Here is a 57,475-nt window from a genome sequence, read left to right on the forward strand (position 1 = left end):
TTGGAGAGCTGGGCCTGCGACACGTACAGGGTCTGGGCCGCCCTGCCGAAGTGGCGCTCTTCGGCGACGGCGACGAAGCAGCGGAGGGAGAAGAGGTCGAGGTTCATGGGGTCACCATGCACCCAGCAGCTTCATCCACAACGACCCCAGGCCGACCCAGATGAGCAGGTTCGGGATGGACATGATCAAGTTCTTCGTCCACCACTCGCGGACCGTGAAGAACCCTTGGGCGAACAGGAGGGTGGGAGCGGCCCCGCCGTAGTGGGTCAGCGTGGAGAAGTACGACGACAGGAAGCCGAGCACCATGGCCGCCAGCAGGGGCGGGACGCCGACGGCGACGGCCGTGCCCAGGAAGGCCGCGTACATGGCGGCGACATGGCTGGTCAGCGAGGCGAAGAAGTAGTGGGAGTAGAAGTACACCAGCACCAGGACGATGAAGGCGACAACCCAGTTGAGCCCGCCCAGCCCTTGGGCGACGAGCCCGGAGAACCACGGGATGAAGCCCAACGAGTTCAGGAAGTTCGCCAGCGTGAGCACGATGGCGAACCAGATGAGCGTGTCCCAGGCGGATTTCTCACCGGTCACGTCGTCGAGGGTGAGCGCGCCGGTGAGCAGCAGCACGACGACACCGACGATCGTGGTGGTGGTCGCGGAGATGCCGAGCATGGCGTCCCCGGCGGTCCACAGCAGGATCAGCAGACCGATCACCGCGACCACGATCCCCTCGTGGCGCGAGATGGGGCCGAGCGCGCGCAGCTTCATGCCGGCATCCGCAGCAACCTCTGGGGTGTGCTTGACCTCGGGCGGGCAGATCACGTACGCGAGCAGCGGCGTCGCGATGAGTGCCACCACGCCGGGGCCCGCGGCGTACAGGAACCAGTCGACCCAGGAGATCTGCAGGCCGAAGTCCGACGCGAAGCCCACCATCAGGGGGTTCGCCGCCATGGCCGTCAGGAACAGCGCGCCGGTGGCCGAGTTGAAGTGGGCTGCGGTGAAGGTGAGGAACTTGCCGATGCGGCCGGCGGTCGGGGTCCGGGGCTCGGAACCGTACGTCGACGACACCGCACGCAGGATCGGCAGGACGATCGCGCCGCCGCGAGCCATCGCCGACGGCGTGGCGGGCGCGAGCGCGAGGTCGGTGAGGCCGAGACCGTAGGCCACACCGAGGGAGTTCTTGCCGAGCTTGGCGACGAAGAAGTAGGCGATGCGGCGCCCGAGGCCCGACTTGATGATCGCCCGCGAGACGAAGAAGGCCATCACGATCATCCACATCACCGCGTTGGAGAACCCGGACAGGCCCTGGGCCACCGTGATCGAGCCGGTGAGCACCGCCACCGAAAGCCCCAGGAGCGCCATGACCGACAGCGGGAACGGCTGCAGGATCAGGCCGAGGATCGTCAGCACGAACACGATGAACAGGTGCCACGCCTTCACTCCCGTGGGCTTCCCGTCGACCTGCCAGGCCGACAGCGACTCGGGGACGGGGACCAGGAACCACAGCACGAGCCCCACGGCGACGAGGGCCGCGACCGTGAGGACCGCCTTCGCCGACGGCGGCGTGAAGATGGGGGGGCCGGAGCGGCCGGCGGGTGCCTGCGGGGGCGGGGCCGTCTGCGTCGGCGTCGACGCGGTGGCGAGGTTGACCATGGCGATCCTTCTCGAAGGGACCGGTGTGGGCGGCCCCGGGTAGGTGGTGCCACCATCTTTCCCGCGAGAACTACGCGACGTAGTGCGTCCCGTTCATTGATCGACCATCGGAAACGATTCTTTCGCCGGCTGGGCCCGTCACGAGCCCGTTCGGTCCGGTTGACAGTTGGAGAGACGGACCAGGCTGCGCACCTCCGTGGCCTGGAAGGTCTCCACCAGCCGCAGGATCGCCGGCGTGAGGTAGTGCTTCGGATCCCAGGTGGCGTACAGGTTCACCCCCAGGCAGCCGAGCTCCTCGCTGTGCAGGGGATGCCAGCGGAAGCCGAACCCGGGCCTCTCCTCGGTGACCACGCACGCGCTACCCCGCTGGGCGGCGATGGCCTGGGCGACACTGGCCTGCTCGGTCTCCACGACCGGGGTCAGCGCGATCCCGCCGGCGGCCGCAGCATCGTCGAGGCGTCGGCGGCTCGGGCTGCGCTTCGTGAGTGCGACGAAGGGCACCGCCACCAGTTCCCGCACCCACACCGCCTCTCCATCGGCCCACCGGTCCAGACCCTCCGGGACCTGTACGGTCACGTGCAACCAGCGCACCGGGATCGACACCAGCGGCGCCGGCGCCGGGCCGAGGGTGATGGCCACGTCGACGGCGTTCTCCTCGAGTCTCCGCGTGAGGTCCGCCTGCTGCACCACCGACACCTGGGTGGACAGGAGCTCGCCAGCGGCGATCATGCGCGCGAGGACGTGCTCCATCGTCGCGGAGATGCACCCGATCCGCAGGTCGCTCGCATCCTGGACATCCGCACGGCCGAAGTCCTGCAGCCTGCGCGCCTGGGCGAGCAGGTCGGCGGCCTCCTCGGCGAACCTGGCACCGGCCGCCGTGAGTTTCGTCCCGACGGCGGTGGGGAGGAACAACGGGACCCCCACCTCCCGCTCGAGCGCCTTGAGCTGGCGCGAGATCGCGGTCTGGGCCACGTGGAGTTCCTCTGCGGCCGCGGTGGCTGAGCCGAGTCGCGCGACGGCGTCGAAGTAGCGGATGACGCGAAGCTCCACGGCGCCTCCTCGGTGCGTCGCTCGGGCGCCGTGACGCACCCGTTTGCGAGACACGTTAGCCCCCACCCCTGCCCGTCCCGCAGACTCCGGTGCCATGTGGGCTTCACACGTTCCCGAGACCGGACGCATCGACGTCATCGAATGGCCGGATCCGGCACCGACACGTCCGGGTGAGTTCGTGGTCAGGATGCTGTGGGCGTCCATCTGCGGTTCCGACCTGCACGCGGTCTACGAGGGGAGGCTGCACCCCGAGGGCCCGCTCCAGCCCGGGTACCCGGGTCACGAGGGCGTGGGGGTGGTCGTCGAGTCCCGGAGCGAGCGGTTCCGCGTGGGCGAGGTCGTCCTCACCCTCCCCCGCGGCGAGCTGGGCGGCTGCTTCGCCGAGTACCAGCTGCTCGACGACCTCCACGCGTTGCACCTGCCCGGGGGCGTCGACCCCAAGCACCTCATGATGGCCCAGCAGTACGGGACGGTGCTGTATGCGTGGAAGAACTTCTGGTCCCCCGAGCAGCCCGCCCGCAGGACCGGCACCGCGGTGGTGCACGGCGCGGGCTCCGCGGGACTGTTCTTCGTGCAGGAGGCCTTCCGTTCCGGGTTCGAGCGCGTCATCTGCTCCGACCTCAACGACGGCCGGCTGGCGGTCGCCCGACAACTGGGCGCGCGGACCGTCCAGGTGCCCGCAGGCGACCTCTCGGCTGTCGTGGACGACCTCACCGGTGGCCTGGGAGCCGATCTCGTCGTCGACGCCGTGGGCACCAACGCCATCCGCAACGCCTGCCTCCACCAGGTCGCTCGGCTGGGCGTGGTGGGCCTGTACGGCCTCAGCACCCCGCATGTGGAACCGATCGACACCCACCAGGCCTTCTCCCGGTGCGCACGGCTGCAGTTCTCGGTCTCCGCGCAGTCCGAGCCCGGACTGTTGTCCTTCCGCGAGGCCCTGCGCCGGATCGCTGCGGACGAGGTGCGCGTCGACTACTGCGTGGGCCCGACGTACGAGCTCTCCGAGGTCGCCGAGGCCATCCGGTGCGCTGCGGAGCAGGGCCGCGGGGACGTGAAGATCACCGTCAGGCTGGGGGGCGAGATTTCGCTCTGACAAGGGGCCATGCCATGGAGTGCTGAAGGGTCGACCTTTTTGGACTTGGACACGGCGCCGTGGCGCCGCCCAGACTCGACCCATTCCCCAGGCAATGGAGTGTGAGACCCGATGACGTCGTTCACGAACGCCAAGGTCTTCACGGGGACGGGTCCGCAGGAGTTCGCGGAAGCGTTCACCGTGCAGGACGGGCGCTTCACCTGGGTCGGCGCCGCCGCCGACCTGCGTGAGAGCGACTCCGTGGACCTCCGCGGCGCCACCGTCCTGCCGGGCCTGCTCGACGTGCACCAGCACCCCTCGATGCTGGCCGAACTCGTCGACAGCGTCGTCCTGCTGCAGCCCCGCGTCGGCTCCGTCGCCGAGATGCTGGAAGTGCTCGGCACCCACCCCAACCTTGGGAAGGGTCCGGACGCCTGGGTCGAGGGGTTCGGCCACAACGAGTCGGGCTACCCCGAGGGCACGCCCACCCGCCACGACCTCGACAAGGTCTCGACCACCCAGCCCGTGTACTGCCTCCGCGCCGACGTGCACACCGCCGTCTGCAACTCGTTCCTGCTCGATCTGGCCGGCATCACCGCCGACACCCCCGACCCCGACGGCGCGCGGTTCGGCCGCTTCCCCGACGGCACCCCCAACGGCGTCCTCGAGGAGTTCGCCGCCATCGAGGCGGTCACGCGGCTCAAGCCGGTGCCGGACGCCGACGAGTGGGTCCGCCGCATCGTCGCCCTGGGCGAACACTACGGACGCCTCGGGCTCACGACGCTCGACGACCTGCTCGCCTCCCACACGCCCGACTCGCTGCAGACGTTCCGCCGGGCCGCAGAGGCCGGCTTCGCCCAGCGCGTCGGCCTGTTCTGGAAGTGGGACCCCACCCACGGGCTCCCCGACCTGACCGACGATGACCGCACCGGCGACGTCCGCGTAGCGGGGGTGAAGGTCATCACCGATGGCGCCTACTCCAACCGGACGGCCTGGACCGTCGACCCCTACCCCGGCACCTGCGACCACGGCTACCCGACCGTCAGCGTGGCGGACATGGCGGACGCCGTCGCGTGGGCGCGCCGCAACGGTGTGCAGGCGGCGATCCACGCCATGGGGGACGCCGCCATCTCCCTGGTCATCGACACCTTCGCCGACGACGAGCCGTGGCTCACCGACCGGCCCTCCATCCGCATCGAGCACTGCACCTTGGTCTCCCCCGCGATGCTCGACCGGGTCGAGGCCGCCCGGATGCGCTTCGGCCTCGTCAGCCACACGATCTTCCTCTTCGCCGAGTACGGCAGCTACGAGACGAACCTGTCCCCGGCCCAGTTCGAGATCGCCTACCCGATCCGCAGCTTCTACGAACGCGCACCCTTCACCGCCCTCGCCTCGGACGCCCCGGCCACCGCGTGGGTGGACGCCGACAACCCCTTCCCCTCCGTGCAGGCCGCCGTCCTCAGGCGCGCTCACAACGGGGCCGACATCGGCCAGAAGGAGGCCGTCACCGTCGGCCAGGCGCTGGAGCTGTACACCGGCCGCGCCGCGGCCTGCACGACGGCGTCCAACGTCGGGACGATCGAGGAGGGGAGGGACGCCGACTTCGTCGTCCTCGACCGCGACATCTTCACCGTCGACCCGCACCTCATCGACGAGGTGCGCGTCACGGAGACCTGGCTCCGGGGGCGCCGCGTGTGGCCCACGGCCCCGGTCACCGATCCATCCAACCACCGCTAGGAGTTCCTGCCGTGAGCAACACGACCCAACAGACCCGTAGGCCGTCCGAGACCGACGTCCGCCGCGTGGTGGCCAGTTCGTTCCTGGGCACCTCGCTGGAGTGGTACGACTTCTTCCTGTTCGGCACGACCGCCGCGATCGTCTTCGCACCATTGTTCTTCCCGTCCACGAACCAGACCGCGGCCACCCTCAGCGCGTTCGTCTCGTTCGGCATCGGGTTCCTCGCCCGCCCGCTGGGTGCGATCTTCTTCGGCCACTTCGGCGACCGGCTCGGTCGCAAGGGGACCTTGGTCGCCACCCTGCTGCTCATGGGCATCGCCACGACGCTCATGGGCCTGCTGCCCGACTTCTCCACGGCCGGCGTCACGGCACCCCTCATGCTCACCCTGCTGCGCATCGCGCAGGGCCTCGCCGCTGGAGGGGAGTGGGGCGGTGCCACGCTCATGGCGCTGGAGTTCGCCCCCGAGGAGAAGAAGGGACTGTACGCGTCGATCGTGCAGATGGGCTCGCCCGTCGGCAACATCCTGTCCACCGGCGCGGTCACGCTCATGATCACCTTCGCCGGCCCGAACTTCCTCACGTGGGGCTGGCGCATCCCGTACCTCCTGTCCGTCGTGCTCATCGGCGTGGCGCTGTGGATGCGGGTCGGCCTCAAGGAGAGCCCCGAGTTCGAGAAGGTGCTGGAACAGCACGAGGTGCAGAAGGTCCCCTTCGCCGAGTTGGTCGCGAAGGCCTGGGCACGGGTGCTCGTCGCCACCATGATGTACCTCTTCGGCGTTGCGGGCTTCTTCATGATGACCACCTTCGGCATCAGCTACGTCCGCAACGTCGTCAAGGCCAACCCGCAGCTCGCCCTCAACGGCATCCTGGCCGGCGCCGTGATCGAGATCATCGCGCTGTGGGCCATCGGCACCATCGCCAAGCGGGTCGGTGCCCCCAACGCCTTCCTGCTCGGGTCGGTCGTCTCGGCGGTCGTGGTGGTCGCGTTCTTCCCCATGCTGCACACCGGCGACCCGGTCATCATCACCCTGGCCTACATGCTCGGCCTCGGCGTCGCCGGCCTGCCCTACGGCCCCGTCGGTGCGGTGATGAACCGGCTGTTCCCGACGCGCTACAACTACTCCGCGCTCGCGGTGTCGGCGAACCTGGCCGGTGTCATCGCGGGCTTCATGCCCTTCTTCGCCACCGCCGTCATGGGCGACGTCGGCTCGCCGGTGCTGCCGTCGATCGTGACGGTCGCCCTGGCGCTCATCTCGCTCGCCGGCGCGATCCTGGCCAAGGTGATGCTCAAGTCGGACGAGGACGGCCGCTCGATCGGCATCTCGGGATGGTGACAGCGGTGGGGGCACTGCCCCCGCTGGCCGCGCGGGTCTCCTCCTACCGGCCCTCGAAGGTCCGCGAGATCTTCGCCCGGGCGAGTGCCCCGGGCGTGATCTCGCTGGCCGGCGGGTCACCGCACGTGCAGTCGCTGCCGATGGCCGAGTTGGCGGAGCAGGCCCGGGACATCGTCGCCGAGCAGGGTGCCGTCGCGTTCCAGTACTCCTTCGGCTGCGGCCTGCCCGCGCTGCAGCGGCAGATCGCGGACCTGGTGGCGCTCGAGGGCATCGAGGTCGACCCCGACCACGTGCTGGTGACCGCCGGCAGCCAGCTGGGGCTGGAGGCGCTGTGCAAGGTCGTCCTCGACCCCGGTGACGTCGTCATCGCCGAGGGGCCCGCCTACGCGGGTGGCCTGTCGGCGCTGTGCAGCTACGGCGCCGAGGTGAGGCACGTCAGGACGGACGCCGAGGGCACCGACCCCGACCATCTGGCCGAGCTCATCGACGCCGCCGCGACCCGGGGCAAGCGGGTCAAGATGTACTACTGCATGCCGACGTTCCAGAACCCCAGGAACACGGTCATGTCGCCGGAACGGCGTGAGCGCGTCGCCCGGATCTGCGAGGAGCGTGGCGTCCTGCTGCTGGAGGACAATGCCTATGGCCTCTTGGGCTTCGACGGGGCGACCCACCGCGCGATCAAGGCGACCCACCCCGACCAGGTGGCCTACCTGGGGTCGTTCTCGAAGATCTTCAGCCCGGGCCTGCGACTCGGGTACGTGATCCCGCCCGAGCCCTACGTGCAGGCGCTGAAGGACACGATCGAGACGTTCATCCTCAACCCGCCCACGTTCGGCCAACTGCAGGTGCTCTCCTACCTGACCCGGTCGGACTGGCGGGAACACCTGGTGGCGGCCCGGGCGATGTACTCGCGACGGCTCGACGCGCTCCTGGGTGCCTTGGAGGCGACCATGCCACCGGAGGTCACCTGGCGGCGGCCCTCGGGCAGCTTCTACCTGTGGGTGACCCTCCCCGATGAACTCGACTCCGAGGAGCTCATGGCGGAGGCTCTGGCCCGTGGCGTGGCGTTCGTGCCCGGTACCGCGTTCTACACCGATGGCCAAGGACACCACGAGGCGCGCCTGTCCTACTGCCTGCCCACCGAGGAGGAACTCGGTCGCGCCGGCAGGATCCTGGGCGAGCTCTTCAGTGAACGGCTGCGGGAGGCCCGGGCCTGACCCGTCCCGCCCGGCCTGCACGTCAGCCCCCGCGGGCGTCGGTGCACAGCGCCTCGAGGTCGTCGACGCCCGCGGTGGCCAGGCACACGAACGTGTCGGACGCCCCGTACCAGACCTGCGCCACCCCGTCTGTGATGACCAGGCCGGTCGGGAACACCACGTTCGTGCGGAAACCCAGGTCCGTCTCCCACGTGGTTTCAGGGGCGACCAGCGGGGACCGGGAGAGCCCCAGCACCCGCGTGGGCTCCTCGGGGTCGAGGAGCACGACCGCGGCACAGTACCGCTTGGTCCAGCGCTCCTCGAGGCCGTGGCGTCCCCGGGTCCCGTCGCGATCGACGGCGTGCACCACGGCCAGCCAGCCCCGCGGCGTCCGGACCGGCGGGGCGCCGGGGCCGACCTTGTCGTTGGCGAAGGGCAGGTCCTCGACCGCGAGCACGAGGGCGGCATCCCCCCAGCAGCGCAGGTCCGGCGAGGCGGACGCCCAGACGTCGAACCGGTCGCGGCCGCGGGAGTACACCGGCATCGGGCGCTCCAGCCGCCGGTACCGCCCGCCCACGCGTTCGGGGAACAGGACGACGTTGCGGTTGTCGGGGGTCGACAGCGCCAGCACGTCGGGCCGCCAGTCCGCGTCGAGCGCGGCGACACCCGCGCGGGTGCCATGGTGGGTGTCGAGGGCGAACGTGAGGTGTGGGGTCCCGTCCACCACCGTGAGGCGCGGGTCGTAGAGGCGGGTGGCGTCCGGGATGCCGAGTGCGGTGTGGTCGAGTCGGACGCCGGCGTCCACCCGCCAGCGGACGCCGTCGGTGCTGCGCGCCAGCCCGAGCGTGCAGGAGCGGAACCGGACGCCGTCCCAGCCGTGCTCGGTGCGGAACACCATCGCGAGGTCGTCGCCGACGCGGGCCACCCCCGCATTGAACACGGCGTCGCTCGGGTAGGGCAGGTCGCCGGGCGCGAGCACCGGTCGCCCCCCGGCGTGGCGGCGGACCACCGACGCCGAGCGCAGGGGTGGTGACATCGCCGGCACATGACCATTGTGCGCCGGCCCCCCGCGGGGACCTACGCGGGAGGGGCGTCCGGGGTCGGGTCGAGGGACCGCACCGCCTCGAGGATCGCGCGGTGCACGACCGGGTCGCCCAGTGGGAGGAAGTGGCCGCGGGTCTGGAGCTGGACGTTCCGGGCACCCTCCAGGTGGCTCCCGCCGGGGATGTGCGGGTCGAACGTGCCGTAGATCGACACGATCGAGCGGTTGACGTGCGCCGCCGCGGTGAGCTCGACGAGCTCGGGCGAGTGCGGCAGGAACACCCGCAGCGCCGGCAGGGGCAGCAGCCGGGCGAGCGCGGATCCGGTGAACGGCGTGTTGACGGCCACCAGCCCGCGGATCACCGTGGTGCGGTTGTGGTGCGCCAGCAGGTACTTGCCGATGAGCCCGCCCTTGCTGTGGGCCACCAGGATGCAGCGGTCGACGCCCTCGGCGCCCAGGTGCGCGTCCACACGCCGGGCCATCTCCTCGATGGTGCCGCTGTTGTACCGGAGCGTCCCGACGGCGTGGACGTCGTAGCCGGCGTCCCACAGCAGGTCGGCGACCGGTCGCAGGAAGGTCCAGCGCTCGTAGATGCCGGGGAGGAGCACGATCGAGGGACGCCCCGCCGCCGCCCGCCGGTAGGCCTCCGGGCGCGCGAGCAGCAGGCGGGCGTCCGCCAGCCACCGGACGGCGTACGCGTAGTCGCGCGCCCAGGCCGTCAGGTCGCGGCGACGCGGGACAGGAAGGGGGCACATGCTCGGGCCAGTTCCTCGGGGTGGGTGTGCTGGACGTTGTGGGCGGCGCCGTCGACCTCGGCGAGGGCGGCGTCCGGGGCCAGAGCCGCGAGGTGGCTGACCCACCGCGCCGGCGCGATCGGGTCACGGCCGCCGCGGATGACGAGCCCGGGCATGTGGCACGCGCCGATGCCCTCCTCGATGCGGTCGGCGAGCATGTGGGCGGTGGTGGCCAGGTAGCGCAGGGGGCCCATCCGTACGTAGTCCTGCAGCACCACCAGATTGTTCGCGGGCGTCTCACGGGCCATGTCGAGGGCGAGCCGGGCGGCGATCCGGAGCGGGTTGCGGGCGTCCGGGTCGACCGTCGGGCCGATGAGCACGTAGCCGGCGGTTCCCCCGGGGTCGGCGGCGAGGGCGTCCACGACGACCTGGCAGCCCATCGACTGGCCCACGAGGACGCGGTCGGTGACCCCGAGGCGGGCCAGCGCCTCCAGAGCGGCCGCGGCCAGCGCGGGGATGTCGAGGGGGCGCGGCGGGGTCGGCGTCAGTCCGTAACCGGGCAGGTCGAGCATGACCACGGGCCGCTGGCGGGCGAGCACGCGGGCGAACGGCAGGAAGTAGTCCCCCGACACCCCGATCCCGTGCACGAGCACGAGCGGCCGCCCCTCGTCCGGCCCGGCGCGGCGGACGTCCACGGCATGGGCGTCATCCAGCGTCAGGCGTTGTCGTTGCCACGTCGGCTCATGTTCTTGGACCATGGGGCCGAGAGTAGCCGCCGCGGCGTGTGCGGCATGAGGCTCACGTTCAGCCCTCCTCGGGAGCCAGCTCGACTGCGAGAGCCTGGTAGGAGGGGTTGAACCTCACCTGGCACGACAGGCGGGATTGCGCGGGGCGGTAGCCCTCCGCCTCCTCGACCAGCTCCTGCTCGTCGTCGCTGCGGTCGCCGAGCTCGGCGACCAGAGACTCGGGGAGGAACACGTGGCAGGTGGCGCAGGAGGCGGTGCCGCCGCACGAGGCCAGCACCGGCAGTTCGCCGTTGTCCCGCAGCGCCTCCATGAGGCTCTGGTCGGAATCCCACTGGACCTCGTGCAGGGTTCCCTCGCGGTCGGTGGCGTTGATCGTGATGCTCATGATGGTTGGTTCCTTCGTGTCGGGTGGATCAGGCGGCCGAGTTGGCCGGGGTGAGGACGGCCTCGGCGAGTGCCACAGCCGGGTCGGCGGCGAGCACCGGGTCGATGGGGGCGCGCTCGGCGACGAGTTTCTTGGCGGCACGGAAATCCTTCAGCCCGCCGATGGTGTCGACGGCGGCGAGGCGTCCGTCGCGCAGGTAGCAGACGCTGAACGCGCCCGTGCCGGGTTCGCCCCGCACGACCACTTCGTCGTCGGGCTGGCGGACGCCTGCCGTCTGCAGGCGGACGCCGTGCTGGATCGTCCAGAACCACGGCACCTCACGGGCGGCCGGCTCGGTGCCGGTGATGCGGGCGGCGACGCGGTCGGCCTGCTCCAGCGCGTTCGAGATGCACTCCAGTCGCTGGCTCGCGCCGTCGAACAGGGCGGGGAAGCGGGTCACGTCACCGGCGGCGTAGACGTGCGGGGCCGAGGTCCGGCCGTCGCCATCGACGATGATGCCGTCGTCGCACGTGATGCCCGCCTCTTGGGCGAGGGCCTGGTTGGGTCGGACGCCCACGCCCTCGACCACGAGGTCGGCGTCGTACACGACACCGTTGGCGGTGTGCACCTGCTCGACGCGGCGCGCACCCGTCACTCCGGTGACGGCGGTGCCGAACGCGAACCGGACGCCGTGCGCCTCGTGCAGCTGCTGGTAGAACAGCGACACAGGCTCGCTCGTGACCCGGCTCATCACGCGTCCGGCGAACTCGAGCACGGTGACCTCGCACCCCGCTGCGGCCGCGGCCGCGGCGACCTCGAGACCGATGTAGCCGGCGCCGATGACCACGACGCGGGTGCCGGGCACCAGGTGGGCCTTGATGGCCAGGGCGTCCGCCACGGTCTTGAGGGAGTGGTGCCCGGGCAGGCGGCCCCCGGGGGCCGGAAGGTCACGGGTGGCCGAGCCGGTCGCGATGACCAGGTCGTCCCACGCGAGGGTGGTGCCGTCGTCGAGGCGGGCGACCTGCTCGGCGGCGTCCACGGCGACGACCGAGCGGCCCGACAGGCGCTCGATGCCCTTGGCCTCGAGGAACGCCGGCTTGCGCAGGAGCGTCGGCTCGTCGGAGCCGCCGACCTTCAGCATGTCCTTGGAGAGGTGCGGGCGCTCGTAGGGATCGCGGCCCTCGGCGTCGGCGAGGACGATGCGGCCGGTGTGGCCCTTGGCCCGCAGGGCCACGGCAGTGGCGACGCCGGCGTGGCCGGCACCCACGATGAGGACGGTCCCGGTGGTCACGGGAGCACCTCCATCGTGACGAACAGGGTCTCGGGTCCGGAGTTGGTGAGGTTGTTGCCGCGCACCCACGTGATGGGGCGCTCGGGGTCGAGGACGATCGAGGCCAGCTTCTTCACGGCCACCTCGACGCCGGCAATGGTCTCCATGCGGGCGAGGGGTGCGCCGGCGCACATGTGGACGCCCGCGCCGAAGCCGGTGTGGCCGTCGGGGTCACGGTCCATGTCGAAGGTGTCGGCGTCCGGCCACTGCGCGAAGTCACGGCCGGCGGCGGCGGTCATGAGGCGGACGACGGACCCGGCCGGCAGCAGCACGCCGGAGAGCTCCACCTCCTGGGTCGTGATGCGCGAGGCCCGCTGCACGGTCCCGCGGTAGCGGACGGTCTCCTCCACGAAGCGGGCGACCTGGTCGGGGTTGGCGCGCAGGCGCTCGACCAGCTCGGGGTGCTCGGCCAGCATCATGAAGGCGTTGGCGATGAGGATCGTGGTCGTGTCGTGGCCGGCCACGAAGACGAAGGCGCACAGCTCGCCGGCCTCGGAGTCGGTGAGGTCCCCGGCCTTCCAGCGCTTGGCGATCTCGCCACCGATGGAGTCGTTGCCCTCGGCGTACAGCACCTCCATGCGGTCGCGCAGGTACTGGAAGAACTTCATGCTGCTCTCCTCGTCCGTACCCGTGCCGGGCGCCTTGCGGGCCAGGCGTCCGAAGTAGGAGAAGGCCTCGTCCGACCAGAACTTCATCAGGTCCTGATCCTCGGCCGGCACGTCGAGCAGCGCGCTGATGGTCGCCATGCTGAGCGGGATGGCGAACTCGTCGACCATGTCGCCGCCGCCCTTGGCGATCAACGCGTCGAGCAGCAGTTCGGCGCGCTGGTAGATGCCCTCCTGGAACCGGGCGATCGCCTTGGGGGTGAAGGACGGCGCGATGACCGTGCGGATCTTGGTGTGGTACGGGGCGTCCAGCAGCGTGACGAACGTCAGCGGGGGCGGCGTGACGACCTGGGAGGAGAACACCTTCGGGGTGCGCAGGGCCTTCCGGACGTCGGCGTAGCGGCTGATCATGTAGACGTCGCCGGTGGGGGTGTGGCACCGCAGGACCGGGTGGTGGTCCACCATGAACCGGTAGTGGGCGTAGGGGTCGCCCTGGCTGCCGTCGTCGACGACCTTGAAGGGCTCCAGCCCGTTCGGCCAGGCGAGCTCGTGGCTGTAGGGGAGGGTCTCGGCGGGAATCGGCTTCACGTCGACGGTGTCGAGGCTCATGGTGGTGCCTTTCGAAAAGGGTGCGTGGGATCGATGCGGGTGTCGTGAGGGTGCTGCGGGTCAGGCACTCCAGGCTTCTCTGCCAGGCCCGTCCCCGGAGCGGAGACCTTGCCCCGCTGCATGTCCAGAGTCACCTGCGGACCCCGGCCCGCGCAGCCGCGCTTCCGCTCTTCGGAAGAACTGCTCTCGAAAATCCCTGATCAGGTGAGCGGACGCCGGGCCTCGGGGTGGTGCGCCAGCTCGCGGCTGATACCGCTGGCGGCCGTACGCAGGGCCGGGATCACCGTCTGGGCCTGCGTGTGCGCGTGGGCGTGGGTGCCCTCCAGCGGCACGATCGCGTTGAGGGCTGCCGCGATGCTGCGGTCACCCCAGAACACCGGGACGGCCACCCCCAGCCATCCGGTGCGGCCGACCGAGGGGGGAGCGACGTAGCCCGCCCGGCGGATCTCCGCCAGCATCCGCCGCAACACCATCGGGTCGGTCTCGGTGTACGGCGTCTCCTTCTCCAGCGGGCCGGAGAGGATCTCCTCCTGGAGCGCGGGGTCGGAGAAGGCGAGCAGCACCAGGCCCGAGGAGGAGGCATGGATGGGCATCCGCTCGGCGATGCGGGCGGCCTCGAGCTTGGACCTGGGCGATGAGAGGCGCTCGATGTAGAGCACCGAGTCGCGGTCGAGGATCGCCAACGTCGTGTGCTGGCCGACCGCCTCGAGCACGTCCCGCATGAAGGGCGTGGCGATCTCTCCCAGCGTGCTGACGTGCGAACCGCGCGAGGCGAGTTCCCACAGCTGGACGCCGAGGCGCAGGTTGCCCTGGGAATCGCGCTCGATCAGGCCGTGGCGTTCGAGCTCGGCGACCAGCCGGTGCGTCGTCGTCAACGGCAGCCCCGTCCGCCGCGCCAGGGCGGTGAGGGACAGCCGCGAACGCCCGTGGTCGAACGCCGCCAGGATGCGCCCGACACGGGAGATGACGGAATCGCGGCTCTTGGGCGTCTCCACGGGTCGCGTGTCAGTCGCTGAAGCCCGGGCGCGGGACGAACGACATCAACGACGTGCCGAACCCACCGTCGACGACGAGTTCCTGGCCGGTGACGTAGGACGCGCGGTCCGAGAGCAGGAACAGGGTGACGTCGGCCATGTCGCCGGCGTTGGCGATCCGGCGGAGCGGGACGGCGTTCTCGCGTGCCTCGAGGACGCCCGGCGCCTGGTAGAACGGCTCGCTCATCGGCGTCCGCACCAGCCCGGGGCTGACCACGTTGGAGCGGATGCCGTCCGGACCCCACTCGAAGGCCAGCTGGCGGCTCAGCATGGTGAGGCCCGCCTTCGAGGGGCTGTAGGCGCCGCTGAACGGCTGCGGGTTGGACCCCGCGATCGACGAGACGTGCACCACGGACGCCCCGGGCCCCATCAGGCGGGCCGCCGCCTGGGTGGTGAGGAAGCACCCCGTCAGGTCGACGCGGAGGGTCAGGTCCCAGTCCTTGACCGAGAGGTCGGACAGACCGCCGGCCCGCAGCAGCCCCGCGGCATTGACCAGGCCGTGCAGCTGCCCGTACCGCTCCCCCAGTGCGGCGAACGCCGCCGTCACGGAGTCCTCGTCGGTCACGTCCAGCCGGTGGGACGAGGCGTCCACCCCGAACTCGTCGCGAGCCCGCGCCGCCACGGCCGCCGCGCCCTCCTCGTTGAGGTCCAGCGCGACGGGCGTCGCCCCGGCGGCGGCCAGGTCGAGGACCACCTGGGCACCGATGCCGCTCCCGCCGCCCGTCACTGCGACCACCTTGTCGGCCAAGCCGAGCCATTCACTGTTCATGACACCCATGACAACCCAAGGCCCACCCAATGGGAAGCAGGAACCCCGTTCAATGGGTATTCTCCGATGAACGGGGATAGAGCTTCCCGTTGGGCAGGGACTCAGCCGACTCTGGTGGCGAAAGCTCTTCCCGACGAAGGAGTCGCACTCATGTCACAGACCATCCACACCGACGTCCTGGTGATCGGCTCGGGCGCCGCCGGCATCGGCACGGCGCTCAAGGCCGCCCAGGAGGGCCACTCGGTCCTGGTCATCGAGAAGGACCGCTACCTCGGCGGCACCTCCGCCATCTGCGGCGGCTGGGGCTGGGTCCCGGGCAACAAGGGCGGCGTGGACGACACGCGCGCCGAGGCCAAGCAGTACATCAAGGCGCTCGCGCTGGACGGCTACAACGAGGAGATGGTGGACGTCTTCCTCGACGCCGTCCCCGAGGCCATGCAGTTCTTCGAGGACGAAGGCGTCCAGATGGTGTACGGCGCCATGTCCCCCGACTACCAGATGGACGCCCCGGGTGCGAAGGAGAAGGGCCGCGCCGTCACCTTCAAGCGCGCCGACGCCCGGATCCTCGGGGAGGACCGCCTCCGCATCCAGCCCTACCTGATGCCCTACACCGTCTACGGCTACATGCCCGAGATCGGCCCCGACATCGCCAAGATGCTCAAGGCCAACCAGAGCGTGGGCAACTTCCTCTACGCCACCAAGAACGTCCTCACCACGTGGGCCCAGACCGCCCTCTACAAGCGCGCCTACACCCGCACCAACGGCAATGCGCTCATGACGTGGATGTTCGCTGCGGCCCGCAAGGCCGGCATCCGCATGTGGACCGACACCGAAGCCACCGAGCTCATCACCGACGCCGACGGCGTGGTCACCGGCGCCCGCATCTCCGGCGAGCACACCGGCGTGGTGGAGGCCCGCCTCGGCGTCGTGCTGGCCTCCGGCGGTTTCTCGAACAACCCGGAGCTGCGCAAGCAGTTCTTCGCCCACGACCCGAACGGCGACGACCACTTCACCCCCACCATCGGCCACGACGGCGACGCCTACACGATGGCCCGCAAACTCGGCGGGTTCATCGACGACTCGGTCCACCAGCCCGCTTCCTGGGGTCCCGTCACCACCTTCACCACCCTGGTGAAGAAGAAGCCGGCGATCTTCCCGCACCTGCGCGCCTTCGGCCTGCCCGGCCTCATCGCGGTCGACCGCGACGGCGTCCGGTTCGCCAACGAATCGCTGTCCTACCACGACTACGGCGTCGAGATGATCAACAACGACGCCCACCGCGACAAGACGTTCGGCTGGATCGTCGCCGACGCCAAGGCCATGCGCAAGTACGGCATCGGCTACGCCAAGCCCTGGCCCTTCCCCAAGCAGATCTTCACCGCCGAGAAGTTCCTCATCGAGGCGCCGACGCTCGAGGAGCTCGCCGCCAAGATCGACGTCCCCGCCGCGAACCTGCGCCGCACCGTCGACGAGTTCAACGTGCACGCCGCCCAGGGCGAGGATCCCAAGTTCAAGCGCGGCTCGCTGAAGTACCACAACTTCAAGGGCGACATGGACCACAAGCCCAACCCCAACCTCGAGCCGCTCGACCAGGGCCCCTACTTCGCCGTGAAGATCCAGATGGGTGACCTCGGCACCTACGCGGGCCTGAAGGTCAACGAACGCAGCGAGGTCGTCAAGCCCGACGGCAGCGCGATCCCCGGTCTCTACGCCGTGGGCACCGCCGCGGTGAGCGTCTTCGGCGGTGGCTACCCCGGCTACGGGGCCAACATCGGTCCGGCGATGGTGTTCGGCTACCTCACCGGACGCGACATCGCCGCCCACGCGGCCGAGCGGTCCGGCGTCCCGGTCGCCTGACCAGCAGACCAGCAACCGCACCGACCAGCAGGGCACAGGAGGAGGGGAGACGATGGCGAACTCGCCCAGCGGTGACTCGATCGTGGAGCGCGTCGCGCGCATCCTCGAGGCGTACGACGGGTCCACGCTCGCCATGAGCGTGGCCGAGCTCGGCCGCCGCGCCGACCTCCCCTCCTCCACCGCCCACCGCCTGGTCGACGAGCTCGTGGCCACGGGCCTGCTCGACCGGCGGGGGCGGGAGGTCCAACTGGGGCTGCGCCTGTGGGAGCTCACCGAGCGCAGCTCACGCCTGTTCGTGCTCCGTGAGGCCGCCCGGCCCCACCTGGAGGCGTTGCGCGACTCGATCCAGCAGCACGTCTACCTCGGGGTGCTGAACCGGCACGAGGTGCTCTACGTCGACCGCCTCACGACCGAGAAGTCGACGGTCAACATCACCCAGATCGCGGCCCGGCTGCCGGCGCACGCCTCGTCGGCGGGCTACGTGCTGATGGCGCACGCACCCCACGACGTGCAGGAGGGGTTCCTCAACTCCCGCCTCACCCGGTACACGTCGAAGACCATCACCAACCCGCACGAACTGCGGCGCCTGTTGTCCCAGGTCCGGCAGCAGGGCTACGCGGTGGCCGCCCGCGCCATCGTCGAGCCCTCCAGCGGCGTGGCGGTGCCGATCACGAACAGCGCGGGCGAGGTCATCGCCGCCCTGGGCCTGGTCGTCCCGGTCGGGGAGGAGTCCGTCCGCACGACGGTCCCCGCCCTCAAGGCGACGTCGGCCGAGATCACCGGGTCGATCCAGGCGATCGCCCCCACCCTCACCGCACGCACCTTCTGACCCGGACACACCCCTGGCCGGCACCCGCCGGCCCCCACCACCCTCCAACGAAGGAGAACCCATGATCCGCCACGTCGTCCTGTTCAAGTGGGCGCCCACCTTCACCCCCGACATCAAGCAGCAGTGGATCGAAGGCCTCGACCAACTCGAGGGCAACATCCCCGGCCTCCTCAAGCTCACCCACGGCGAGGACGTCCTCGGGTCGGCCCGCTCCTGGGACCACGCGATCATCGCCGACTTCGAGTCCCTCGACGCCGTCGCCGTCTACGACACCCACCCGCTCCACGAGGCCATCAAGCCCTACTCCCTGCCCAACGTCGACGTCATCGCCGCCGTCGACTTCGAACTCTGATCCCAAGGACTCACCCATGACTCAGACCCACACGCGCGACCCGTTCCGCGAGGACATCGACCAGATCCTCGCCGACGCCGAGACCCCCGTCGAGGGCCACAAGAAGACCCCGGGCAAGGCCGCCCTGGCCTCCTTCCTCGGCTCCACGCTGGAGTACTACGACTTCTTCATCTTCGGCACCGCCGCCGCGCTGGTGTTCCCGCAGCTGTTCTTCCCCACCGGCGACCCGACGATCGCCGCCGTCGCCTCCTTCATGGCGTTCGGCGCGGCCTACATCGCCCGCCCGCTCGGCGGCCTCGTCATGGGCCACTTCGGCGACCGGATCGGACGCAAGCAGGTGCTGCTGGTCACCCTCGGCATCATGGGCGTCGCCTCCACCCTGATCGGCCTGCTGCCGACGTTCGACCAGATCGGCATCTGGGCGCCGGTCCTGCTGGTCACCCTCCGCCTGGCCCAGGGCTTCACCGCCGGAGCCGAGGCGTCCGGCGCCGCCACCCTCACCGTCGAGCACTCCCCCGAGGGACGCCGGGGCCTGTTCACGAGCTCCGTCATGACGGGCTACGCGTCCGGCAACGTCCTCGCGTCGCTGGTCTTCATCCCCGTCGCCCTGCTGCCCCAGGAAGCCATGCTCACGTGGGGCTGGCGCATCCCGTTCCTGTTGTCCGTGGTCGTGCTGGCCGTGGCGTACTTCGTCCGCACCCACCTCGACGAGACCCCGGTCTTCGCCGAGGCCAAGGAGGACGATGTCGTGGAGTCCCTGCCCGCGGCGTCCGTGCTGCGCCACCAGTGGAAGGACGTCCTGCGCGTCCTGGTCTCCATGATGTTCTCCCTCATGCAGACGCTGTTCTCCGTCTTCGCGCTGCGCTACGGCGTCGAGCAGGGCATCCCCCGCGAAACCATGCTCATGATCGCGGTCGTCGCCGTCGGTGCCTCCATGCTCACCATCCCGATGGCCGGCGCCCTGTCGGACCGCATCGGCCGCAAGAAGTCCATCTACATCGCCCACGTCGGCGTGGTCGTCACTCTGTTCTTCTACTTCTGGACCCTCTCCACCGGCAACGTGGCCCTCGCCTTCCTCGGCGCCTTCCTCAACATGAGCGTGTTCTACTCGTTCTGGAACGGCGTGTGGCCGGTCTATTTCGCCGAGATGTTCGCCGCCCCCGTCCGCTACACGGGCTCGGCCATGGGCAACCAGTTCGGCCTGCTCGTCGCCGGCTTCGCCCCGGCCATTGCCGCCGGCCTGCTCGGGACGGGCACCTGGGGCTGGATCCCCGTCGCGGTGTTCGCCACCATCATCACCGTCGCAGCCTTCGTCGCGGTGGCCACCTCGCGCGAGACCGCCCACGTCCACCTCGACAAGCTGGGCATCGACTACGAGACCGGACGTCCCTATGCCCAGCAGGCCGCCGTGCCCGCGCGGCGTGGCTGACCCGGGACGCTGATCAGCCCCGACTCAGCCGACGCCGCTCCGGGCGCCCCGTCAGTCGGTGGTGGGTGCGGGGGCGGAGGCACTGGACCGGGTCCGGTCCAGTGCCTCCCACAGCCCCCCCAGATAGGTGATGCCCAGCGCGCGGTCGTACAGCCCATACCCGGGGCGCCCCCGCTCGCCCCAGATGTCGCGCCCGTGGTCGGGGCGGGCGTACCCGTCGAAGCCGGTCTCGTGCAGGGCCTGCACGATGGCGAACATGTCGAGGGAGCCCTCGGCCGTGGGGTGGGCCGACTCGTGGAAGACGCCCGGGGCGGTGTGCTTCAGGTTCCTGAGGTGCACGAACGGCGCCCTCCCCTTGGCGGAGAACTCCCGCATGATGGCGGGCACGTCGTTGTCGGGGTTCGCCCCGAGGGACCCAGCGCACACCGTGAAGCCGTGGTACGGGGACGTGGTGAACCCTTCGATGGCGCGCATGTCCTCGACGTTCTTCACGATGCGGGGCAGCCCGAACAGGGAGCGGGGCGGGTCGTCGGGGTGGACGGCCATGCGGACGTCGTACTTCTCGCAGGCGTCGATGATCGCCTCGATGAAGTAGGCGAAGTTCGCGCGCAACCGCGTCTCGTCGACGTCCGCATAGGCGTCCATGAGGCCTTGGATGTCGGCGAGGCGCTCGATCTCCCAGCCGGGCAGGATGTAGCCGTCCGCGGCCCCTTGGACGCGTGCGACGACCTGATCGAACGATCCCTCCACGATGGCCTGGTCGTAGGCCATCGAGGCCGAGCCATCCGGCAAGGGCTGGCGCAGGTCGGTCCGGATCCAGTCGAAGACGGGCATGAAGTTGTAGCAGATGACCTTGATGCCACTGGCGGAGAGGTGCCGGATCGTCTCGATGTAGTTCTCGATGTGCCGATCACGCTCCGGGAGCCCGATCTTGATCGCGTCCGAGACGTTCACGCTCTCGACGACCTCGAGCGACAGCCCGGACCCCTCGACGTCCGCCTTGAGCGCCGCGACACGTTCGGCCGGCCAGACCTCACCCGCAGGGATGTCGAACACGGCACCGACGACGTGGCTGACGCCGGGGATCTGCCGGATGTACTGCGGCGGGATCGGGTCGTCCTGGCTGCCGAACCAGCGGAAGCCCATCTTCACGGTCGCCCGCCTCACCCACCGAGCCACTGGAGTGGCACGGTGATGAGTTCCGGCACCAGCGCGAGCAGGAGGACGAGCGCGCTCTGGGCGAAGAAGTAAGGCAGGACGGGCGGGATGATGGCGTCCATCTTCACGTTGCCTGCCGCGCAGGCCACGTTGAGGACCGGCCCGACCGGTGGTGAGGTGAGGCCCAGGACGTTGGCCAGGACGAAGACGACGCCGAAGTAGACAGGGTCGATGCCGGCAGCGGTCAGGATCGGCAGCACGATCGGCGTCATGATGAGGATGGTCGGGACCACGTCCATCGCCAGGCCGACGATCAGCGTGATCACCATCAGGACGAGCATCAGCAGGGTGGGTTGGTCGACGAGAGGCCCGAGAAGCGACGTGATGACCTGGGGCAGGCCCGCGATCGTCATGTAGTAGGCGGCCACCTGGGCGGCGGCAGCCAGGAACATGACCACAGCCGACATCTTGGCGGCCGAGCGCAGTCCGGCGAACATGACCGGCAGCGTCAGCTCGCGGTAGACGAAGACACCGATGACCACCGCGTAGACGACGGCCACCACGCCCGCCTCGGTCGCGGTGAAGATGCCGCCACGCAGGCCGAGCAGGATGATGACCGGGAGCAGGAGCGCCCAGACGCCGTCCACGATGATCTTGACGGCCTCCTTGAACGTGGGTGCCGGTTCGGTCGACTTCACGCCGTCCTTGCGCTGCATGAAGAACCAGATGACGCACATCAGGACCGTCAGGTAGACCGCCGGGGCGATGCCACCCATGAACAGCGACTTGATGGAGACGCCTGCGGTCACCCCGTAGACGATGAACGGAACCGACGGGGGCATGATCGGGGCCACCAGATTGGCGCTGGCGACCAGGCCGGCTGACTTGGCCCGGTCGTAGCCGGACCTCGCCATCATGGGGATGAGGATCGCGCCGAGGGCCGCCGCGCTCGCCACCGCCGAGCCGACGAGGCTGGCGAACAGCAGGCACGCCACGATCGTGACGTAGCCCAGCCCACCGCGAACGCGGCCCACGAACACGTTTGCGAAGTTGATGATGCGGTGGGTGAGCCCACCGCGGTTCATCAATTCACCCGCGAGGACGAAGAACGGCAGGGCCATCATGGCCACCGAGTCGGTGCCGCGCATCAACTGGGCGCCGACGATCTCAGGGTCGGCGGCCGAGCCCCCGAGGTGGAGGCCGATGGCCCCACCGGCCAGGAGCAGGGCGAACGCGATCGGCACGCCCAGGATGATGGCGACCGTCAGGTAGACGAGGAACAGAATCAGGAGCAGGGTCATCATGGGAGGGCCTCAATCCACTTCAGCGAGGGGGTCGTCGTGGCCCTTGATGGCCATCAGTGCGGTCACCGACTGCTTCTGGACGAAGAGCTTGTACAGGTTGCCGAGCGCCATCAGGATGATCGCGGCGCCGGTCACCACGCCGGCACCGTAGACGAGCGCGCGAGGGTACTGCGTGGCGACCCAGCGGTCGTTGATGTTCTGGACGGCCAGCTCCAGGCTGCCCTGTGCCAGCACCCACATCGTCCAGATGATGACCAGCTGGATGAGCGCGTAGAGGGCCTTCTGTGCCTTGTCCGGAATCTTCGCGAGCACCATCTCCACACCGAGGTGGCGGTTGTCGCGGAAGGCCCCGACGGTGCCGAAGTAGACCAGGTAGATGAAGGCCAGGCGCGCCACCTCCTCCGACCAGACGAAGCCGGTCGAGAAGACGTAGCGCAGGATCACGTTCAGGAAGACGAGGGCGATCATCACGGCCAGGAAGAAGGCCATGAGGATCTCGACCCCCTTGAAGAGCTTGTCAAGCAGACGGGACATGGGTACCCCTCGGATCGGAAGGAAAAAAGGGGTCGGGACGGTGGCGTCCCGACCCCTCGGTGGCATTACTTGACTGCGCGGATCTTCTCGGTCAGCGCCGGGGCCCAGTCGTTCTCGGAGAGGAGCTTGTCGGTGACGGGCTTCGTCATCCCGATCAGCTTCTCGCGGTCGGCATCAGTCAACTCGGTGACGGTCAGGCCCTTGCTGCGCAGGAACTCACGGTCCTTGTCGATCGACGCGATGTAGTCGTCCCACGCCTGCGCCGAGGCCTTGGCTGCGGCGTCCTTGACGATCTGCTGCTGCTCGGGCGACAGGCGGGCGAGAGCCGCGTCGCTGGCGATGAACTCCAGCGTGGCCACGATGTGGTTGGTCTCGTACACGTACTTCTGCACCTCGTAGAGGCCCTCGGAGACGACGGTCACCATGCCGTTGTCCTGGCCGTCGACGACGCCGGTCTCCAGCGAGGAGAACAGCTCTCCGAGCGGGATGACCTGGGAGCTGGCCCCGAGGTTCTGGGCCAGGCCGACGTGGATCGGGTTGTTCGGCATGCGGAACTTCTGGCCGGCGAAGTCCTCCACCTTGGTCAGCGGCTTGTTGCTCGTGAACGTACGGGCGCTGTTGGGGGCCCACCCGAGCACCTCCACGGTCGGGAACTTCTCCTCGAACTTCGCGTTCACCTCGTCGGCGATGTCACCGGTCCACACCTTCTTGGCGTGCTCGACGTCCCGGTAGAGGAACGGCCAGTCGGAGATCAGCATCATGGGGAACTCCTGGTTCATGGAGCTTCCCACCACGACGACCTCGATGGTGCCGTTGCGCACGCCGTCGAAGAGGTCCGCCTCGTTGCCGAGGGTGCCGGAGTGATACACGTCGACCTTGACGGCTCTGTTGGTCTTGGCCTCGACCTCGGTCTTGAAGACCTTGTCGATCGCCGCAGCCGTCGGGTGCGTGGCTCCCCAGTTGTCACCGACCTTGAGCGTGACGGGGTTGTCCTTCGTGGCGCCCCCCGTGCCGCCGCTGGCGGCCATGTTGCAGCCGGCCAGGCCGAGCGAGAGAGCGGCCACCACACCGATGGCGAGAAGTTTCTTCATTGGTTCTCCTTCAGGGTGCTCGCTGGCGAGCTGGTTGAAGCCTTGTTCTGGGCGATCAGATGCACGCGCGTCGTCGGGCGCCTTCGCCCGCCGGGTGCCGAACATCATGATGCATGCAAGTTTAGGTGAACAAGTACTTGTGTGGTACCGAGTGACTAAATCGTGATCTAAGGTGGTGCCGTGGTCCCATATGCGGCGCCGAAGAGGACGAACCGGCAGTTGGTCTACGATGCGCTGCGCTCGCGGATCATCCTGAACGAGTTGCAGCCCGGGGCAACCCTGTCGGAGCACGAGATCGCGGCCAGCCTGGGGGTCTCCCGGACGCCGGTTCGCGAGGCGATCGTGCTCCTCGTCAACGAGGGCCTCGTCCGCGTCTACCCGAAGGTGGGAACCTTCGTGTCCCGGGTTGACCCGGCCCAAGTGGCCGAGGCGCAGTTCCTCCGCGAGGCGGTGGAGCTTGCCTCACTCGCTTCGATGGACATGCCCCCCGACTCCGTGATGGTCGGCGAACTCCAGAGGAACCTTGACGAGCAGCGATCCCTCGCCCAACAGGGTGGGAAGACCACCTTCTTCGCACTCGATGAGGCGTTCCACCAAGGATTGATGAGGATGAGCGGCCACGAGGCGTCCTGGCGCACCGTGGACGCCGCCAAGGGTCACCTCGACCGCGCCCGTATGGTCGGCATCCGCAACTTGCCGATCCTCGACCACTTGGTCACGGAGCATCAGTCCATCCTCGATGCCGTGCGCGCCGGCGACAAGGACGCCGCCTGCGCCAACCTGCGCGCCCACCTGCGCACCGTGTTCGTCGACCTCGAGAAGATGCGCCAGCGTTCCCCGGAGCTGTTCGACGCCGCCCCGGGCCCCGACGCGGTCCCCAGCAGGAGGTCCGTGGTCGTCTGGACCTGAACCATCCCCCTTCCCGCCCCACATGGTCGCGTTCGCGCCCGAGCAGGTCGCCGCAGGACGTCAGTGGCCGAAGGTGTCCGAGTCGGCCATCCCGTAGTCGTCGCTGACCAGCGCGGACAGCCGGGCGATGTCGGCGTCCGTGAGCCGCACGTCGAAGACGTCGAGGTTCTCGGCCAAGCGGCGCGGGTCGGCCGACTTGGGGATGGGCACGATGCCCTGCCGGACGTGCCAGGCGAGGATGGCCTGAGCCGGCGAGACCCCGTGGGCCTCCGCCACCTCCGCGACCGTCGGATGCTCCACCAGCCCGTTGCCCGCGGCGAGCGGAGCCCACGCCTCGGTCAGGATGCCGCGCTCGGCATGGAAGGCGCGCTCTGCGGGTCGGTCGGTGAACGGGTTGCACTGGATCTGGTTCACCGCCGGTGCGACGCCGGTGGCCGCGATGATCCGGTCAAGGTGGGCCGGTTTGAAGTTGGAGGTCCCGATCGCCCGGACCAGGCCCCGTTCGCGCGCCTCGATGAGGCCCTCCCACGCGCGCACGTAGAGGTCTTGGTCGGGGTTGGGCCAGTGGATGAGGACGAGGTCGGCGTGGTCGAGGCCCAGCCGCATCAGGTTGGCCTCGACGCCCGCGACGGCGTCCGTGTGCCAACGGCGGTTGAACTTGGTGGTGACGACGAGGTCCTCCCGGGGCAGGCCGGAGTCGCGCACCGCGCGTCCGACCCCCGCCTCGTTGCCGTAGTTCTCCGCCGTGTCGACCAGGCGGTAGCCCAACTCGAAGGCAGTGTGGCACATGGCCTCGACTTCGGTGTCGTCGAGCGGCCACGTGCCGACGCCGATCGCCGGGATCGGGGTGCCGCCGGTGAGGGTGATGGTCGGTGCGAGGTTCGTCATGCCGGCCATCCTGTCCTACCGGTCAACCGCCCCGGGTGCGTCCCAGCTGCGGCGCGCGAGACTCGCCCCATGCGGGCGCTACCCCAACCCCGCCCGCTCCCGGCTGGCCAGTTCGCGCGCCCGGAACTGGCCGAACCGCGGCAGGAACTTGTCCCAGTCGATGGCGTGGCCATCGATCTCGGGACCGTCGATGCACGCGTGCTTGCGCACCAGCTTCCCGTCCTCGACCACCGGTACCATGCACGCCCCGCACATGCCGGTCGCGTCGACCATGATCGAGTTCAGGCTGGCCACGGTCCTCACTCCGTACGAACGCGTGAGGTCGCACACCGCCCGCATCATGCGCGGCGGGCCGATGGTGACCACCTCGGCGACCCGTCGAGCGTCAGCATCCAGCAGGTCGCGCAGCGGCCCCGTCACCATCCCGGGCACGCCGAACGATCCGTCGTCCGAGGTGAACACGATGTCGACCAGGTCGCCGTACCGCTTCTTCAGTGTCTGCAATCGGGCCGCCTCGCCGTTCCAGAACAGCAAGCCCTCCGAGCGGAAGCCCACGATCAGGGTCACGTGGTTGCCGAGCTCGAGGTGCTCGCGTGCGATCGGATACACCGGCGGCAGCCCGACGCCGCCGGCCGTGAACACGACCGTCCGGCCCTCCCCGACGCGGTGCACCTCCGACGGCTGCCCCAGCGGCCCCGCGATTCCGGCGTAGGTCTCACCCACCGACATCTGGTTCATCCGCATCGTCGAGGTGCCCATCCCCTGGATGACCAACGTGATGGTGCCGGCCTCGGCGTCCCAGTCGGCCAAGGTGAGCGGAATGAGCTCGCCGTTCGGCCAGCCCAGCACCCGCACGAACTGGCCCGCCTTGGTGGCCCGCGCGATCAGCGGGGCATACACCTCGAACTCGACGATGCCCGGCGCGAGCGGAGTCTTGGCCACGATGCGCGGCCGGGTGGCGGCCAGATTGGTGTACCGCTTGGCGCGGTGCACCATCCCGGGCACCTCTCCGACCGGCACGGATGCCGCGAGCTCGGCCATCTGCCGCGCCGCGGCCTGTCCGTCACCTGCGGCCCGGATCGCGGTGGATCCGCCGCGGGCGGCGTCCCCACCCGAGAAGACGCCCGGCAGCGACGTGGCCTGCGAGCCCTCCCCCACCCGGATCGCTCCGCGAACCGTGGTGGCCAGGTCAGGCTGGCTGTCGCGGATGATCGGGTTGGACGCGTTGCCCAGCGCCATGATCACCAGGTCAGCGGCGAGCACCGCGAACTCCCCCGTCCGCGCCGGCGAGCGGCGACCCGAGGCGTCCGGTTCGCCGAGCTGCATGACCGCGCAGCGGGCGGCCCGGACCGCATGGGTGTTGTCGTCGCCGACGAACTCGGTCGGCGACAGCAGCGTTCGCAGCGCGACACCCTCCTCCAGGGCGTGATGGAGCTCCTCGACGCGGGCGGGCATCTCCTCGCGGGAGCGCCGGTAGACGATCGTGACCTCGCCGCCGAGGCGATGCGCTGTGCGGGCGGCGTCCATGGCGGTGTTGCCGCCACCGATCACGAGCACCCGGCGGCCGGCCACCTCGGGCAGCGGCGTCTCGTACTCGTCCGAGAGCGCCTGCATGAGGTTGACCCGCGTCAGGAACTCGTTGGCACTCATCACGTTGAGCAGGTGCTCGCCGGGCACGTTCAGGAACTGCGGCAGCCCTGCGCCGGTGCCCACGAACACCCGCGCGAACCCGGCCTCGCGCAGATCGGCGATGGTGGCCGTCTTGCCGACGACGAAGTTGCGCACGAACCGGCCGCCCAGCATCGTGATCTTGGCCACGACGTCATCGATGAGCTCGTTGGGGAGCCGGAACTCCGGGATGCCGTAGCGCAGCACGCCGCCCAGCTCGTGGAACGCCTCGAACACCGTGACCGGGAAGCCATCCGCGGCCAGAAGGAACGCGTTGATCAGGCCGGCCGGCCCGGAACCGACGATCGCGATCGGCGGCTTGGCGGCGGTGGTCCACGGGTCCGGACGCCCGCCGTACCGCTTCGCGATGTCCTCGGGCGTGACCTTCTTCTCCCGTTGGGGCAGGAACCACTCAAGCTGCCCGATCTCGATGGGCCGCTTCTGGTGGGCGCACACGCCTTGGCACTGCAACTCCTGCGGGCACACCCGTCCCGTCACGTTGGGCAGCGGGTTGCATGCCTCGAGCAGCGCGAGCGCCTCGGCGAACTTCCCCTCGCCGAGCAGGTCCAGCAGCGCCGGGATGTGGATCTGCACCGGGCAGCCGCCCTTCCGCTGGCCTGAGGCCAACAGCTCGCCCAGCTCGCACGGGCTCTCGGCGCACTGCTTGTCGCGCAACGCCTCGAGCCAGACGAAGGTGTCGACCTCGCGCTGGCTGTAGCCCAGCGTGAGGTAGCCGAGGTAGCCGGTGTTGACCAGCTCGAAGTCGCGGTGGCGCTCCTGCGCCGGCCGGATGTACGGCCCGATGTTGTTGCCGGCCGGCCAGTTCTTGCTGAGCCCGGCGAACATCGGGTAGCGATCGGAGAGGTGCGCGTCCAACCCCGCGATGAACGTGCGCTTCAGCCGCAGCGGCGAGTGCCACAGGAACCGCCTGAGCACGGTGCTGGCGTCGTCGTCGCGCAGCAGCACCTGCCACAGCTGCCGGGTGAACTCCGCCGACAGCGTGCCCTGGGCGAAGGCCGCGGCCACCTGCTGCAGGCCGTCGCGTATGAACAGCTCCCGGAACTGCCCGGGGTCGTTGGCCAACTGCCGCTTGAGCACGGCGAGCTGGGCCTCGAACGCTCCCACGTCGGGGTCGGACGCCAGCGCCGCGAGCTCGTCGCGCGAGGCGTCCAGCTGGGCCTGGGCGGTGAGGTAGGCCTCGACGGCGGTCGGGCGGCGGGCGATCGTGGTCATCGGATGATCTCGCTGTCGCAGTTGTCGATGACCTTGCGGATCCGGGCCAGGTTCTCGGGGGTCAGGGGCAACCTGTCGAGGGCCCCCGGGATCATCCGAGCGGCGTGCACGACGGCGCCGTCCACGATGACCTGGGTCGCTTCGAACAGCTCCGGCATCTCCTGGTAGCAGGTCTTGCAGTCGGTGCACAGGCTGCGGTCGTCCTCGAGGAGCTGCACGACCTGTCGCTGCTCCGCCTCGGCTAGCGCCTGCCGCGGCGCGCTGACCGGCCCCGCCGCCGTGACGGACGCCGCGGGTGCGAACGCCGGCGCTGCTGCCACCCCGGGACCGGACGCCGCGAGCTCGCTCAGGGCGCGCGCGATGGAATCCAGCGACGACTCGCGCTGCTCGGTCGCCTCGTCGAAGCGGGCCTGCAGGTCGGCCAGCGCCGCCGCGTGGTCGGCGCGTGCCTCGGCGTCCTTGACGCCGGCGAGGTACTGCAACAGGAGCCAGTTGCGCCGGCGCTCCTCCACGAGCGTGACGATCGCCGGCCCGCACACCACCCGGGTGAGCCGCAGGTCGGCGTCCGTCGCGTGGACGAAGGGGACCCGGCCCTCGCGGTCGGCGGCGTCGAGCTGGACGTAGGCGTGGACGGGCAGGGCGGCGGCGTCCTCGTCGGGGCGCAGCGGGCGGAACTGCCGGGCGAACCGCACCTCGCCCAGGGCGAAGTCGGCCGGGGTCAGCGGCACCTCCAGCTGCTTGAGCGAGCCGTCGGAATCCGCGTAGGTGAGCGTGTTGGTCGCCCACAGTGCGCCGACGTCGGGGTTGCCCTCGAGGCTGAACCGCTCGAAGATGGTCGCCCCACGACGGGGGTCGTGCACGAACAGCGGCGCCATGCGCGACCGGACCGCCAGCGCCCCGCGGTCGGTCGCCTGCGCGTCGGCGATGCCATGCTCGCCCTGGCAGGGCGTGTACGCGTCCAGCAGGGCCGCGCCGTCGGCGTAGGTGAGGAACTCGTGCGCGTACTTGAGGAAGTGCCCTTGCATCGCCGTCGCCGACTGCACCACGAACACATCGGGGTGGAAGCTGGCCAGCAGAGCCAGCTCCTTGCGTGTCTCGGTCTTGCCGCCGTGCGCAGCGCCGGCCCGGGCCAGGTCGGAATCCTGGCCGGTGAAGGACGCCGTGGACGCCTGCCCGCCCGTGTTGCTGTACACGCCGGTGTTGAGCACCATCGCCTTGATCGGGGTGCCCGAGGTGAGCACGCGCGACAGGGCGCCGAATCCGATGTCGTAGGTCGCGCCGTCGCCGCCGATCGTGAGGAACGTCGGCAGCAGCTGCATCTCCTCGGGCGTGAACCCCTGCCAGCCGAGCATCGTCAGGGTCGTGTCGTCTCGGCCGGGGCGGAAGGCGTCGGCGAGCTCGAGCCGGGCGGTGCGCAGGGCGCGCACCGCGTCCAGCGCTTGGGCGGCGACGCCCTCGAACAGGCCCTTGGCCAAGGGCTGCGCGTCCTGGAACAGGCTGTTCACCCACGGGTCGTGGTAGGGGTTGTAGGGCATCGTCGACGCGTAGACCGACGAGCACCCGGTGGAGTTCGCGATCACGGTGGACGCCGGCCCCTCTCCCGTCGGGCCGCCCTCGAGCAGGTAGACGTGGCGTTCGAGGCCCGCGACCGCCTGGTCGATGCGGGCCAGCCGGCCGGGGTCGGACGCCTCGACTGCGAGGGCGTCCCGCTTGGCCACCAGCCGGGCGAGCAGGTCGGCCGCCTCGGCGAGCTGGGCCCCGCGCCGACGGACGCCCAGCGCGTGGCTCGTCGACATGACGAGCCGGATCGCCGTCACCTCGCCGCAGCCGCGGCAGGCACCGTGGCCGCCGGTCGAGGCGTAGTAGTTGTCGCGGTCGAGCATCAGGCGCTTGAGGTCGCCGCCCTCGCCCAGCGCCGCCTCATGGAAGCGAGCAGGCGTGTTGGGCGTCTCGGCCAGGAAGGCGAAGCGCTCCTCGAGCATGGTGCGGACGCCGGTGTCCTGCTCGGTCGCGACCAGCGCGTGCGGCCCGCAGATCTCGACGCACTCGAGGCACCCGGTGCACTTCCAAGGGTCGACGGTGGCGGCGAACAGGCCGCCCGCGCCCGGATCCTTGTCCTCCAGCGCGTTGAAGAAGGCCCGCGTCCGGCTGACGGGGTAGCTGCGCAGGTGCGCGACCAGCGCGGTGAGCGCACCCGCGGCGTCCGGCACGACGACGGAGGGGCCTACCTCGGCCACGATGTCGGCGAACTGGCGGTTGTCCTTCTTCGTGACCAGGTAGGAGGCGCGCACCGCGTCCGCGAGTGCCGGGACGGCCGCGAGGAGGGTGCCCCGGGCCGCTGGGTCCACACCCGCGCCGCGGATGCCGGTGCGCAGCAGGTCCTCGAGCTCGAACGCGGCGTTGGGGATGGCGGCGTCCGGGCAGACGAGCGCGCAATCCATGCAGCCGGTGCACAGCTCGGGCACGAACACCGGCACCTGCCGGCGGAAGAGGCCCTTGTCCTTGGTCGCGGCGGTCGCGGGCGGCACGAACAGGCCCGCGCCGGGCAGCACGGGCGCCTCGGCGATCGTGCCCTGCCGGAAGTGCCGGCCGGTCATCAGGTCGTAGTAGCTGTGGTCGAACAGCCCGGACGCCGACGCGCACCGCGCGCCGCAGTCGGCCATGTCGGCGGAGAGCGCCACGGTGCGCAGCGGGAGCGGTGCCACGAGGTCGCTGAGCGCCGCGAGCTGGGGGCTCTCGTGGTCGACGCGTTGCGCCGCCTCTGCGCCGTCGAGCACCACGGACATGTTGGCTGCCACGATCTCGTCGCCCTTGGCGCCGAACTTCTTCTCGATCTGGTGGCGCACCTTGCTCATGATCTCGTCGCGGGACGCCCCGAGCGCCACCCGGTCCACATGCGCGGCGACGGCGCCGATGAAGGCGATCCCCATCATGCGCGTCTGCAGCGCCGGGTCGGGCGCGTGCCGGCCAGCGACCGCGAAGGCATCGATGACGAGGAACCGGATGTCGTGCGACCGGATGTACCGGCGCGCGGCGGTCGGCAGGTCACGCCACACCTGCTCGGGCGCGAGGCTGGACTGCAGGATGAACGTGCCGCCGTCGACCAGGCCCTTGAGCGGATCGGTGTGGCTGAACACCTTGTGGTCGGGGCTGATGACGACCTCGACCTCTTCGAGTTCGGCGTTGGTGACCAGCACCGGCTCGGGGCTCAGTGTGATGTAGAAGTTCGTCGCGGCGCCCGACTTCTCCGAGCCGTACTTCGGCGCCGACTTGCTGTGCATGTCGAGCACACCGGTGAGGATGTCGGTGAGCAGCTTGCCGGTGGCGATCGTGCCGTAGCCGCCCACCGAGTGGAACCGGATGCGCAGGGCCTGCTCGGGCAACAGCCGCGGGTTGGGCTCGGTCTCCAGGGCCATGTGTCCGGTGAGGGGGTAGGCGGCGCGCAGGCGATCCTGCAGGCCGGCGAGCTCGGGGTCGGGGTCGGGCGCGAAGAACTGGCTGCCGAGGTAGATGAGCGGCGGGACCCCCCGGGAGTCCAGCGCCCGGAACGCCGCGACGAGGTGGCGGGGCTGCAGGTCGTGGCCGCCGAGGCCGAAGATCGCGCTCGACACGTCGGGGCGGCGGCGCAGGGCCGGGATGCCGGGATGGCGCTCGCCCTCGGCATTGTCGAGGCCCTTGTACAGGGCGGCGGTGACGAGCGCGGTCAGGGCCATCTGGTCCGAGCGCTCCAGCACCAGCACGGCGCGTTTGCCGTCGAGCGCCGCGACCAGTTCGGCCTCGGGGAAGGGCTGCAGGCACTTCACCGAGACGAGGCCGGCCTTGATGCCGCGGTCGCGGAGGACGGGCAGGACGGCGCGGACGTCGTCGGTCACGGACCCGAGCGCGACCATGACGACCTCGGCGTCCTCGCAGTCGTAGGTCATCACGGGTGAGTAGCGGCGTCCGGTCAGATCGGCGTACTCGTCCATCGCCTGCCGGACGAGTCGGGGCACATCGGCCGCGAAGTGGGTGCGGTGGTCGACCGCGCCGGCCTGGAAGTCGGGCTGGTTCTGCACCGGGCCGGTGAGGCCCGGGTTGTTCGGGTCGACGAACGCCGGGACGAGCTGGCGGGTGCCGCGTTCGTGCGCCTGGCGCCACTGCCGGCTCCATTCCCCGTGGAGGGGCTCGGGGATCCAGCGGAGCGTCGCACCGAGGCCGGCGCCCGCGGCGTCCGGCTCGATGGTGGCGGCATTCGCCTCGAGGTGTTCGCGCAGCGCCGCCAGGGCGGCGGGGTCCAGGTCGGACGCCCGGCGCCCGGTCCAGGCCTGGAGCTGGGCCACCCGGCCCTTGGCGCCGAACAGGATCTCCTGGGCGACGGTGGGACAGGCGATGCGCCCGGCGGGGTCGCCCAGGTACTCGCGCAGCAGGGCAGCCTCGGGCAGCAGTGCCTCGCTCATCATGTGGCTGGTCGAGAAGCCGTCCATGGCGTTGGCGACGGGGATGAGGCTGAGCGCAGCCGCGCGGTAGGAGATGGCGGCCAGGTCGGCGGCCTCCTGCGGGTTGGCGCCGAAGAGCACGGTGTAGCCCGAGGGCAACAGGGCGTAGACGTCGTCGTGGCCGGCCATCACGTTGAGGGAGTGCTTGCTGACCACGCGCGCGGCGACCTGCAGCACGAAGCCGCCGACCTTCTTGCCGACGGTGACGAAGTGCGACTCCATCGCGTAGAGGATCCCCTGGCTCGACGAGGCGTTGGAGATGAACTGCCCCCCCGTCAGCGCGGCTCCGAGCGCACCCGACTGCGCCGAGTGCTCGCCCTCGGGCTCGAAGAAGAACGGGTGCTTGCCGAAGACGTTCACCCCGCCCGCGGCACGGGCGGCCTCGAAGAGCTCCGCGATCTCCGTCGAGGGGGTGATGGGATAGCCGATCACCCCTCCGCAGACGTGTTGCATGACGTGGGCCACAGCAGCGTTGCCGTTGACCACGACAGGGATGCCTGGGTACTTCGTTGCACTCATGACCACATTCCTGACGCGCGTTGGGCCAGGCCCGGAGTCCTGGCTGCGTCGCCGGGGCCCGGGTCTCTACTACGAAACATAGTATGTCCATGGCGGGGTCCGGGGTGCTCCAACGGATGTCACGGCTGTGGTGGTCGGGGACCCCATCCGGGCCGGGCTGAACCCTCGCCTGAGCCCGTCCTGCGAGCCACCGGCCACGGGTCGGGATGAATTCCGCGTGGCCGGACGTTGGGGGAGAGAGCGCACGAGCAGCCACCGCGTCCACCGAGGAGCACCATGCCCACCCTGTACGACTTCACCGCGACCACCATCACCGGTCGCCCGCAGGACCTGTCCGCCTACCGCGGAAACGTGGTGCTGGTCGTGAACACCGCATCCAAGTGCGGCCTGACCCCGCAGTTCACCGGCCTCGAGGAGCTGTACGCGCGGCACGCCGACACGGGACTGGTCATCCTGGGATTCCCGAGCGACCAGTTCATGAACCAGGAGTTCGGTGAGGACGCCGAGATCGCCGAGTTCTGCCGGCTCAACTACGGAGTGACGTTCCCGATGTTCTCCAAGGTGGACGTGAACGGCCAGAACGCGCATCCGGTGTTCAACTGGCTGCGGACCGAGACCGGTGGGCTCCCGGGCGACGCCATCGAGTGGAACTTCACCAAGTTCCTCGTCGACCGCGACGGCCGCGTCGTGCGCCGGTACGCCCCCACGGTCGAGCCCGCAGCCATCGAGGTCGACCTCGTGAAGGCGCTCGCGGCCTGATCCTGCTGGGGCGGCCACGGTCATCGCGACCCGAAACACGGGCTCAGCTCGGGTCGCTCGTCACCCGGTACTGCCCTCAAGGAGTTCGACACCGGCCAGGTAGCCGGCCACCATGGCGGTGGCAACGGCCAGGATGGCGTCGTCGGTGGGCAGGAACTCCGGGTGGTGCAACTGCGGTGGCGTCGGGTGTCCTGCCACCTGGACCCCCACGAACGACATGACCGCCGGGACGACCTCACCGAAGAACGAGAAGTCGTCGGCGCCCAGCGACCGCATGGGCTCGGTCGTCTCCATGCCGCTCCGCTCCAGCCAGGCGTCCATGCGCTCGACGAGGTCGGGGTCGTTGTAGAGCACCGGTTCCCCCGCCGTGATCGTCACCTCGGCCGTCACCCCGAAGGCCTCCGCCTGACTGGTCGCGAAACGGGTCACCTGCTGCTGGATCCGACGACGGTCCTCGCTGTCCGTGGTGCGCATCGTGGCCAGGATGCGGGCCTCGGCCGGGAGCACGTTGGCGCTGGCCTCCCCTGCCTGCAGGTGCCCCACCGACATCGTGGCCGGCCGCATCGGGGACACCGAGCGGCGCACGATCTCGGGCAGGGCGAGCGCGACGTGGGCGATCGCCGCGATCGGGTCCGCTGCGCGATGGGGATAGGCGCCGTGGCCCCCCAACCCCCGCACCAGGATCTCGATCTCGTCGGCCGCCGCGTTCACGACTCCGGCGCCCGTGGCGACTGCCCCAGCGGGCACCGCGGGGTGCACGTGCGCGCCGATGGCGACCCCCACCGAATACCGTTCGAGCACGCCCGCCTCGACGCAGTCCCACGCTCCGGAGGGATACGTCTCCTCGCGCGGCTGCAGGAGGGGGACGAGCCCCAGGGGCAGGTCGAGCTGACGAGCGGCGGCGACCACGGCGACGAGTGCCGCCTGGTGCACGTCGTGACCACAGGCATGCATCGCCCCATTGGTCGAGGCGTACGGGACTGCCGTGGCCTCGGTCACCGGGAGTGCGTCCAGCTCGGCACGGATCAGCACGCCGGGCCCCTCGCGGGGGCCGATCCTGCCGATTCGTCCCGTGACCGCCACGCGCTCCATGTCGATCTCGAGCATCTCCTCGAGTGCAGCCGCCGTCGGCTCCTCCTGTGCCGACAGGTGCGGGTGGGCGTGCAGGTGGTGCCGTCGGGCGATCGCGTCGGGGATCTGCGCGTGGACGAGCCTCAGCCAGTCATCGTGCAGTTGGCGGAGCGCGTGGGTGCGCTCCGGTGGGGCGCTCACCGGGCCACCCCCGATCCGGGAACCGGACGGCGATACACGCGCTGGGCGTTGCCGGACGCGATCATCGCGGCCACGCGTTCCTGCTCCTGCTGGGGCCAGGCCGCCCCACCCCACCGCTCGAGAGCGCTCGCCAGCCCGCGGCGGAACAGGAGGGCCCCCAGGTGGAACAGCTCGGCGGCGCCGAAGGCGTCGGAGGAGAAGAGCGCCTTGTGAAAGGGGGTCAGTTCCAGTGATTCCGCGATGACCTGTACCGACTGCGCACCCGTGTACGTGATGGCCAGTCCGACGTCGCAGTACACGTGCTCGAACACGTGCGCGAGGTAGCCGGCCTCGCGGTGGAACGGATAGCAGTGCAGCAGCAGGAACGTGGCGCCGCTGCCGCGCGCGAGCCGGAACAGATCGGTCAGGAGGAGGGGGTTGCACCGGTCCAGGTCGACGTCGGGGTCGCCGTAGCCGACGTGCAGTTGGATCGGCACGGACCGGTCGATCGCTTCCCACCACCCGAAGCGGATGATGACCGGATCGGTCAGGCGCAACGAATCCACCGACGCCGCCTGCCGGATGCACTCGGCGGCCGCCCGGTTCACCTCGTCGTCGCTGGGCCGTCCGGGATCGATCGCAAAACCCCCCCGGTAGGCGGCGATGCTCTTCACTCCGACCGCCGAGACGAGCGCCTCGTCGAGCCGCTCGCGGAAGCGGGCTGTGAAGTCTGCGCCCCCACCCTCGGCAAGAGCGAGCTCGGCCAACCGCTCCAGTCGGACCACCTCCGCGTGGCGCGCGCCGCCGAGTTCTCCCATCTGGGCTGGGGTGAGGATCTCGTCGCCGCGATGGCCGGTCTCGACGATGTACTCGGCGATCCCGGTCGCCCGCAGGAGCCGACGGTTGACCTCGCGGGCGCCCAGCTCCGACCGCCGGGCCAAGTAGTCCTCGGGCGAGGCGAAGGCCGGGAGGTCGAGCAGGGGCGAGCAGTCGCGACGGATCGAGAACCCGAGCTGGGTGTCGAAGAAGGTCGTCCCGGGAGGGGCGGGGGCGTCCGACTCGGTGATGAGGCTCTCGAACCGGGGGCGATCCAGGTTGCTGTCGACCACGCCGTGGCAATGGTGGTCGACGAGCGGGAGCGTGGCCAGCCAATCGGGCAGCTGGTCAGTACGCACGGGCGTACCACCTGCACTGCTCGGTTTCGCTCAACCGGCTGAGCTCGGCCAGCTCCACGCGCTTGATGCGCAGGTAGGTGGCGACCAGGTCGGGGGCGAACCAGCTGCGGACGGTCTCGTCCTTCTCGAACAAGGCGAGTGCCTCGTCGAGGTTGCGCGGCAGCTCGGACACGAAGCGGCTCGCGTCCCCGGGGTCGACCTCGCCCACCTGCACCTCGGCGGGCTCGATGTCGCCCCGCAGTCCCTCCATCCCGGCGCGGAACAGCGAGCCCAGCAACAGCCACGGGTTGGCGCCGATGTCGCCGCCGCGAAACTCCAGGTGGAGTTGCGGGGCGGGGTCCTTGCCGTCGATCTCGACCGTCGGGCACAGGCGCAGCAGTGCCTCACGGTTGTGGAGACCGAGGAACACCCCCGCCGAGGACCACTGGTGGGGTCGCAGGCGCAGGTACGAGACGGTGAGCGGAGCGAAGATGGCTGCCAGCGCTGCCGAGTGCTTCAGGATGCCGGCCGCGAAGCGTCCGCCGAGCTCGGACAGGCGGCTCGGACGCGACCGGTCGAACATGGCATTCCGGCCGTCCTGGTCCAGGAGCCCGAAATGGACGTGGACGCCGTTGGACGTCTGGCCGGGTGCCGCCATGGGGCTGAAGGTGGTCCGGTGGCCCGCCGCGGAGAACACGTCTCGCACCAGGTCGCGAGTCAGGATGGCACGGTCGGCGGCCCCCACCGGGTCGGTACGGTTGACCGTGATCTCGAACTGGTGGTCGCCGTACTCGGCCAGCCACGTCTCGGGGTGCAGGCCGCTCTGCTCCATGGCCGTGACGAGCTGGGAGCCGACGGGCTCGATGTCGCGGAAGTTGCGCCAGGAGAAGGGGTGGTGTTCCCCGGTGATGTCGAGGTCCATGAACTCGTGCTCGAAGGCCACATCGGCGCGGAGCCCGAACTCCTCCTCGAGCTGGGCCACCGTGTCCCGCAGGAAGGTGCGGGGGCAGCAGTCCCACGGCTGACCGTCGGGCAGCGTCATGTCGGCCAGCACGATCGTCGTGTCGGGCCGACCGGGGACGCCGGTGATCAGGTGGGAGCTCGCCGGATCCGGCCGCAGACGCAGGTCGCCCGTCGAACCGAAGGGGATCTGGTCGGCGATGTGGCCACTGGCGCCGATGCCCAGGTTCGCGGGAACCCAGCCCGTGGTGCCGTCGGGGCCGAGTTGCGAGCTGGGCACGGCCCGCCCCTTGGTGATCGCGCAGAGGTCGCTCGTGGCGACGAAGGTCAGCGGTGTCGTCTCGGTCATCCGAGGTCCTCCACGGTGAGGCGAGCGCCAATGCGCTCGGCGAGCTTGGGGGCCGCGAGGATCACGACGAGGCCCACGAGGCACCAGGCTCCGGCGAGCCAGGGGAAGTAGGAGTACGGGGCCGGCTGGCCGGCCACCTGAACGACGTAGACGTAGGCCAGGAACACGAGGCCGAGGACCGGGAAGACGATCTCCCACGTCTTGATGGGCGACGACTTCCGCAGTGCGTGGCGGATGACCCCGATGGAGGTCATGCCGTAGGCCACCACCATGCACAGGGTGGCGATCGTGGCGTACCAGTAGTAGACCTCGATCGCCCCGCCGCCGATGACAGCCAGCAGGACCGTCAGCAGGACCGTGACGGCGATGACCGTGACCGTGGCCGTCGTGGGCGCTCCGGTCCTGGGGCTGGTGTGAGCCAGTTCCTTCGGCCCGAAGCCGTCGCGCGCCAAGGCATACACGAGGCGAGCGGCAGCGGCGGAGCAGCTGAGCAGCGAGCCGAACGCGACGCAGAAGGCGATGACCGAGATGAGGATCGCGAACCACGAGCCGATGTAGGTCGAACTGAGCTCGGTGAGGGTCGAGCTCGCCCCGGCAAAGGCCTGCTGGCCCGCTTCGTCCGTTCCGTACCCGATCGTCTGGGCGAACATCACGATCGTGTAGATGATGCCGGCCAGCACCACCGCGTAGGTGAGCGCGCGCGGGATGGTTCGCTTGGGGTCACGGGTCTCCTCGCCGAGGGCCGTGCCGGATTCGAAGCCGGCCCAGGAGAGGAACCCGAAGACGGCGGCGGTCATGATGCCGGTCCAACTGGCATCGCCGGCCCACAGCGTGGAGAGATCGACCCCGGTCTCGACCGGAGCGGTGCCGGACGCGACGCGTCCGATGATGACGAAGCTGAGGACGAGCATGACGAGGATGCCCACCATGCCGATGGCCAGCAGCGTCCGGGTGGTGGTGACGTTCTCCCGCAGGTTCAGGACCAGAGCGAGCCCCGCCGACACGATGGCGACCGCCAGCCAGGCCCACGGGGGCAGAACCCACCCGAACTCAGTGGCCATGGCCTGGAAGAAGACCGCGCAGGCACCGGTGATGCAGGCGGAGAAGAAGAGGTAGGTGCCCAACAGCGCGAAGCCGCCGAAGAAGCCCGCACGGGGGCCGAGCGTGGCACCGGCCAGGGCGTAGACGCTACCCGCGTGGGTGAAGTACCGCGTGAGCCGGATGAAGGCGTACGCGACGAGCATCGTGCCGATGAACGACACGACGAAGGTGAAGGGGACGGCCTTGCCCACGAGGCCGGCGACGCCGATGCCGTTGAGCGACATGGCCATCACGGGACCCATGAAGCCCACGGAGAGTGCGGCGACTTCCCACACCCGCAGGTTGCGGTGGAGGCCGGTGGTGTGGGAAGTCGGGCGATCCGACTCCAAGACGTCCGTGTCGTTGGTGTCTGTCATGGAGGAGAGTGAAACAGATATTTCAGAATCGAGTCAACACCCAGTCGCGTGAAACATATGTTTCTATGGGGAGGGTGCTTGGGGATCCAACTCGGCCCTGATCCGCTCCGCCTGCTCGACCCGGACGCGGCCGGCTTCGGCCAGTCGTTCGGTGACCCGAGCGATCAGCGCCTCGACCAGGGCGAAGCCAGCAGTCAGCGAGTCGAACGGTGAGGGTGACTCGACGCGCGAGGGCAGGACGACATGCGCGAAATCGGCGATCGGGGAGAGCCAGGGGTCGGTGAACAGGATGACCCGCGCGCCGTTTCCGGCCACCGCCTTCGCGAGGCGCACCGTGGCGGGGTCGTACCGGCGGTAATCGAACGCGACGAGCAGGTCGTCGTCGGTCGCGTCCGAAGCCAGAGCTCCCCGGGCGAACCCGTCGTTGGGGACGATGCCCACCGCGGGGCGCAGGAGTTGCAGGTGGGGAGCCAGGTAGTCGGCCAGCACGTGGCTGAACCGGCCCCCCATCACGTGGACCCGGAGGCTTGGGGTCGCCAGCAACTGGGAGGCGCTGTCGAACTCGCTGGGCGGCAGCTCGGCGAAGGTCGCCTCGACGCCCGAGGTCAGCGTCCGGGACAGGTCGGGCAGCGGGCTCTCCTCGCCCGGCGCGACCACACGCCGGCCGTACTGCTCCAGCGGAGATCCCATCCGCGCGTGCACCTCACGCATGAGCGCCTTCTGGAAGGTGGGGTAGCCGCTGAACCCGAGCCTCGCGACGAAGCGCACCACGGTCGGCGCGCTGACGCCGGCGCGCTGGGCGAGTGCGGCCGCTGTCTCAAGGCCCGCCACGGGATAGGTGCCCAGCAGCGCCCGGGCCACCTTGCGCTCCCCGGCGCTCAGCGTCCCCATGACCTCGCGCGTCAGCGTCGCCACGGACGACTCGACCACGTGCACACCGCCTTCTCTGAGGTATGGATCACTCTCGCCCCGCGCCTGGCCATGGAGGGGCAGGGCTGGCAAGGGCTCGTCCATGAGCCGAGTCTAGGATTCGTCGTCCGTCGACCGCGGCAGGCGCAACACGAACGACGTGCCCGGCCCGGAGCCGAGCTCGAGGCGTCCGTCGAGGGCGTGGCCGAGCTCGACGGCGAGCGCCAGGCCGAGCCCGGTGCCGCCACTGCCGCTGGCACCGCGGCGGAAGACATCCGGGCCCAGAGGAGTGCGTCCCTCGTCGGCCACGGTCACCAGCACCGACTGGGCTTCGTCGGCCACCGTGACCGTCACCGCCCCGCGGCCGTGCTTGGCGGCGTTCTCCAGGAGGACGTCGAGGACCTGGTCGACCGACCCGGGCTGCACCCGGACCGGCACGGGGCGCCGGCTGGCGAGGGAGAGTGTCCGGCCGCGCGCGTGGAACTGTGGCTCCCACCGGGCGCATGCCCGCGCTGCGAGTTGCACGAGGTCGACGTCCACGCTCAGGGTCCGCCGCAGCCCGCGCGACAGCTCGAGGAACTCGGTGATCGCCGCACTCAGGCGGTCCAGCTCCGCCAAGGACAGGTTGAGTTCCGCGGCGACCTCCGGGTCTGTCTGCGGCCAGTAGGTGAGATCCTCCAGCTGCAGCCGGAGTGCGGTGATCGGCGTGCGCAGCTGGTGGGAGGCGTTCGCGGCGAACTGGCGCTCGCGCTCCAGCAACGCGGCGAGTTGCTCGGAGCTGCCGCGCAGCGCCGCGCCGATGTTCTCGGCCTCCGGAATCGCGTAGTGGCCGATCCGCACCTCGTCGAACCGGCCCGACCCCAACGAGGTGGCCGCCGCCGCCAGCTCCTGGAAGGGACGGGCGAGACGCCGCGCCAGCCAGAAGCCGATGATCGCGGACGCCACCGTGAGCGTCAGACCGATCATCACCAGCGGCATGAGGGCGACCGAGATCTCCTGGTCGACCAGCGCCCTCGACCGGGCCAAGGTGACGGTGCCGCCGCCCGGGAGCGACCGGGTGGCAAGGATGGCGTGGTCGCTGGTCGCCTCGACCCCGGCGGCCACGGTGGTGCCGTCCGGGGCGACGTAGCGGACGCCCTCCCCCTCGCCCACGAGGCCGTCGAGCAGGTCGTCGCGGGCGAAGGCGTCCGCCCGGGTGCGCTCGTCGACGACGAGAGCCACCAGATTCGCGGTGTCCTCGACCTTGCGGACCTCCTGGGCGAGCACGAGGTCGGCCAGGAAGTAGGCCCGCGGCACGCCGAACAGGGCGATGACGGCCACGGTCAGCCCGACCAGGGCGACGACCAGCCGCTCACGCATGGCCCGCGATGCCCTCCAGCCGGAAACCGACGCCGCGGACCGTGACGACCTCGACCGCCGCGCCGGCGTCCGCCAGCTTCTGTCGGAGGCGTCCGAGGGTGGTGTCGAGGGTCTTCGTGGAGCCGTACCAGTTCTCGTCCCACACGTCACTGATGAGGCGCTCGCGCGTCAGTACCTGTCCCTGTTCGGACTCCAGCAGCGCGATCAGGTCGAACTCCTTCGGCGTGAGCGACAGCTCCTGCGTCCCCACCCAGACCCGCCGGGCCCCGCGCTCGACGCGCAGGGCGGGGGCGTGTGCGTCCGGTCTGGCGGGGTGGGCCGGGTCGACCGGGTGGGCTGAGGGGACCGGCGTGGCACGCGGCTGGTCGGCGGCGGGCACCGGCGCGCTGCGCCGCAGGAGCGCGCGGGTCCGGGCGAGCAGCTCGGCGAGGGCGAAGGGCTTGGCGATGTAGTCGTCGGCGCCGCTGTCCAGCCCGACCACGCGATCCAGCTCGTCGTCGCGCGCGGTGAGAACGATGATGCCGCCGACGAACCCGCCGTCCCGGACGCCGCGGCAGACCTCGAGGCCGTCCACGTCAGGGAGCCCCAGGTCCAGCAGCAGGAGGTCCACCCCGGCGGCGAGCACCCGGCGCAGCGCCGGGAGGCCCTGGTCGAAGCGCTCGACCGTGTGTCCCTCCCGCTCCAGGGTCCGCACCAGCGGCACCGCGATCCGGTCGTCGTCCTCCACCACGATCAGGTGAGCCATGCCCCGGAGCATAGGGCGCGCATGCGTCCCCGGGCAGCGCGACGCCCACGAAACAGCTCACCGCCCCGGCCACCACGACCGCGGACAACGCGAGCAACAACGGCATGGGCACCGCGAGTGACGCGCCGGCCCCGCCGGGCAGCCCGAGCGTCGCGGCCAGCACTGCGCCCAGAGCCGACCCGGCCCCGAGCAGCAGTGCCACGAGCGCGGTCTCCGCGGACGCCCGCCAGACCAGGAGCGCCGCGGTGGGGAGCGCGACCAGCGCGAAGGCGAACTCCATCGCGAGCAGCCAGCCGCCGGAACCGCCGAGGGCGGACACGAGGTGCAGGACGCCGAGGGCGGCGGTCGCGAGTGCCATCACGACCGGGACGGCACGGGCGAGACGCCGCCCCGTGCGGGGGGATCCGGCCATCAGAACTCCCGGTCCGCGGCGCCGCGCTCCGACGTGGGCGCGACCGAGCTCGCGTTTCCGGCGAGGTCCTTGGCGGCGGACGAAGGTGTCCACACCGTGGTCGACGGATTCCCGGCCGTCCGGACGCCCGAGCCGCTGGCCAGCGTCCCGACCTGGAGTGTCACGACCGTGGCCGTCACGCCGTTCACCGTGGTCGTGGACGCCGTCATGGTGGCGTTGAAGGTGAGGGTCTTGCCGCCCTTGACGTAGTCCTCCTTGAGGTTGACCGAGCCCAGGTTGACCGCGGCGCCCGAGCGGAGGACGTCGAGGGTGTCGTTCTTGCCGCTGAGGCCCAGCAGTCCGCCGTCGCGGACCCGGACGGACACGGCCAGCGCCCCGCCGGACCACCCGGGGGTGATCGTGGTGAGGTCGACCCGCTCGGTGTAGGTGAGGGTGAGCGTGTCACCGGACTCGATCCGGCCCACCGTGGCACCGCCGTTGGCCGACTGGACGTCGTGGCCGCGCAGCGGGGTGTTGTCGACACGGCGATCAGCCACGGTGGCGGAGATGGTCGTGCCGTTGTTCCCATCGAGCAGGACGGCGCGGAGGTCGTAGAGACCGTCGGTCACGGATGTGGTGTCCCACGCGCACTGGTACGGGGACGTGGTGACGGTGCAGATGTCGGTGAAGGTGGTCGTCCCGCCGGGCGCGCGCTGGATCTTGACCGAGGTGACACCGGCGGTCGAGCTCGCGTTGGCCGTGAGGGTGACCGTACCGCTGAGGAACGCGCCGGGATCCTCGAGGCTGACCGAGGAGACGGTGTTGTCGACGACCCGCTTGTCCACCGCAGCCGATGTGGCGGCGTTGCCCGCCACATCCGTCGCGACGGCGCGGAAGGAATATTCACCGTCGGTGAGCTTGGCGGTGTCGAAGCGGCAGGAGAAGGGCTCCTCGGTGATGGTGCAGGCCGTGTGCCAGGTCGAGGAGCCGGCGGCTGCGTACTGCAGCTCCACCTGGGCCACGCCCGAGTGCGCGTCGGATGCCGTGGCTGCCAGGGTGACGATCCCGCTGAGCGGGCTGCCCGGGTCCTTCATGGTGACCGACGGTGCGAGGTTGTCGACCAGGATGTCCGCCACGACCTGGGAGTACGTCGTGGTGCCGCCAGCCACGGCGGCCGAGCGGAGGTCGTACGCGCCGTTCGAGAAGCCGGTGGTGTTCCAGCTGCAGGTGTAGGGAGACGACAGGTTGTTGCAGATGTTCTTCCAGGAGGTGGTGCCGGCCGGGGCGTACTCGACGCGGACGGTGTAGGTCGTCGTGCCGGCTCCGTGGAGGGTGGTGCTGAGGCTGACCGTGCCGCGCACCGTGTCACCGGGGTCGGCGAGGACCACCAGGAGCGAGTTGGCCACGGTGGTGGACACGACGGTGGACGTGGCGGAGTAGCCGGCGTTGTCGGTCGCGCGTGCGCGGAGGTCGTAGGCGCCGTCGGCGACGGTCTTCGTGTCCCAGGCGCAGCTGTACGGCGCCGTGGCGACGGTGCAGATCGTCGTCCAGGCGCCGCCGGCGGGGAGGTACTGGATCCACACCTCTCGGACACCCGTCTCGGCGTCCGACGCCGTCGCGGTGAGCGTGACGGTGCCCTTGACGGGGGTTCCCGGGTCTTTCAGGGAGACCTGCGGGGGCGTCCAGTCAGCGGCGGCGGTGACGGTGGCGGTACTCCGCGTGGTGTCCGTGAAGGCTGCCGTGGAGAACTTCGTGCCGGAGACCGGCAGCCCCACCACGAGCAGGGCGACCAGCACAGCGAGTGCGTTCGGGATGCGCATCGTGGTCTCCTGGGGTGGTGGGGCTGGATGGGGCGGTCGAGATGATCGGTGGTCAGGCGGGTTCCGGCGCGGGCGTCCGGGGGGACAGCGCGCGGAACAGCTGCACCAGACTGGCCAGGGCGATGAGGCCGGCCGGGACACCGATCACGAGGATCCGGACCGTGCGGTCGGCCAGCGCGATGAGCACCCACCCCACGTGCGGGACGCCGAACTGCGCCACGGGCTGGGTGGGGGCGGTGAGGCTGAAGGTCCAGGGATCGGGGTCCTCGTTCGCGTCGCCCTGGGTGCGGAACACGCGGGAGCCATCCGGGGCGGGGGCCACCTCGATGATCCGGTGGGTGGTCAGGCCCGGGACGCCACTGCCGGCCGGAGGGACGTACGTGATGACGTCACCCACGGCGAGCTGGTCCACCGGCACCTGACGTTCGAAGACGAGGGAGCCGCGGTCGTACGTTCCCGCCATCGAGCCGCCGGTGATGACGTAGCGGTCGTAGCCGAGCAGCGAGGGGACCAGGTAGGCCAACCCGGCGACGGTGACGACGACGAGGAGGACGTTCGTCGCAAGGGCGGCCGCCCTCGTGAGGCGTCCGGGGGTTCTCTGCTCAGCCATCGTGTGGTCCTCTCTCGGTGCTGGTGGGTGGGGGGGAAGGGAGGGGCTCCGGGGCGTCCGACGACACCCCGGAGCCCGACCGGATCACTGGTTGACGGTCACGCCCGCGAGCTGGACCGAATCCCACTGGTACGCGGCGGACGCCTTCAGGCCCTGCTGGGAGTTGGGGGCGTCCTGGTCCAGCTTCACGGTGAAGGTGAAGTCGTTGGCCTCACCCGGGGCCACCTCCCCGAGGGGCACCTTCACGCCGTCGACGAGGCCGCCGAAATCGCCGGAGTAGACCGTCACGCCCGTGGTCTTGTTGACGATGGCCAGCGAGAGGTAGTTGGCCGCACCCTCGGCCGGCTTGCCGAACTCGTTGCTCGAGACCGTCTCGGTGAGGCTGAACGTCGCCGGCAGGGTACCGGTGTTGGTGATGGTCAGCGAGCCGTTCAGCACGTCGCCGGGCTTCAGGTCGACGAGATCGAAGATCGCGGCGTTGTCCTTGGAGTTGGAGTGCGTGAGCGTGCCGGAGGTGACCGAGCTGATGGTGTTGTTGGTCGTCGAGGTGAAGGTGGCACCCGAGCCGACCGCGATGGCGCCGGCGGCGACGAGGGTGGCGAGCGGGAGGAGGATCTTGCGGCTGGTCTTCATGGCTTGCTCCGGTTCCTGTGGTTGGTGGGTGCTGCGTGGTGTGGTTCGCGATGTACTCGCCTGTGGTGGCGCTGCTTGGCGACAACCAGAACGCTACGGAGACGCCCTCCACGGCTTGGCCACAGGAAGCGCGCGCACGATCCCCGGTTTCCACACGGGAGATCCACAGTTCGGTGACGGGACCCACGCACGCGGGTGCGCTCCGGCGTCGGTGGTGCGCACCCGGCGTCCGGCGCGCACGCGCGAGGGCCCGAGCATGTGCTCGGGCCCTCGCGGTCTTTGGCCTCCTCGGAGATCCCACCGGGAGCGATGATCCCGCGGTACTGGGCGAAGGTCACGTCGATCCCCTGCTCCACAGAGGTGGGGATGTCCTTGAGCGCGTCGTAGTCGTAGCGTTCGGCCGCGATCACGCACAACGGTTTGAACTCCTCGGCCTCCAGTTGGCCCATGATCTCACCGGGGTTGGCGAGTGCCACGTCGACGTGGCCGCCGAGGGCTGCCGGAGACCGCCACGCGGACGTTGCCGGCCTTGGCTGCGGACACCACGTCGCTGCAGGTGTTGTAGGCAGACGCCGTGGGCACGACCATGAGGGTCGAGTCCTGCCCCACCTTCATGATCGGGGTGAAGGAGCGCCAGGAGAACGGCACGTCCTGGGTCAGCGCCAAGTTGACCAGCGCGGTCTCGGTGGCCAGCAGGTGGGTCGGCTTGCCCTGCAGGGAGAAAGACGGTGCAGACGACCTCGCCGGAGCTGTTCACGCCCGACCCCGACTCCGTCCCCACTCGGCGCTCGATCGCCGTGTGGGAGTGACCCGTCCGGTCCCTACGGCTCAGGGCACCTGGTAGGCCGCATCCCGGGCGTCGGTGATGAGCATGTGCCCGGGTGCGTGGGTGATGGCGAGCGGCGGGCGGGTCTCCATCACCATCGCCTGTGGCGTCACGCCGCAGGCCCAGAAGACCGGAACGTCGCCCGGCCGGAGCACCGGGGCGTCCCCGAAGTCGGGCCGGTGGAGGTCAGCGATGCCGAGGGCCGACGGGTCACCGACGTGGACCGGAGCGCCGTGGACCGCCGGGTAGCGCGAGGTGATGCGCACGGCGTCCGCCACCTGCGGGGCGGGGATGCCGCGCATCGAGACGACGAGCGGTCCGGCGAGGCGCCCGGCACTGCGACAGCGGGTGCTGGTGACGTACATCGGCACGTTGCGAGCGGCGTCGATGTGCCGCACCGGGACGCCGGCGTCCAGCAGCGGGTGCTCGAAGGTGAAGCTGCAGCCGATGAGGAACGCGACCATGTCGTCGGTCCAGTACGGGGTGGCGTCGGTCACCTCCTCGGCGAGCGCGCCGTCGCGGTAGACCCGGTAACGGGGCACATCGGTGCGGATGTCGCCGTCGAGGATGCCTCCGCCGGCCTGCCCGGGTTCGAGCACGTCGAGGATCGGGCACGGCTTCGGGTTGCGCTGCGCGAAGAGCAGGAAGTCGAACGCGTACTCGCGCGGGATCGCGAGCAGGTTGGCCTGGGCGTATCCGCTGGACCAGCCGGTCGTCGGGACGCTGAGGCCGGCACGGAAGAGGGCGCGCGCCTCGCGGGGCGTGAGCGCGCCGGGATTGGCTGGCATCGCGGGTGCGGTCGGTGTGGTGGTCATGTGGGGGGCACTCCCTTCGCGAGGCGGAACCTGAGGGGCTGGCCCGGGCGGGCCTGGGCCACCCGGTCGCTGCTCGCCTCCGTGAGGACGCCCACGACCGGGTAGCCGCCCGTGACCGGGTGGTCGTTGAGGAAGAGGACTGGCAGGCCGTTGGCGGGTACCTGGATCGCCCCGCGCATGACGCCCTCGCTGGGCAGCTCGCGTCCCTCGAACGCGGCGGCGCGGGTGAGGGGCTCGCCGGTGAGCCGCACACCGATGCGGTCACACTCGGGCGTCACGGTCCACGCCCCCTCCAGGAGGGCGTCCAGGCCGCCGACCCAGGCATCCCGGGGGCCGGGCAGCACGTCGACCTCGATGACCTCTCCGATGCGCGGCGGCATCGGCGTGTACGCCTCGAGGGCCGGCAGACGGGCCGACGGTCCCACCGCCAGGACGTCCCCGGTGGTGACCTTGGCAGGGCCCAGGCCCGCCATCGTGTCGGTCGACCGCGAGCCGAGGACGACCCGGGACGCCAGCCCGCCGGACACGGCGAGGTAGCTGCGCAGGCCCACCGTGGGCATGCCGAGGGCGAGGACGTCGCCCGCGGTGAGGTAGATGCGGCTTGCGTGCTCCACGGCCCTGCCGTTCACGGACGCCGGGGCCTGCGCCCCCGTCACCGCCACGCACAGCGATGCGGTGGCGACCACGGTCAGCCCGCCGAAGGTCACCTCGAGGCCGGCGGCGTCCGGCTGGTTGCCGACGAGCCTGTTGGCCAGGCCGAGCGCCCCCAGGTCCGCGGCCCCCGAGCGGCCGACCCCGACGTGTTTCCAACCCGGGCGCCCGGAATCCTGCACGAGCGTCTGCGGGCCGGATCGGGTCACCACGAGTCCGGGGTGGCCCTGGTGTGTCGGGGTGTCCTGGTCGCCGGACTCCTCGACCGGAGGCGGCACGTCCGCGCCGGACACGACGAAGCGGACGAGGTCGCCGGGCTGGAGGAGCGCCGGAGGCGTCCGGGAGACGTCCCACAGGGCCAGGTTCGTGCGGCCGATGAGCTGCCAGCCGCCGGGCGAGGCGCGCGGATAGACCGCCGAGAAGGTACCCGCGAGGGCGACCGACCCGGGCGGTACGGACGTCCGCGGGCTCGACCGCCGCGGCACCTCCATGCGGGGATCCCCGTCGACGAGGTAGGCGAAGCCGGGCGCGAAGCCGCCGAAACCCACGCGCCACGGCGTCCCGGTGTGGGCGGCGACGACCTCGTCGACGGACAGCCCGGTGTGGGCGGCGACGTCGTCAAGGTCAGGACCGTCGTAGACGACGGGGATCTCCACGACGGTGCCGGCACCCCCGGACGCTCCAAGGGGGGCGTCCGCGGCACGGGCGACGTCGGCGGCCACAGGGGCCACGGCCTCCCGGACGGCGCGCAACGCACCGGGTTCGTGGACGGCGACCATCAGGGTGCGGGCGGCGGGCACGACGTCCTCGACCTCCCGGCCCCAGGGCTCCACCCGGAGCGCCTCCCGGAGGCGGCGATCGAGGGCGAGCACGGCGTCCAGCGATGGCAGCTCGACGAGGAACGCGCGCTCGCCACAGGGCAGCAGGGTCGGCATGGGGCTCACCCCGCGAAGGGTGCGATCTCCACGCCGGCCCCGGTGAGGGCGTCACGCACGGCCGAGGCCATGGCGACCGCGCCCGGGGAGTCCCCGTGGGTGCAGATCGAGTCGGCCTCGAGGGTGATGGTCGTCCCGTCGACGGCCTCGAGGGTCCCGTCCTGGACGAGACGGACCATCCGTGACGCCACCAGCTCCGGGGCGTGCAGGACAGAACCCGGCTCCCGCCGGGACACGAGCGTGCCCGCAGGGGTGTAGGCACGGTCGGCGAACGCCTCGCGGACCGGGCGCAACCCCTGCTCCTCCGCGATCCGGAGGAAGACCGAGCCGGGGAGTCCCAGCACGGCCAGGCCGGGGTCGTAGGCCTTGACCGCGGCGACGACGGCCCGGGCCTGCGCCTCGTGGTGGACGATGGCATTGTAGAGCGCTCCGTGCGGCTTCACGTACGAGATCCGCGTGCCCGCGACCCGGCAGAACGCCTCGAGCGAGCCGAGCTGGGACAGAACGTCGGCCTCCAGTTCGGCGGGCGCGATGTCCACGAACCGGCGGCCGAAGCCGACGAGGTCGCGGTAGCTGGGGTGCGCACCCACCGCGATGCCACGCTCGGACGCCGCCGCGCACGTCGCTCGGGTGGTCACGGGGTCGCCGGCGTGGAAGCCGCAGGCGACGTTCGCCGAGGTGACGATCCCGAGCATGGCGAAGTCGTCCCCCATGGACCAGGAGCCGTAGGACTCACCGAGGTCCGCGTTCAGGTCGATGGTGCTCACTGCCACAGCTTCGTCAGCCCGGACAGGGACTGCCAGCCCAGCCACAGGGTGAGCAGCCACGCCAGCGCGCCGATGATGAGGAGCCACACCGGGTAGACGTAACCGTGCAACAGGTCGCGACGCCGCCAGGCCACCCACAGCACCAGCGTGAAGCCGATCGGCAGGATGAGGCCGTTGAAGGCGCCCGCGAAGATGAGCAGGGTGACCGGGGCCTGCCCCAGCGTGATGTACAGGATCGTGCCCAGCACGATGAAGCCGACGGTCAGCAGGTTGCGGGTCCGCTCCGGCGTCTTCTGTGTGGTGAGGAACGACACCGAAGTGTACGACGCCCCGATCACCGAGGTGATGGCGGCAGCCCAGAAGATGATGCCGAACACCACCATGCCCGTCTGGCCCAGCGCGTGCTGGAACGCTGAGGCCGCGGGGTTGGTCGGGTCGAGCGTCGCCCCGGTGGCCACGACCCCGAAGATGGCCAGGAACAGCAGGATGCGCATGAGCCCCGTCACGAGGATGCCGGTGACGGAGGCCTTCGTGATCGCCCCGGCGTGCGCGGGGCCGGTCGTGCCGGAGTCGATGAGCCGGTGCGCTCCGGCATAGGTGATGTAGCCGCCAACCGTGCCGCCGATGAGCGTGGTGACGACGAGGAAGTCCACCTTCCCGGGGGCGACCGTGTTGAGCGCGACCTCACCCAGGGGCGGCGCGGTGGTGATCGCCACCCAGGTCGTCATGCCGATCATGAGGACGCCGAGGGCCACGACCACGCGGTCGATGATGGGCCCGGCCTTCTTCGCCATGAAGAGGACGATGGCGATCACCGCCGAGACGGACGCCCCGATGCGCGGGTCCACCCCGCCGAGCATGGCCCGGGCGCCCAGCCCCGTGCCGGCGATGTTGCCGATGTTGAACACGAGGCCACCCAGGACGACGAGGCCGGCCAACGCCCACCCGAGACCCTTCATCGTCGAGTTCCCCAGCTCGTTGGCACGCAAGCCGCTGACGCCAAGGACCCGCCAGACGTTGAGCTGGATCGCGATGTCGACGAGGATCGAGACCAAGATCGCGAACGCGAAGGCCGCCCCCAGTTGGGCGGTGAACGCCGTGGTCTGCGTGATGAAGCCGGGGCCGATCGCGCTCGTGGCCATGAGGAACATCGCCCCCCACAGCACTGATCGTGCTCGCTTCGCCGGCTGCGCCTGCGTGGTCTGCGGCTGGTCGGACATGTCGACTCCCCCCGTCGGGTTGGCTCACCTCGTGGCGCCGAGCGCGCCGAGGACCTGGTGGCACGCCTCCGCACAAGGGCGGCAGACGGCCGAGCAGATACGACCATGCTCGTACATGGAGGCATGATTGTCGCCCCCTGACGCGCAGGCGTCCGCGTACCTCGTGCACGTCGGGGCGTCGCCGGCGTGCTGGCCGGACTGGTCACCCTGCTGCTGACGTTACGCCCACGGCCCTCGAACAGGCCGTCGGAGGCCTGTCCTGGCGCCGGGCCTGCTCGCACGGGGGCGGGCAGCGCTACGTTGTCCGCATGAAGACACACGGTGTCGTCGGGGCGGCCATCCGGCGCGAGGTGCCCCCGCCGCTCCCGGAGGGCTACGCCCTCGGGGAGCCGGAGACTCCCCTCCTCCGGTGAAGTCCCGGCCGGTCCGGCATGATGGACCAGTGACCTCGCACGCCGCCTCCGTGGCGGACCTGCAGCTCGACTACGCGAGCGGCATCCCCATCTATGTCCAGATCAAGGACGCCCTGCGGCGTGCGATCGTCACCGGCGCCCAGCCCCTGGGCACCCAACTTCCCACCGTCCGGCAACTCGCCGTCGATCTCCGGATCAACCCCAACACCGTGAACCGCGCCTACGCCGAGCTGGAGGGGGAAGGGCTGCTGTCGAGCCAGCGCGGGCGCGGCACGTTCGTGACCCATGAGAAACCCCCCGACGGCGACCAGCTCCGTGAGCTCGAGGCGCGCGTCCGGAGCCTCGTGGACGACGCCCGGAAGCTCGGCATCGACCCCGCCGTGCTCAAAGCGGTCCTCCACGCGGTCCTACAGGAGAAGGAGACCTGATGTCCCACCCGAGTCCGCCCCAGCGCCTGGCGCCCACAGCACCCCCGGCCCGCAAGCACCGCTGGGTGCCCGTCCACGTCGCACTCACGGCCCTCTTCCTGGCGGTGGTGGCCGCCCAGCTCGGCCTTCCGCTCGCGGCGGCGGCCGTTCTGGTCCTGGGCGTGCTGGCCAGCCTGTCGTTCCGGATCGCCGCCGAGTGGGAGAAGGCCGTCGTGCTGCGGTTCGGCCGGTTCCGCGGACTCAAGGGTCCCGGGCTGATCTTCCTCGTCCCGTTCGTGGACACCGTCGCCTACTGGATCGACCAGCGCATCACCGCCACCCCGTTCATCGCCGAGCAGACACTGACCCGCGACACGGTGCCCGTGGACGTGGACGCCATCCTGTTCTGGGTGGTGTGGGATCCCCAGAAGGCGGCCCTCGAGGTCGAGGACTACCGGCAGGCCGTCGCGTGGTCGGCGCAGACCGCCCTGCGTGACGTCGTGGGCCGGTCGGAGCTCGCCGAGCTGCTGTCCGGGCGCGAGCGGCTCGACCAGGTGCTCCAAGGCATCATCGACGCGCGCACCGAGCCCTGGGGGGTGACCGTCCAGTCGGTCGAGATCCGCGACGTCGTCATCCCCGAGCCCCTCCAGGACGCGATGAGCCGCGAGGCCCAGGCCGAGCGCGAGCGCCGCGCGCGGATCATCCTCGGCAGTGCGGAGGCCGAGATCGCCCAGAAGTTCGCCGACGCGGCGGTCGTCTACGAAGCCAGCCCGGTCTCGCTCCAACTTCGCGCCATGAACATCCTCTACGACGGGATGAAGGAGCACGCCAGCCTCGTCATCACCCCCTCGGGGGTGGCGGACTCGCTCAACGTCCCCGCGTTCCTGGCCGGGCGCGCCTCCGCGGCGAGCGGCGACCACACCGGGCGCGAAAAGTCGGCGACGAACTTCACGGAATCCTGACGAATGAGCCCACGAATGGGGGTATAGTCTCAATCACCTAATACAATGAGTCACCCGGTCACGAGCCGCTGACGAAGGAGGGCGTCGTGTCGACGCAACTGTCCCGCCGCAACCTGTTCACCATCACGGGCGTCGCCGCGGGAGGCGCTGCGGCGGCGACCATCCCGCCATCCGTCGTGAGGGCCGCGTTCGCCACCGGCGGCGAGGCGGACGCCGGGGCCGCCGAGTCCGCCCTCGAGGGCTCGACTCCCGTCCCCACGATGTGCGAGATGTGCACCGCACGGTGCCCCCTGGTCGCCCACGTCAAGGACGGCCGCGTCGCCCTGGTCACGGGCAATCCCGAGTTCGCCGGCACCGGCGGCACCGTGTGCGCGCGCGGCGGGGCGGCCCTGTCGCTCACCTACGACGAGCAGCGGCTGAAGAAGCCGCTCATCCGCGACGGTGAGCGCGGCAGCGGCCGGTGGCGAGAGGTGTCCCACGAGGAGGCCATCGCCTACATCACAGCCAAGATGAAGGACATCAAGAACGAGCACGGCCCCGAGGCGATGGCCTTCGCCTGCCGCACAGGCATGCACACCGACCACTTCTTCCTCCTGGCGCAGGCGTACGGCACACCGAACACCTTCACCCACGAGTCGACCTGTCCCTCGGCGCGGACGTCGGCGTACGAGCACACCCTGGGCACCGGCCTCTCCCCCGACTACGGGAACACGAAGTACCTGGTCTCGTTCGGCCGCAACTACCTCGAGGGTCTGCACGTGCCCCAAGTGAGGGGCGTCCTTGGCGCCCTCGAGAAGGGCGCCAAGCTCATCTACATCGACCCGCGGTACGGCCTCACGGCGTCCAAGGCCACGGAGTGGCTGGCGATCAAGCCGGGCACCGACCTGGCCATGGTGCAGGCGATCAACCACGTGCTCATCCGCGACCACCTCTACGACCAGGCGTTCGTGGACAAGTACACCGTCGGCTTCGAGGAGTACGCCGCCTCGGTCGCCGACCTGACGCCCGAGTGGGCCGCCGGGGAGACCGACATCCCCGCCGAGACCATCGAGCGCATCGCCAAGGAGTTGGGCGCCGCCCGGCCGAAGGCGATCATGGACCCCGGCTGGCGCACCACCTACGCCCCCGACGAGTACAGCCTGCGCCGAGCCCTGGTGATCTCGAACCTGCTGCTGGGCAACATCGAGGTCCCGGGCGGCCTGATCATGAGCAAGAGCGCGTCCCTGGTGAACAGCCTCGTCGGGGAGCCGGTCATCCCGGCCCTCAAGAAGCCATCCACACCCCCCCTGCCCACGCCCTCGCGATCCCGCGTCGACCGCGTGGGCGTCCCCGGGAGCCCGTGGGAGTTCGCCCCCAAGTTCGACGGCGTGGTGCAGGAGCTGCCCGAGGCGATCCTCACCGGCCAGCCCTACCCCATGAAGGGCTGGTTCGTGTACCGCTACAACCCCGTCGTGACGATCAGCAACACGCCGCGGGTGGTCGAGGCCATCAAGAAGCTGGACCTGCTCGTGGTGTGCGACATCGCCGTCACCGACACGGCGCAGTACGCCGACGTGGTGCTGCCCGAGTCGTCCTTCCTCGAACGCGACGAGGGCATCATGGACAACTCCGGCGCCGTTCCGGCCTACAAGTACCGGCAGGCGGCGATCGAACCGCTGCAGCCGGACTACCGGCCCAACTGGCAGATCTTCAAGGACATCGCGGACGGGCTCGGCCTGGGCGACTACTTCCCGTGGCGCGACATGGACGACTACCTGCGGATCCGGACCGGCGGCAACACCCAGCTGCTCGCCACCCTGAAGGAGAAGGGGGTGGCGTCCTTCGGGCTCAAGCCCCTCTACCTGCGCGACAAGGCGTCCGTCGCCACGTTCGTGGCGCAGTTCCCCGCGGCCGCAGCCGGGGTGGACGCCGAGGGCGAGCTCAGCGGGCCCCTGCTGAACCTCAAGACGGCCAGCAAGAAGGCCCAGTTCGTGTCCGAGGAGGCGGCCGGGCTCGGCTATGGCCTGCCGGTCTACCGGGCCCCGGACTTCACCCGCACGGCCGACGAGCTGGTGTTCGTGCAGGGCAAGTCCAGCATCCACACCAACGGGCACACCCACAACGTGCCGATGCTGAACGCCCTGATGCCGACGAACACGCTCTGGCTGCATCCCACCACCGCGAAGAGGCTGGGCATCGCCAACGGCGACCGGGTGCGGATCAGCAACGCCACCGGCTCTTCGGAGGGCAAGGCGTTGGTCACGGAGGGGATCCGTCCCGACACGGTGTTCAGCTACTTCGGGTTCGGACGCACCTCACCCGACCTCAAACGCGCCTATCAGCAAGGCATCAACTCGAACATGGTCATCCCGACCGTGAACTCGCCCGTCTGCGGCGTCGCGCTGCAGAACTGCTCCGTGACCGTGAGCAAGGCCTGAGGAGGAGAGGACCATGGCCAAGTACGCGATGGCGTTCGACGCGAACAAGTGCATCGGATGCCAGTCCTGCTCCATCGCCTGCCGCGAGGAGAACGGGGTACCCGAGAGCGTGTCACGCCTCCAGGTGTGGATCGAGTCCCGCGGCAGTTTCCCGAACCCGGCCGTCGAGTACCACCGCCAGTCCTGCGTGATGTGCGAGGACCCGCCCTGCGTGCCCGTGTGCCCGACGGGGGCGTCCTACATCAACGACGACGGCATCACCCTCGTGGACGCCGACCGGTGCATCGGCTGCAAGTACTGCATCCTCGCCTGCCCCTATGACGCGCGCTTCATCAACCCGGTCACCCACGCCGCCGACAAGTGCACGTTCTGCTACTCCAACCGCGTCGCGCAGGGCCTGCCGCCCGCCTGCGTCGCCCAGTGCCCGACCGGCGCCCTGGCGTTCGGCGACCTGGAGGACCCGAACAGCGGCGTCCGCAAGGCGCTGAAGGGCAAGTTCTACGTGCTCCCCAAGGAGCACCTGGGCACCGATCCGAAACTGGTCACCATCCCGAGCAAGGGGGCGCAGCGCTAATGGACACCACGTGGGGCGACACTGCCCAGTACGCCGAGGTGGCGTGGCCCTGGCCGATCGCCGTCTACCTCTTCCTCGCCGGGCTGTCGGCCGGCGCACTCATCATCTCGGTGCTGCTGCGGCGCCGCAGCCTCAGCCACGACGAGGGCTGCAGCTGCTTCGTCCGCGCCGGGGCGTTCCTGGCGCCCGTCACCATCGTGCTGGGCCTGGTCCTGCTCGTGGTCGACCTGACCAAGCCACTGAACTTCTACCAGCTGCTCTTCAACTGGAACCTCTCGTCGGTGATGTCACTGGGCACCGGCCTGCTGGTCGTGTACACGCCCGTGAGCCTCCTCTACGCGCTCACGGTCTTCAAGGACCGCTTCGCCCCCGGCACGACCGTCCGCCGGGTGGCGGACGCCGTGGACACGACGTGGCTGCACGTCGTCTCCGTCACGCTGGCGGCCGCCGTCGGCATCTACACCGGCTTCCTGCTCTCGGCCATGGTGGCCGTGCCGCTGTACAACGTGGCCGTCCTGCCCCTGCTGTTCCTCGTCTCCGGCATCTCCGCCGGCATCGCGGCCACCGTGCTGCTGGGACTGGTCTTCGCCCGCACCCGCGGCGTCTACCGCACCCAGCTGGGCTTCAGCTCGAACGTCGACTCGATCATGATCATGGTCGAGCTGGCCATCCTCTTCCTGATGTTCGTCGGGCTGTACTACCAGGGCGGCGCGCACGCGCAGGCGGGCAGATCTGCGCTGTCCGACGGCGTCTGGGGCTGGGTCTTCTGGGTCGGCGTGATCGGCGCCGGGATCGTCGTCCCCCTGGCCCTGCACTACTTCGGCCACCACGACGAGCTGCCCGGCAACGCCCCCCTGTCGCTGCAGGTGGGTCGGGTCGTGAACCGCTATCCGCAGCCGGACGCCGCGGTCGAGCTGGGCGGACGGTTGCCCGTGCTGACCTTGACCAGCGCCGGACTCGTGCTGGTCGGTAGCCTGCTCCTACGCCTCTTCATCGTCTACGCCGGCCAGCTGCCGGTGTGACGGCCACTCGAACTGGAGGAACCATGGGGGATCGCATCGACGACCGGAGCGCGTGGGCCGCGTTCGTGGAACAATCCTGCGCCGACCTCGGCGTCGACCCGAACCTGGTCGACGTCGACCGGATCCTGGAGCTGACCGCGCTCATCGCGCACGAGTCGGTGCGCCCCATGGCCCCCATCGGGGCATTCATCGTGGGCCTCGCGGTCGGGAGCCAGGGCACCCCCGAGGACGTCGCCCGGACCGCCGATGCCCTCACCAGGTCCGTGACGGGGGCCACGCAGCACTGAGCTGGCTCAGGTTCCGCGGGTGTGCTCCGCGACGGCGTCCAGCACGGACGCCCGCGCGTCGCCCGGCGAGGCCGGCAGGATGCGGATGCCCATCGTGCGCAGCATCCGGACCATGCCCTCGCCCATGTGGTCGACGACGACCGCGCCGACGCCCTGGTCCCTGAGGAACGTCACGACCCGGGCGTGGTGCGACCCGTGCGTCCCTGCGTCGTGGGACTCGTCCCAGCGCACCTCGTGGATCGCCCACTCCGACACGGCGCCATCACG

At 70.3% G+C, this 57,475-nt stretch carries 50 protein-coding genes and 1 pseudogene (2 of these 51 running past the window's edge); 16 read left to right on the forward strand and 35 right to left on the reverse strand.

The genetic code is table 11. The features are described from left to right. The 3 genes from AC5YDA_RS07465 to AC5YDA_RS07475 all read right to left on the reverse strand — a co-directional run. Positions 1–107: the start of a LysR family transcriptional regulator gene (locus tag AC5YDA_RS07465; RefSeq protein ID WP_496192917.1), read on the reverse strand. The gene continues 835 nt to the left of window position 1, outside the view; only the first 107 of its 942 coding nucleotides appear in the window; the start codon lies at positions 105–107; its stop codon lies beyond the left edge, outside the window. A 4-nt stretch (positions 108–111) separates the two neighbouring features. Then, entirely contained in the window at positions 112–1,647 is a 1,536-nt protein-coding gene (locus AC5YDA_RS07470; RefSeq protein WP_496189662.1) for a DASS family sodium-coupled anion symporter, read from the reverse strand. Positions 1,648–1,785: 138 nt separating this feature from the next. Beyond that, positions 1,786–2,697, reverse strand: a complete 912-nt coding sequence (locus AC5YDA_RS07475) for a LysR family transcriptional regulator (protein ID WP_496189661.1) — start codon at positions 2,695–2,697, stop codon at positions 1,786–1,788. Between the two features lie 94 nt (positions 2,698–2,791). On the opposite strand from AC5YDA_RS07475, the gene AC5YDA_RS07480 reads away from it, so the two are divergent. The 4 genes from AC5YDA_RS07480 (at position 2,792) to AC5YDA_RS07495 (ending at position 8,057) form a co-directional block, all read left to right on the forward strand. Next, positions 2,792–3,790 carry a zinc-binding dehydrogenase gene (locus tag AC5YDA_RS07480; RefSeq protein ID WP_496189660.1) on the forward strand — a complete coding sequence of 333 codons (999 nt, stop codon included), beginning with the start codon at positions 2,792–2,794 and terminating at the stop codon, positions 3,788–3,790. Positions 3,791–3,901: 111 nt separating this feature from the next. After that, positions 3,902–5,506, forward strand: a complete 1,605-nt coding sequence (locus AC5YDA_RS07485) for an amidohydrolase (protein ID WP_496189659.1) — start codon at positions 3,902–3,904, stop codon at positions 5,504–5,506. Positions 5,507–5,517: 11 nt separating this feature from the next. After that, positions 5,518–6,840, forward strand: coding sequence for an MFS transporter (locus tag AC5YDA_RS07490; RefSeq protein ID WP_496189658.1), 1,323 nt, complete (start codon positions 5,518–5,520; stop codon positions 6,838–6,840). A gap of 5 nt (positions 6,841–6,845) precedes the next feature. Continuing rightward, a complete protein-coding gene (locus tag AC5YDA_RS07495; RefSeq protein ID WP_496189657.1) occupies positions 6,846–8,057 on the forward strand; it encodes an aminotransferase-like domain-containing protein in 1,212 nt (403 codons plus the stop codon). A gap of 22 nt (positions 8,058–8,079) precedes the next feature. Here AC5YDA_RS07495 and AC5YDA_RS07500 read toward each other — a convergent pair whose 3' ends face one another. The 8 genes from AC5YDA_RS07500 to AC5YDA_RS07535 form a co-directional block, all read right to left on the reverse strand. Then, on the reverse strand, positions 8,080–9,072 hold the full coding sequence (locus AC5YDA_RS07500) for a glycoside hydrolase family 130 protein (protein ID WP_496189656.1): 993 nt from the start codon (positions 9,070–9,072) through the stop codon (positions 8,080–8,082). A gap of 41 nt (positions 9,073–9,113) precedes the next feature. Next, positions 9,114–9,833 (reverse strand): esterase/lipase family protein, encoded by a 720-nt coding sequence (locus AC5YDA_RS07505; protein WP_496189655.1) that lies wholly within the window; start codon positions 9,831–9,833, stop codon positions 9,114–9,116. Continuing rightward, positions 9,797–10,570, reverse strand: coding sequence for an alpha/beta fold hydrolase (locus AC5YDA_RS07510; RefSeq protein WP_496189654.1), 774 nt, complete (start codon positions 10,568–10,570; stop codon positions 9,797–9,799). Before AC5YDA_RS07510 ends, AC5YDA_RS07505 begins: the two co-directional genes overlap by 37 nt. A 46-nt stretch (positions 10,571–10,616) precedes the next feature. Next, positions 10,617–10,943, reverse strand: coding sequence for a 2Fe-2S iron-sulfur cluster-binding protein (locus AC5YDA_RS07515; protein WP_496189653.1), 327 nt, complete (start codon positions 10,941–10,943; stop codon positions 10,617–10,619). A 28-nt stretch (positions 10,944–10,971) separates the two neighbouring features. Continuing rightward, positions 10,972–12,213, reverse strand: coding sequence for an NAD(P)/FAD-dependent oxidoreductase (locus AC5YDA_RS07520; protein ID WP_496189652.1), 1,242 nt, complete (start codon positions 12,211–12,213; stop codon positions 10,972–10,974). Continuing rightward, positions 12,210–13,466 carry a cytochrome P450 gene (locus tag AC5YDA_RS07525; protein ID WP_496189651.1) on the reverse strand — a complete coding sequence of 419 codons (1,257 nt, stop codon included), beginning with the start codon at positions 13,464–13,466 and terminating at the stop codon, positions 12,210–12,212. The genes AC5YDA_RS07520 and AC5YDA_RS07525 overlap by 4 nt, the downstream gene beginning before the upstream one ends. A 200-nt stretch (positions 13,467–13,666) precedes the next feature. After that, entirely contained in the window at positions 13,667–14,461 is a 795-nt protein-coding gene (locus AC5YDA_RS07530) for an IclR family transcriptional regulator (RefSeq protein WP_496189650.1), read from the reverse strand. Positions 14,462–14,471: 10 nt separating this feature from the next. Then, the gene (locus tag AC5YDA_RS07535; RefSeq protein ID WP_496189649.1) at positions 14,472–15,269 is read right to left on the reverse strand and encodes an SDR family NAD(P)-dependent oxidoreductase; all 798 of its coding nucleotides are present in this window, start codon (positions 15,267–15,269) and stop codon (positions 14,472–14,474) included. A gap of 150 nt (positions 15,270–15,419) precedes the next feature. Here AC5YDA_RS07535 and chcC2 point away from each other — a divergent pair, with 150 nt between their 5' ends. From chcC2 to AC5YDA_RS07555, 4 genes are all read left to right on the forward strand, one after another. Beyond that, entirely contained in the window at positions 15,420–17,126 is a 1,707-nt protein-coding gene (gene chcC2, locus AC5YDA_RS07540; RefSeq protein ID WP_496189648.1) for a 4-oxocyclohex-2-ene-1-carboxylate 5-dehydrogenase, read from the forward strand. A 52-nt stretch (positions 17,127–17,178) separates the two neighbouring features. Further along, positions 17,179–17,955, forward strand: a complete 777-nt coding sequence (locus AC5YDA_RS07545; protein ID WP_496189647.1) for an IclR family transcriptional regulator — start codon at positions 17,179–17,181, stop codon at positions 17,953–17,955. Positions 17,956–18,016: 61 nt separating this feature from the next. Further along, positions 18,017–18,307 (forward strand): Dabb family protein, encoded by a 291-nt coding sequence (locus AC5YDA_RS07550; protein WP_496189646.1) that lies wholly within the window; start codon positions 18,017–18,019, stop codon positions 18,305–18,307. 16 nt (positions 18,308–18,323) lie between these two features. Next, entirely contained in the window at positions 18,324–19,736 is a 1,413-nt protein-coding gene (locus AC5YDA_RS07555; protein WP_496189645.1) for an MFS transporter, read from the forward strand. A gap of 51 nt (positions 19,737–19,787) precedes the next feature. On the opposite strand, the gene AC5YDA_RS07560 is transcribed toward AC5YDA_RS07555, so the two are convergent. The 4 genes from AC5YDA_RS07560 to AC5YDA_RS07575 form a co-directional block, all read right to left on the reverse strand. Beyond that, the gene (locus AC5YDA_RS07560) at positions 19,788–20,888 is read right to left on the reverse strand and encodes a mannonate dehydratase (protein WP_496189644.1); all 1,101 of its coding nucleotides are present in this window, start codon (positions 20,886–20,888) and stop codon (positions 19,788–19,790) included. 11 nt (positions 20,889–20,899) lie between these two features. Beyond that, complete coding sequence (locus tag AC5YDA_RS07565; protein ID WP_496189643.1) at positions 20,900–22,198, reverse strand: TRAP transporter large permease; 1,299 nt, start codon at positions 22,196–22,198, stop codon at positions 20,900–20,902. Positions 22,199–22,207: 9 nt separating this feature from the next. Further along, complete coding sequence (locus AC5YDA_RS07570) at positions 22,208–22,732, reverse strand: TRAP transporter small permease (protein ID WP_496189642.1); 525 nt, start codon at positions 22,730–22,732, stop codon at positions 22,208–22,210. A gap of 65 nt (positions 22,733–22,797) precedes the next feature. Next, on the reverse strand, positions 22,798–23,823 hold the full coding sequence (locus tag AC5YDA_RS07575) for a TRAP transporter substrate-binding protein (RefSeq protein ID WP_496192918.1): 1,026 nt from the start codon (positions 23,821–23,823) through the stop codon (positions 22,798–22,800). 180 nt (positions 23,824–24,003) lie between these two features. Here AC5YDA_RS07575 and AC5YDA_RS07580 point away from each other — a divergent pair, with 180 nt between their 5' ends. Then, a complete protein-coding gene (locus AC5YDA_RS07580; protein ID WP_496189640.1) occupies positions 24,004–24,732 on the forward strand; it encodes a GntR family transcriptional regulator in 729 nt (242 codons plus the stop codon). A 60-nt stretch (positions 24,733–24,792) separates the two neighbouring features. Here the strand turns inward: AC5YDA_RS07580 and AC5YDA_RS07585 are convergent, their stop codons facing one another. The 3 genes from AC5YDA_RS07585 to AC5YDA_RS07595 all read right to left on the reverse strand — a co-directional run bounded on the left by AC5YDA_RS07585 (position 24,793) and on the right by AC5YDA_RS07595 (position 33,515). After that, the gene (locus AC5YDA_RS07585; RefSeq protein ID WP_496189639.1) at positions 24,793–25,620 is read right to left on the reverse strand and encodes an aldo/keto reductase; all 828 of its coding nucleotides are present in this window, start codon (positions 25,618–25,620) and stop codon (positions 24,793–24,795) included. A gap of 78 nt (positions 25,621–25,698) precedes the next feature. Continuing rightward, the gene (locus AC5YDA_RS07590; RefSeq protein ID WP_496189638.1) at positions 25,699–28,521 is read right to left on the reverse strand and encodes a sulfide/dihydroorotate dehydrogenase-like FAD/NAD-binding protein; all 2,823 of its coding nucleotides are present in this window, start codon (positions 28,519–28,521) and stop codon (positions 25,699–25,701) included. Further along, entirely contained in the window at positions 28,518–33,515 is a 4,998-nt protein-coding gene (locus tag AC5YDA_RS07595; protein WP_496189637.1) for a 2-oxoacid:acceptor oxidoreductase family protein, read from the reverse strand. The genes AC5YDA_RS07590 and AC5YDA_RS07595 overlap by 4 nt, the downstream gene beginning before the upstream one ends. A gap of 276 nt (positions 33,516–33,791) precedes the next feature. Here AC5YDA_RS07595 and AC5YDA_RS07600 point away from each other — a divergent pair, with 276 nt between their 5' ends. Next, on the forward strand, positions 33,792–34,274 hold the full coding sequence (locus AC5YDA_RS07600; protein WP_496189636.1) for a glutathione peroxidase: 483 nt from the start codon (positions 33,792–33,794) through the stop codon (positions 34,272–34,274). A gap of 60 nt (positions 34,275–34,334) precedes the next feature. Here AC5YDA_RS07600 and AC5YDA_RS07605 read toward each other — a convergent pair whose 3' ends face one another. The 16 genes and pseudogenes from AC5YDA_RS07605 to AC5YDA_RS07680 form a co-directional block, all read right to left on the reverse strand. Further along, positions 34,335–35,546, reverse strand: coding sequence for a M20 metallopeptidase family protein (locus tag AC5YDA_RS07605; RefSeq protein WP_496189635.1), 1,212 nt, complete (start codon positions 35,544–35,546; stop codon positions 34,335–34,337). Further along, entirely contained in the window at positions 35,543–36,700 is a 1,158-nt protein-coding gene (locus tag AC5YDA_RS07610; RefSeq protein ID WP_496189634.1) for an amidohydrolase family protein, read from the reverse strand. The genes AC5YDA_RS07605 and AC5YDA_RS07610 overlap by 4 nt, the downstream gene beginning before the upstream one ends. Beyond that, entirely contained in the window at positions 36,690–37,988 is a 1,299-nt protein-coding gene (locus AC5YDA_RS07615) for a type I glutamate--ammonia ligase (RefSeq protein WP_496189633.1), read from the reverse strand. Before AC5YDA_RS07615 ends, AC5YDA_RS07610 begins: the two co-directional genes overlap by 11 nt. Beyond that, on the reverse strand, positions 37,985–39,445 hold the full coding sequence (locus AC5YDA_RS07620; RefSeq protein WP_496189632.1) for an APC family permease: 1,461 nt from the start codon (positions 39,443–39,445) through the stop codon (positions 37,985–37,987). Before AC5YDA_RS07620 ends, AC5YDA_RS07615 begins: the two co-directional genes overlap by 4 nt. A 63-nt stretch (positions 39,446–39,508) precedes the next feature. Continuing rightward, positions 39,509–40,375 (reverse strand): MurR/RpiR family transcriptional regulator, encoded by an 867-nt coding sequence (locus tag AC5YDA_RS07625; protein WP_496192919.1) that lies wholly within the window; start codon positions 40,373–40,375, stop codon positions 39,509–39,511. Between the two features lie 93 nt (positions 40,376–40,468). After that, positions 40,469–41,713: an ATP-binding protein gene (locus AC5YDA_RS07630; protein ID WP_496189630.1), complete on the reverse strand. Its 1,245-nt coding sequence runs from the start codon at positions 41,711–41,713 to the stop codon at positions 40,469–40,471. Further along, entirely contained in the window at positions 41,706–42,458 is a 753-nt protein-coding gene (locus AC5YDA_RS07635; RefSeq protein ID WP_496189629.1) for a response regulator transcription factor, read from the reverse strand. The genes AC5YDA_RS07630 and AC5YDA_RS07635 overlap by 8 nt, the downstream gene beginning before the upstream one ends. A gap of 411 nt (positions 42,459–42,869) precedes the next feature. After that, positions 42,870–44,669, reverse strand: coding sequence for an Ig-like domain-containing protein (locus AC5YDA_RS07640; protein ID WP_496189628.1), 1,800 nt, complete (start codon positions 44,667–44,669; stop codon positions 42,870–42,872). A 52-nt stretch (positions 44,670–44,721) separates the two neighbouring features. Further along, positions 44,722–45,279 carry a signal peptidase I gene (locus tag AC5YDA_RS07645; RefSeq protein ID WP_496189627.1) on the reverse strand — a complete coding sequence of 186 codons (558 nt, stop codon included), beginning with the start codon at positions 45,277–45,279 and terminating at the stop codon, positions 44,722–44,724. 84 nt (positions 45,280–45,363) lie between these two features. Beyond that, positions 45,364–45,912 carry a TasA family protein gene (locus tag AC5YDA_RS07650; RefSeq protein ID WP_496189626.1) on the reverse strand — a complete coding sequence of 183 codons (549 nt, stop codon included), beginning with the start codon at positions 45,910–45,912 and terminating at the stop codon, positions 45,364–45,366. A 453-nt stretch (positions 45,913–46,365) separates the two neighbouring features. Continuing rightward, complete coding sequence (locus AC5YDA_RS07655) at positions 46,366–46,578, reverse strand: hypothetical protein (RefSeq protein WP_496189625.1); 213 nt, start codon at positions 46,576–46,578, stop codon at positions 46,366–46,368. A 162-nt stretch (positions 46,579–46,740) separates the two neighbouring features. Next, entirely contained in the window at positions 46,741–47,553 is an 813-nt protein-coding gene (locus AC5YDA_RS07660) for a putative hydro-lyase (protein ID WP_496189624.1), read from the reverse strand. Continuing rightward, positions 47,550–49,139: a 5-oxoprolinase subunit B/C family protein gene (locus tag AC5YDA_RS07665; protein WP_496189744.1), complete on the reverse strand. Its 1,590-nt coding sequence runs from the start codon at positions 49,137–49,139 to the stop codon at positions 47,550–47,552. The genes AC5YDA_RS07660 and AC5YDA_RS07665 overlap by 4 nt, the downstream gene beginning before the upstream one ends. 5 nt (positions 49,140–49,144) lie before the next feature. Next, entirely contained in the window at positions 49,145–49,906 is a 762-nt protein-coding gene (locus tag AC5YDA_RS07670) for a LamB/YcsF family protein (RefSeq protein WP_496189623.1), read from the reverse strand. Further along, positions 49,903–51,126, reverse strand: a complete 1,224-nt coding sequence (locus AC5YDA_RS07675) for an NRAMP family divalent metal transporter (RefSeq protein ID WP_496189622.1) — start codon at positions 51,124–51,126, stop codon at positions 49,903–49,905. Before AC5YDA_RS07675 ends, AC5YDA_RS07670 begins: the two co-directional genes overlap by 4 nt. A gap of 24 nt (positions 51,127–51,150) precedes the next feature. Beyond that, positions 51,151–51,246, reverse strand: a pseudogene (locus AC5YDA_RS07680) (hypothetical protein); the annotation flags it as partial. Positions 51,247–51,568: 322 nt separating this feature from the next. On the opposite strand from AC5YDA_RS07680, the gene AC5YDA_RS07685 reads away from it, so the two are divergent. The 6 genes from AC5YDA_RS07685 to AC5YDA_RS07710 all read left to right on the forward strand — a co-directional run bounded on the left by AC5YDA_RS07685 (position 51,569) and on the right by AC5YDA_RS07710 (position 57,208). Continuing rightward, positions 51,569–51,967 (forward strand): GntR family transcriptional regulator, encoded by a 399-nt coding sequence (locus AC5YDA_RS07685; protein WP_496189621.1) that lies wholly within the window; start codon positions 51,569–51,571, stop codon positions 51,965–51,967. Beyond that, the gene (locus AC5YDA_RS07690) at positions 51,967–52,908 is read left to right on the forward strand and encodes a slipin family protein (RefSeq protein WP_496189620.1); all 942 of its coding nucleotides are present in this window, start codon (positions 51,967–51,969) and stop codon (positions 52,906–52,908) included. The genes AC5YDA_RS07685 and AC5YDA_RS07690 overlap by 1 nt, the downstream gene beginning before the upstream one ends. Positions 52,909–52,994: 86 nt before the next feature. Continuing rightward, a complete protein-coding gene (phsA, locus tag AC5YDA_RS07695; protein WP_496189619.1) occupies positions 52,995–55,325 on the forward strand; it encodes a thiosulfate reductase PhsA in 2,331 nt (776 codons plus the stop codon). A gap of 13 nt (positions 55,326–55,338) precedes the next feature. After that, positions 55,339–55,899 (forward strand): 4Fe-4S dicluster domain-containing protein, encoded by a 561-nt coding sequence (locus AC5YDA_RS07700; RefSeq protein WP_496189618.1) that lies wholly within the window; start codon positions 55,339–55,341, stop codon positions 55,897–55,899. Continuing rightward, positions 55,899–56,921, forward strand: a complete 1,023-nt coding sequence (gene nrfD / locus AC5YDA_RS07705) for an NrfD/PsrC family molybdoenzyme membrane anchor subunit (RefSeq protein WP_496189617.1) — start codon at positions 55,899–55,901, stop codon at positions 56,919–56,921. Before AC5YDA_RS07700 ends, nrfD begins: the two co-directional genes overlap by 1 nt. A 23-nt stretch (positions 56,922–56,944) precedes the next feature. Next, positions 56,945–57,208: a DUF6457 domain-containing protein gene (locus AC5YDA_RS07710; RefSeq protein WP_496189616.1), complete on the forward strand. Its 264-nt coding sequence runs from the start codon at positions 56,945–56,947 to the stop codon at positions 57,206–57,208. Positions 57,209–57,214: 6 nt separating this feature from the next. Here AC5YDA_RS07710 and AC5YDA_RS07715 read toward each other — a convergent pair whose 3' ends face one another. Further along, positions 57,215–57,475: the 3' portion of a NifB/NifX family molybdenum-iron cluster-binding protein gene (locus AC5YDA_RS07715; protein ID WP_496189615.1), read on the reverse strand. 84 nt of this gene lie beyond the right edge of the window; 261 of the gene's 345 nt are visible here — the last part of the coding sequence; its start codon lies beyond the right edge, outside the window; the stop codon is at positions 57,215–57,217.

The organism is Propioniciclava sp. LT294 (assembly GCF_059516005.1).

Bases quoted from the DNA above. Each gene is read 5' to 3' on its own strand.
- AC5YDA_RS07470 (WP_496189662.1), bottom strand. From the start codon at position 1,647: ATGGTCAACCTCGCCACCGCGTCGACGCCGACGCAGACGGCCCCGCCC.
- AC5YDA_RS07480 (WP_496189660.1), top strand. From the start codon at position 2,792: ATGTGGGCTTCACACGTTCCCGAGACCGGACGCATCGACGTCATCGAA.
- AC5YDA_RS07485 (WP_496189659.1), top strand. From the start codon at position 3,902: ATGACGTCGTTCACGAACGCCAAGGTCTTCACGGGGACGGGTCCGCAG.
- AC5YDA_RS07500 (WP_496189656.1), bottom strand. From the start codon at position 9,072: ATGTCACCACCCCTGCGCTCGGCGTCGGTGGTCCGCCGCCACGCCGGG.
- AC5YDA_RS07505 (WP_496189655.1), bottom strand. From the start codon at position 9,833: ATGTGCCCCCTTCCTGTCCCGCGTCGCCGCGACCTGACGGCCTGGGCG.
- AC5YDA_RS07510 (WP_496189654.1), bottom strand. From the start codon at position 10,570: ATGGTCCAAGAACATGAGCCGACGTGGCAACGACAACGCCTGACGCTG.
- AC5YDA_RS07515 (WP_496189653.1), bottom strand. From the start codon at position 10,943: ATGAGCATCACGATCAACGCCACCGACCGCGAGGGAACCCTGCACGAG.
- AC5YDA_RS07525 (WP_496189651.1), bottom strand. From the start codon at position 13,466: ATGAGCCTCGACACCGTCGACGTGAAGCCGATTCCCGCCGAGACCCTC.
- AC5YDA_RS07535 (WP_496189649.1), bottom strand. From the start codon at position 15,269: ATGAACAGTGAATGGCTCGGCTTGGCCGACAAGGTGGTCGCAGTGACG.
- chcC2 (WP_496189648.1), top strand. From the start codon at position 15,420: ATGTCACAGACCATCCACACCGACGTCCTGGTGATCGGCTCGGGCGCC.
- AC5YDA_RS07545 (WP_496189647.1), top strand. From the start codon at position 17,179: ATGGCGAACTCGCCCAGCGGTGACTCGATCGTGGAGCGCGTCGCGCGC.
- AC5YDA_RS07550 (WP_496189646.1), top strand. From the start codon at position 18,017: ATGATCCGCCACGTCGTCCTGTTCAAGTGGGCGCCCACCTTCACCCCC.
- AC5YDA_RS07555 (WP_496189645.1), top strand. From the start codon at position 18,324: ATGACTCAGACCCACACGCGCGACCCGTTCCGCGAGGACATCGACCAG.
- AC5YDA_RS07565 (WP_496189643.1), bottom strand. From the start codon at position 22,198: ATGATGACCCTGCTCCTGATTCTGTTCCTCGTCTACCTGACGGTCGCC.
- AC5YDA_RS07570 (WP_496189642.1), bottom strand. From the start codon at position 22,732: ATGTCCCGTCTGCTTGACAAGCTCTTCAAGGGGGTCGAGATCCTCATG.
- AC5YDA_RS07575 (WP_496192918.1), bottom strand. From the start codon at position 23,823: ATGAAGAAACTTCTCGCCATCGGTGTGGTGGCCGCTCTCTCGCTCGGC.
- AC5YDA_RS07585 (WP_496189639.1), bottom strand. From the start codon at position 25,620: ATGACGAACCTCGCACCGACCATCACCCTCACCGGCGGCACCCCGATC.
- AC5YDA_RS07590 (WP_496189638.1), bottom strand. From the start codon at position 28,521: ATGACCACGATCGCCCGCCGCCCGACCGCCGTCGAGGCCTACCTCACC.
- AC5YDA_RS07595 (WP_496189637.1), bottom strand. From the start codon at position 33,515: ATGAGTGCAACGAAGTACCCAGGCATCCCTGTCGTGGTCAACGGCAAC.
- AC5YDA_RS07600 (WP_496189636.1), top strand. From the start codon at position 33,792: ATGCCCACCCTGTACGACTTCACCGCGACCACCATCACCGGTCGCCCG.
- AC5YDA_RS07615 (WP_496189633.1), bottom strand. From the start codon at position 37,988: ATGACCGAGACGACACCGCTGACCTTCGTCGCCACGAGCGACCTCTGC.
- AC5YDA_RS07620 (WP_496189632.1), bottom strand. From the start codon at position 39,445: ATGACAGACACCAACGACACGGACGTCTTGGAGTCGGATCGCCCGACT.
- AC5YDA_RS07630 (WP_496189630.1), bottom strand. From the start codon at position 41,713: ATGCGTGAGCGGCTGGTCGTCGCCCTGGTCGGGCTGACCGTGGCCGTC.
- AC5YDA_RS07635 (WP_496189629.1), bottom strand. From the start codon at position 42,458: ATGGCTCACCTGATCGTGGTGGAGGACGACGACCGGATCGCGGTGCCG.
- AC5YDA_RS07640 (WP_496189628.1), bottom strand. From the start codon at position 44,669: ATGCGCATCCCGAACGCACTCGCTGTGCTGGTCGCCCTGCTCGTGGTG.
- AC5YDA_RS07645 (WP_496189627.1), bottom strand. From the start codon at position 45,279: ATGGCTGAGCAGAGAACCCCCGGACGCCTCACGAGGGCGGCCGCCCTT.
- AC5YDA_RS07650 (WP_496189626.1), bottom strand. From the start codon at position 45,912: ATGAAGACCAGCCGCAAGATCCTCCTCCCGCTCGCCACCCTCGTCGCC.
- AC5YDA_RS07660 (WP_496189624.1), bottom strand. From the start codon at position 47,553: ATGACCACCACACCGACCGCACCCGCGATGCCAGCCAATCCCGGCGCG.
- AC5YDA_RS07665 (WP_496189744.1), bottom strand. From the start codon at position 49,139: ATGCCGACCCTGCTGCCCTGTGGCGAGCGCGCGTTCCTCGTCGAGCTG.
- AC5YDA_RS07675 (WP_496189622.1), bottom strand. From the start codon at position 51,126: ATGTCCGACCAGCCGCAGACCACGCAGGCGCAGCCGGCGAAGCGAGCA.
- AC5YDA_RS07690 (WP_496189620.1), top strand. From the start codon at position 51,967: ATGTCCCACCCGAGTCCGCCCCAGCGCCTGGCGCCCACAGCACCCCCG.
- AC5YDA_RS07700 (WP_496189618.1), top strand. From the start codon at position 55,339: ATGGCCAAGTACGCGATGGCGTTCGACGCGAACAAGTGCATCGGATGC.
- nrfD (WP_496189617.1), top strand. From the start codon at position 55,899: ATGGACACCACGTGGGGCGACACTGCCCAGTACGCCGAGGTGGCGTGG.
- AC5YDA_RS07710 (WP_496189616.1), top strand. From the start codon at position 56,945: ATGGGGGATCGCATCGACGACCGGAGCGCGTGGGCCGCGTTCGTGGAA.